Genomic DNA, 55,586 nt, shown 5'->3' with positions numbered 1-55,586 from the left:
GGGCAAGAAACCGAACGAGAAGGAAGAGCGCCGTGACGATTACAGTCCACCACCTCAACAATAGCAGATCACAGCGCATCTTGTGGCTGCTGGAAGAACTGGGCGCGGATTACGATATCGTGTCCTATCAGCGCGATGCGACGACGAATCTCGCCCCGGCCGAATTGAAGGACGCGCATCCGCTCGGCAAATCGCCGTTAATCGAAGATCGTGGTCGCTGCGTGAGCGAGAGCGGAGCGATCATCGAATACCTTTGCGAGCGACATGGTGGCGAAAACTGGCTGCCGAACCGTTCATCCGATGCCTGGATCGATCATCTGGAATGGATGCAGTTCGGCGAAAGTTCTTTTTTCGTCCCGGTCATGCTCAAAATTTATGCCGGGCGTCTCGGTGAAGCCGCCGCTCCCCTTATGCCGCGGATCGACGAACAATTGTCCGCGCACGTCGCTTACGCCGAGGACAGGATTTCAGATTCGCTTCATTTCGTCGGTGACGAGTGGAGCGCCGCCGATGTAATGATGAGCTTCCCGGCAGAAATCGCCGTTATGCAAGGCTATGGCGAAAAAGCGCCGAAGCTGGCCCGGTTCGTTGAGGCGATCCATGCCCGTCCGGCTTGGCAGCGGGCGCGGGAAAAAGGTGGAGCCTATTTCATCTGGTAGGCGAGCGCTCGCCAGAGTCGGCGCTTTTGCTGCTTGTCGCTTGCCCCCCGATTGCCTAATTGCCCCGGCATGACGTCGACCAATGAAATTCGCCGCTCCTTTCTCGACTACTTTGGCTCGAACGGGCATGAGGAAGTGCAGAGCGCGCCGCTCGTGCCGTTCAGCGATCCCACGCTCATGTTCGTCAATGCGGGCATGGTGCCGTTCAAGAATGCTTTCACCGGTCTAGAAACGCCGCCCGCACCACGCGCCACTAGCGCGCAGAAGTGCGTGCGCGCCGGCGGCAAGCACAATGACCTCGATAATGTGGGTTACACCGCGCGGCATCATACTTTCTTCGAGATGCTCGGCAATTTCAGCTTCGGCGACTATTTCAAGGAACAGGCGATCGACCATGCCTGGACCCTGCTGACAAAGGAATGGGGACTCGACAAGGACCGTTTGCTGGTCACCGTCTACCATACGGACGACGAAGCCTTCGATTTGTGGAAGAAGCGCACGGGCTTTGCTGACGAGCGTATCATTCGCATCCCGACCAAGGACAATTTCTGGGCCATGGGCTCTGACGGCCCGTGCGGCCCCTGCTCGGAAATTTTCTACGACCACGGCGATCACATCTGGGGCGGCCCTCCGGGATCGCCCGAAGAAGACGGCGACCGCTTCGTTGAAATCTGGAACCTCGTCTTCATGCAATTCACGCAGGAAGCGGACGAGATCGTCGGCGACTTGCCCAAGCCGAGCATCGATACCGGTATGGGGATCGAGCGCGTCGCTGCGGTCATGCAGGGTGTGCACGACAATTACGATACCGACACGTTTAAAGCTCTGATTGGAGCAAGTGAAGCGCTGACGGGAGTGAAGGCGGAGGGTGATCAGACCGCCAGTCACCGCGTGATCGCCGACCATCTGCGCTCGACCAGCTTCCTGCTCGCCGACGGTGTCCTTCCGAGCAATGAAGGCCGCGGCTATGTGCTGCGCCGCATCATGCGCCGCGCCATGCGCCATGCGCATTTGCTGGGAGCGAGCGAGCCCCTGATGCATCGCCTCGTGCCCGAACTGGTCAGCGAAATGGGTGCGGCTTATCCCGAACTTGTGCGTGGCCAGCCACTCATACAGGAAGTATTGGAGCGCGAGGAAACGCAATTCCGCCGCACGCTCGATAAGGGTCTGAAGCTTCTCGACGAAGCGACCGGCGAAATGGGCGAGGGCGGTACGCTGGACGGCGAGACAGCGTTCAAGCTCTACGATACCTACGGTTTCCCGTACGACCTCACCGAGGATGCCTTGCGCAACCGCGGCATCGGCGTCGACAAGGCTGGGTTCGATCAGGCGATGGCTCAACAGAAGGCTGCGGCCCGCGCGGCATGGAAGGGATCGGGCCAGGCGGCCAATGAGGAGGTATGGTTCGACATCGCCGAGCGCGCAGGTTCGACCGAGTTCACCGGATATAGCTCGACAACGGGCGAGGCCGAAGTGATTGCCTTGGTAAAGGATGGAAAGGAAGTCGATAGCGCTGGCGAGGGCGATGATGTCATCATTCTGACCAACCAGACGCCCTTCTACGGCGAAAGCGGAGGCCAGACAGGCGATGCGGGTCGCATCTGGATTCCCGAGGGTTTGGAAGCCAAGGTTTCCACCACCAACAAGCCTCTCGGCCGCCTGCATACCCATGTGGCGACAATCGTGAGCGGCAGCGTAAAGGTTGGCGACGCAGTCCATCTGGAAATCGATGCCGAGCGCCGCGACCGTATCCGCGCGAACCATTCGGCAACGCATCTGGTGCACGCGGCGCTGCGCGATCGTCTGGGCGAGCATGTAACGCAGAAGGGATCGCTGGTGTCGGACGATCGCTTCCGCTTCGATTTCTCGCATCCCAAGCCGCTTGGCGATGATGATATTGATGCCATCGAGAAAGAAGTGAATGCGGAAATTCGCGCCAACGAGACCGTCGGCACTCGTTTGATGACGCCCGATGACGCAGTTGCAGCCGGTGCGCTGGCCTTGTTTGGCGAAAAATACGGCGACGAAGTTCGCGTGCTTTCGATGGGTCGGAAAAGCGGCGAGGGTAAGAATTACTCGGTAGAATTGTGCGGCGGCACGCACGTAGAGGCCACGGGTGATATCGGGCTGTTCAAAATCGTCAGCGAAAGTGCGGTAAGCTCTGGGGTCCGGCGGATCGAGGCACTGACCGGCGAAGCGGCGCGCCAATGGCTGCTTTCCCGCGACCAGACAGTCCGTGCCATAGCCGGAGCGCTCAAGACTTCTCCTGATGAAGCTGCAGCTCGCGTTTCTGCTCTAGTGGACGAACGCAAGCGTCTCGAAAAAGAACTGGCGGAGACCAAACGCGCACTTGCACTGAGCGGAGGTGGTTCGGGAGATGCAGCCTCGGCCGAAGAGGAGATTGGCGGCGTCAAATTCTCCGGCCAGGTGATAGACGGTTTGAATCCGAAGGAACTACGGCCGCTGCTGGATGAGGCAAAAAACCGCATGGGCTCCGGCATTGCCGCGCTCTGCGCGATAAATGAGGGCAAGGGTGCCTTCGCAGTCGCCGTCACTGACGATCTTACCGACCGCTTCAGTGCAGTGGATTTTGTTCGCATCGGCGTTGAAACGCTGGGCGGCAAAGGCGGTGGCGGTCGTGCCGACATGGCGCAGGGCGGTGGTCCGGACGGGGCGAAGGCAGAAGATGCAATTGCTGCCGTGCGCAAGGCGCTGGCAGAAAAAAACGCCTGACCGGCACGAGGCTGGTCAGGCGTCCGTTTTCATCTCGCAACGATTTACGCGCTGGGCGTACTTTTCGTTACACCGCTTGAGCCCTGCTCGATGTCATAGCCTTCGGTATCACCCGGAGCGCCGCGTTTGTTCGTTGGTGCTTGGTCCTTCAGCGGATCTTGAACATTCTGCGGCTTGAACTTCTCGTCGTTCGGGGTCGGCTTGGTTGGGTCAGGGTTGCTCATGTTTACTCTCCTTTGCGTTATTAACGGGCGAGAAGAGCAATCGTTCAACTGCCTGCCGTGCTGGAGCGTAGCTTGGGCTTGTAACCGAGCGCACCGTCTTCTTCGATCTGCAACCGGAATTCGTCGCGTTTTTCGTGTATCGAAGCGATGACCGGGCCCATCGGTACGCCGATATCTACCAGCACCGCTTCGGATAGTTGCAACGTCGCCTCCAACGCTTCGGGGACGGCATGGCTTGCCCCGGCGCGGTATAGTTCGGCGGCATGAGCGATGTCGCGAGCGCGCGCGACGATCAGCAGTTCAGGGTATTCGGAGCGGAGCTTGCGCACCAGACGCTCCGCCAACACCGGTTCGTCCATGGTGAGCACTACGGCGGTAGCATCTTCCACTCCCAGCCGTTCCAGCGCATCGCCACGTGCCGCATCACCAAAGGTCGCACGGTATCCCTCGCGCTTTGCATACTCGATAAGATCGGCGTCGGAATCTATGGCTATGTAGGCTTTGTCATGCGCCTTAAGCATTTGCGCAACCAGTCGGCCGACACGTCCGACGCCGACGATAATGACCTTGCGCTCGCCTTCGTCCTCGGGTGGCAGTTCGGGCGCTGGCTCGACGCGCCGCGCGACAACGCGACCAAGCCTGGCCAGAAGAGGAGTTATCGTGAGGCCGATCGCCGTTACGATCTGCCAGAATTGCGCCGTACCGGGCTGAATCAGCAGCGCGGAACTGGCTGCTGCCAGTACGATCAGCGTCGTTTCCGAGGGGCTCGCCATCAGAATGCCGGTTTCTGCCGCCGTGCTGCGCCGCGCGCCCATGAGGCGTAGCAGCACGCCAGTCAGTACCGCCTTGAACGTCAGCACGCCCACCACTGCCGTGGCGATCAGCGCGAAATGTTCGGCAATGGTCGCAAGGTCGATGCTCATGCCGACAGTGATAAGGAAGATACCCAGCGCGAGGCCTTTGAACGGCTCCATGATGCTTTCGACTTCGCTGTGATATTCAGTCTCGGCGATGAGCAGGCCAGCAATCAGCGCCCCCACGATGGGCGAGAGGCCGACGGCCGCCGTCGCAAGGCTGGCGCCGATCACCACGAGCATGGCAGCGGCAAGAAACAGTTCGGGACTCTTGGTACGGGCAGCCTGTGCGAACAGACGGGGTAGAGCGAAACGACCGGCGATCATCATTACCGCGATCACCGCCGCACCCTGCCACATCGTGGTAAGCAAGCCCTCCCAGCCTTCGGATGCGGCATTGGGTGCCATCGCGCCAAGAATGAAGACGATCGGCACGATCATGATGTCTTCAAACAGAAGCATCGACAGCGCAGCCCGGCCAACAGGGCTGGTGCTGCCCGAAATCGGCAGGACGATTGCGGTCGAGGAGAACGCTAATGCAAAGCCAAGCGCCAGCGCGCCGATCCAATATTGTCCCATCATTGACAAGATGATGGCAAGGCAAATTCCGCCGATCAGCAGTTCTGCTGCACCAAGGCCAAATACGAGCTTGCGCAATTGCCAGAGCCGCTTGAACGATAATTCCAGCCCGATGGCGAACAGCAGCAGAATGATGCCAAATTCGGCAAATATATCCAGCGCCTCTGGATCGGATATGGTTATGTGCTCAAGCCACGGTCGCTCAAACACCAACTGGCCGAGCCCATATGGTCCGACCAGGATTCCTATGAGGATGAATCCGATCACAGGTGTGATGCGGAATCGCGTGAAGACGGGTATGACCAAGCCCGCTGCGCCAAGGATGACGAGCGCGTCGGAAAGTGCCGGAGATGCCAGTTCGCCCGAAGCCATGGATGTAGCTTTACTCAGCCAACGTCACGAAGTCACGAAGCCTGCCAAATGTTAACCCCCGCCCGGTCCGGCGGGGCCAAGGGGCTCCCTGCGAGGGCGAGGCTTACCAGGATGCGCTCCATCCTCATCCCATTCGATACGATAGAGGTCGAACCGCCTATCTGCGAGGTTGCGCACGGTCCCTTCTGCACGAGCCCACTGCAAGTCGGCGAGATTGATGTCGCTGATAGTAAGTGTCTCGACATTCTCGGTGGCCTCAGCAGCGATCCCGTCACGCGCGAAAGGAAAATCGCAGGGCGTCAGGATGCAGCTTTGGGCATACTGAATGTCCATGTTGCCGACATTGGGCAAATTACCGACATTGCCGGAGAGGACCACAAAGCACTGATTCTCAATGGCCCGTGCCTGACCGCAATATCTGACGCGAAGATAGCCTTGCCGGCTGTCGGTACAGAACGGAACGAAAATGATGCGAGCGCCTTCGTCGGCCAAGCGGCGGGAGAGTTCGGGAAACTCACTATCGTAGCAAATCTGGACCCCAATCGGCCCACAGTCAGTCTGGATGACCTCGACCTTGTCGCCGCCCTTGATGTTCCACCAATAGCGTTCGTTCGGGGTGGGATGGATCTTTTCTTGGGCATGCACCGATCCGTCGCGCAGGCAAACATAGGCGACGTTGTGGATGTCACCATCGTCCATGCGTGTGGGATGGCTACCAGCAATAATATTGATGTTGTAGCGCATTGCCATTTCGGAGATGTCGGCCTGAAGACGCGGCGTATATTCCGAAAGGCGCTCGATTGCTTCGACGGGAGAGAGTTCTTTTTCCTCGAAACTTAAAAGCATGAGCGTGAAGAGTTCGGGAAATACGATGAAGTCTGATTCGTAGTCGCTTGCCACATCTACGAAATAGGTGACGTGGCGCATGAATTCGTCATAGTCTGCGACTTGCCGCGCTTGCAGTTGACAGGTCGCTACGCGTACTGCCTCCACCCCTCGTGGAAGGCGTTTCTTTACTGGCTGATCGCGCTCGACATAGGGGTTGCGCCAGACCATCATCACAGCATTCGCCATGCTTGCTTTATCTTCGGGTAAGTACCCTTCGATCACCCGTTCCGGTTCGAAGCCGTTGGCGAGTTGGAAGCGCAGGACGGGATCATGCAGCTTACCGCCGACCACTTGGTCCAGATAGTCCTGCGGGCCTTCGACCTTCCGGCGCAGTCGGCGATAATTCGGCATACGCCCAGCAAAGACGATCCCGGTCAGGTCCTTTTCTTCGGCCAACGCACGACGTTCTTCATAGAGGCGTCGCCCTATGCGAACACCACGCACCTTGGGATCGACGCACATTTCGTAGCCATATAGCCAGTCGCCGGTGGGATCGTGGCGGCTGCCGTATCCATTGCCGGTAATTTCGTCCCAGTCATGTTCCTGGAATGCCAGCGCTTCGGCAAGCTGCATTGTTGCGCAATAGCCAACCACCTCGTCATCCAGCAGGGCGACGAAGCAGCCTTCTCGGAAGTTGTTGATCTGCCCTCGGATTTCGCCGTGTGTGTAGGCAGGCATATCCTCGTAGACCCGTCGGACCAGATTCGCGATTCCCGGAATGTCCTTGATCTTGGCATTGCGAATGTCGAGCCGCTTCTGGCCGAACTTTTCTGAACCCTTGCGGCGAGTTGTACGCTTTTTAGCTGGCTGCTTTGCCATTCGAACCCCGTCTAAATTTGTGCGATCCCAAACGAAAAGGGGCCGGCTGCGCGCCGACCCCCAATGATCTGGCTTATTCGGATAACGACCCGGAAGCCGCGGAGTTTCAGCCCCAGTTTGCCATTTCCGTTTCCAAGCCTTCGACGATGGCTTCGAAGAACTGCTCGGTCGTCATCCAGCTCTGCTGCGGACCGATGAGAAGGGCGAGATCCTTCGTCATCTTTCCACTTTCGACGGTCTTGATGCAGACCTTTTCCAGTGTTTCCGCGAACTTCACCACGTCCGGCGTATTGTCGAACTTGCCGCGGTACATCAAACCGCGTGTCCAAGCGAAGATACTGGCGATCGGGTTGGTTGAAGTTGCCTTGCCTTCTTGATGCTGGCGATAGTGACGCGTGACAGTACCGTGCGCAGCTTCCGCTTCCACAGTCTTTCCATCTGGGGTCATCAGTACCGAAGTCATCAGGCCGAGGCTGCCGAAGCCCTGCGCAACGATATCCGACTGGACGTCGCCGTCGTAATTCTTACAGGCCCAAACGAATTTTCCGTTCCACTTGAGGGCGGCAGCGACCATATCGTCGATCAGACGGTGCTCGTAAGTGAGACCGTGCTTTTCGAACTGCTCTTTGTATTCGGCGTCGAACACTTCCTGGAACAGGTCCTTGAAGCGGCCATCGTACTTCTTAAGGATGGTGTTCTTGGTCGAAAGATACACCGGCCACTTGCGGTCGAGGCCGTAAGCGAAGCTGGCGCGAGCGAAATCGCGGATACTATCGTCGAGATTGTACATCGCCATGGCGACGCCAGGGCTCTGGAATTCGAACACATCGAGGTCGATGTTCTCGCCATTCTCGCCTTCAAAGACGAGACGCAGCTTGCCAGCGCCAGGAATCAGAGTGTCGGTGGCGCGATACTGGTCACCGAAGGCGTGACGGCCGACGACGATGGGGTCGGTCCAGCCGGGTACAAGACGCGGCACGTTGTCGATCACGATGGGTTCGCGGAAGACCACGCCTCCGAGGATGTTGCGGATGGTGCCGTTGGGCGAACGCCACATCTTCTTGAGGCTGAATTCCTCGACGCGCGCTTCGTCAGGAGTGATCGTCGCGCACTTCACGCCGACCCCGTGTTCCTTGATCGCATTGGCCGCGTCGACTGTGATTTGGTCGTCGGTCTCGTCGCGTTTTTCGATCGAGAGGTCATAATACTTGAGGTCGATGTCGAGATATGGGAGGATCAACCGTTCACGGATCCACTTCCAGATGATCTTCGTCATTTCGTCGCCGTCGAGTTCGACGACCGGGTTGGCTACCTTGATCTTGGCCATTAGTTTCCTGTCTGTTCGAAGTTGGATTGTGCGCGCTTTAGCATAGCTTGCCTTCAGGGCAAGGAGGCGAGACTTACGTCCCCACCTCTCGAATGTTGCGCTGACCCCTGCCGTGTTGTGCTTCGGCTGTAGGTCTTCCTACCAAGGGCCGGAATTAACGTCGAACGCTTTTCACTTACCAGGTCTCGGCAAGCGGTTGTGTTGAGTATTCAAATTTCAAAGTTTTTGCAGGAATAATCTGCTTCTTTTTCTCGTTCGAATATCGGTGTTGATGCAATCATCTGGTGCCATCCTGTCGAGAAAAGAGATGGGTGGTGCAAAAATGCCACGATCTTCCACTAGGTGGTTTCGCTTATCGCGACATTTGGAACTATCCTGTTTTTCGCTGGTTTGCGTATCTGACCAGCTTGGTATCTCCGGTCTGTTAGAAAATTTTCACTACTGGCCAGTTATTTAATGCGCAGTTAGTGAAGCGAAATAGGCGGAATAGGGTTGAACTTATTTGATTGGTCCGATATTCCGCCTCATACCAAATCCAAAGGCCCTCGGGTAAGCAGGGTTCAATTAGGAGTAAGTGTAGATATGAAAAAGTTCATCCTCCCTTTTGCCGCAGTCGCAATGGCTGCAACCCCGGTCGTCGCTACGGCCGCTGACGCACAGCGCAGCTCGCAGCCGGTTGAAGAATCTGCTGAACTTGGTGGTTCGTCTGTGATCATCGCTGTTCTCGCAGCAGCTGCTGTGATCGCTGGCATCATCATCGCTGCAGATGACGATGACGATGATTTCCCGGTAAGCGCATAAGCTTTATCGAAAGATTGATTGAGGCCGGCTCCGCTGTCGCGGAGCCGGCCTTTTTCGTTTGCCAGTGGTGGCGTTACTCTTGTTTAAAAATATAATTTTTGCTCAGCGCAAGTTTTGACACAAATTTTATAAAGAAATTCCATTTGGGTAATGCAATGGCTAACGGCCAAGGTCATCATCGCCGTAGCTGAGGTGCGCCTCCACCAGTAGCGCATAAAGTGCTCGATCAATGTCGAGTTCACTTAACGCTTCAACTCTTGGGAGATTCCGATGGTGGGCGTACCAAGGATTGAACTTGGGACCCCTACGATGTCAACATAGTGCTCTACCACTGAGCTATACGCCCACACATCGAATGAGCCGGCCGGGCCGGTAAGGACGCGCCTTAACGGGAGTGTCACAGGCACGCAAGGCCAATTTCAATATATTTGCGCGCTCATTGGTTCGCTCAGCACACGTCGCACTTCCAGCACCAGATCGCGAAGGTGAAATGGCTTGGATAAGACCTTCGCGTTGGGTTGTTCGCGGCTTGCTTTAAGACTGACCGCGGCGAATCCAGTGATGAACATGATCTTGGTCGAAGGGCTGATCTTATTGCATCGCTGGGCGAGTTCGATGCCGTCCATGCCAGGCATTACGATATCTGAAAGCAACAGGTCGTACATCTTGCCTTCGAGCAAAGTTACCGCTTCAGTTCCCCGGTCCACTGAATCCACTTCGAAACCTGCATTTTCCAACGCGCGTTCCAGATAAAGGCGCATGGCCTCATCATCTTCAGCTAGCAAAATGAGATTCTTGGGATCAGCCATGGCAATCGTCTTAGATCGAACCTTTTAAAAAAACCACTGCTCAGGTGGGTAAGGTGATCCAGCCTGACCCGCCTTCTGATGCAGCACGGTGTCTTGGAAGCGATACGATTCCAATTCCGAGGCCTAAATCTCTATGTGTCATGTTTGACCGCCTCTTTTGGAGCGAAATGCACTATGTTGAACACGAATGCCTTAGAAGCAATCGCGATGGAGGTTGGTGGGCGTATTTCGCAGGTAAACCAACCGGCTTTCCGCTATTCTTCCGTAGGTGCCGCGTTAATTCCGGTCGTTCTGTCTGTCCCTCACGCCGGACGTCTTTATCCTGACTCCCTAATCAAAAAGATGCGCGATCCTGAACCTTCAAGACTTAAGCTGGAAGATAGGATGGTTGATAAGCTCGCGATCGCGATTGCTCAACAAACCGGGGCCGCAATTCTCATAGCCGATGCCCCACGAGCCATGATCGACCTTAACCGGGATGTAGATGACGTCGACTGGGGAATGGTAAGTGGCAAGGCTGAGGAGCCGCGACCTGCGACCCCGGCAAGACGGAGAGCAAGGAATGGGCTAGGTCTTGTCCCCCGCCGCCTGGGCAGGGAAGAGATATGGAATTCCCCACTCGCAATGGATGAACTCTCAACCCGGATAGCAGAAATTCATCGTCCATATCATGACCGATTGAATGAGATGCTCAAAAGCACGCGAGATAGGTTTGGGTGCGCTACGCTGATCGATCTTCATTCAATGCCTCCTTTGCCAAGGATGCATGACAATTTTCCACCTATCGAATTCGTCCTTGGCGATCGGTTCGGAGGCAGTTGCCACGGTGAGATTTCGGATTCGGTTGAGCGGTTCTTCCGACAAGCGCGTCGCCTTCTCGTTCGTAACAGGCCCTACGCAGGCGGTTACGTTCTTGATAGGCACGGGAACCCCAATCGCATGATCGAGGCATTTCAACTGGAAATCTGCCGATCAATCTACCTTGACGCTGAGTTTGCGAATTTGACCGGCCATGCCGATCAGCTTGTAACACTGCTTACCCAAATGGTGCGGGAGGTGGCTGAGCGAACAATCATGCTAGGCTGCCCTCCTGGACTCGAAGCAGCGCAATAAAAAACTACCTCGTGCAGTTGCACGAGGTAGCCAAGGTTCAGGGAGGTGGCGCGAAAAGATCGCGCCGCAACCGGGCCCGTCATGAGGGGAAAACGACCCCGGCTCTTCATAAGTAAGCACTACAAAGCGTGGTTCAATATCAACCGCCCGCACGACATGCGGATTATCGCAAGTAGGGGCCGCTCTGACCGCGTCGATCAGATTTCCTTCAAAAGCGGCTTAAAGTGGATCCGCCAATCGACCCGCGCATCACCGGTGTGCGACCTGATCCGATTCACTGCTTGGACTTGAGTTTGGATCAGAGAAACGCGTTCATCCCAGCCGTCATGGCTACGACTGCGGAAAATGCCTCCCGAATGGCGTGGTCCGTATCTTTGCATCATGCGGGTAGCAGCCCCGGGGTCATACCCGGCATTCGCCAGAAGCCAAGGCATCAAGCGATCGGCATCTCGTTCGGAATTACGGCCACGGTTTCCGGAGCGGCCGTTTTCAACCAAGAATTCAATGTGGTTCAGAACATTGTGCGCCATTTCGTGAGCCAGAACGGCAGCCAATTCATCATCGCTATACGCGAGACCCGGAAATCGGTCTCCCACCAGAATACGAGTGCCATCTGCCAGCGCGCTGTCACTCTTCGATAGCAATTCCACTTGTGACTTGCAGACTTTCGCAACCTCAAGATCGGCACGTTGGACACCCGTATCTGAAGAAGACCATTCTACTGGTACGCTTCCACTGCTGGCGGATGCAGATATTTTGCGTCTAATGTCGAGCGCCCGCCGCCAGGTCTCCTCCGGATCTCGCTGAAAGGAAGCGACTGGCTGTCCGTCAATCGCAATAATCGTATCATTGATTTTAATGCCGGCATCGGATGCAGGAGAATAGGGGGCCACGGCTTGGACGCCGATATCGCCCACCAATCCGAACTCTTCTCTGACCCGATTATCGTCATCGTACGCTCCAGCGTCGTGAATCAAGAAGCCAAGTGTGGGTTCCGTCCGCTCGCAGTAAGGCGCATTCGCGGAAGCCAGGCGGTACCCTATTTCATAAAGCCGGACTTCTTTGTCCTGAAATGTTTTTAGGGGCGATGCCAAGGGGGCGCTCGCTCGACCCGGTCCGCCCATTGCTGGGTTGCAGGCTGCGATCAGAACCAGCGCAGGCAGAATCAATAACCGGTGACCCGAACGCGTCCCTGATAGCCGAAGCAGGCCACGGGGGCGGGAAATCTGACGTCGGGTCACCGGCTCACTTCAATGAATCAGTTGGGCAGGTTCGCTTGTGATGTAGGCTGCGGAGCCGAGCCCTGCTGCATCTGCCTCGCGAAGATGACCCGCATCAGTTCGAGAGAATAGATGTGGGCATGGATCAGCATGAGGAGACCGCTCTTGTTCCAGGTTTCCAGCTTTTCAGCACTGACCTCGCGGAGCTTTTCTTGATCGACCATCTGGAACCCGCGATACACGAACGGCTTGTCAGTGTCCTGGCGCTGAATGGCAACTTCGCCATCCATGAGAAGACCGGCATCCTTGATTTCGGTGAGAAACGCCTGAGTGCGCTGTGCTGCTTGTTCGAAATGTTCGCAGAACTCCAGAACACGTTTGGTGGCATCCGTGGTATTGCCTTCGTCGTCGAACAGGCGCTCTCCATCAGCAAATTCGCCAAGTGCTTCGCTGGTGGGGTCAAACATCAAGGAAAGCTCGGTCGCGTCCTTCTGAAGCTTCGCCAGCATGAACGGGTAGCGGCGGATGTAGGCTGGAAGATAAACCTGTTCGGTCACCTTGCCGCTTTCATCCACGAACGTGTTCACGCCTTCGTTGAGGCCCATGAGCGCGAGGGGAAGCGGGTTCTCGCCGCTGGAAAACACGATCGGGAAATTACGCTGAGCCTGGACAAATTCGTCAACAGTCAACGGAATGGCATGTGCTTTGGAGAGCCACGGAGCGCTGTCGATCATGCGCGAGCGATAGTTCTTATGATCCCGGCTGTTCAACGGCATGAGATCGTTGAAGAACAAAGGCAATTGGGGCTGCTGCGGCGCGCTGGCCATGAATAATCTCCGACAAGTCTTTTAGAATAAAACTGATTTGGCGAACCATACCGATAGCGGCATTACGCGCCGGACCGTGGGCCTTACGTAGTTGCAGCTTGTTTCGCAAGCGGCACCAGTTTTCCGGGATTCATAATGCCTTTGGGATCGAGTGCGGCCTTTATGTTTCGCATGAGTGCAAGCCTTGCGGGGTCGCCCAGCCGTTCCAACTCATCCCGCTTGATCTGGCCGATTCCGTGTTCGGCGCTGATGGAGCCTCCCCATTGCGAAACCTTATCATGTACGAACCGGCTGACTTCCTTCGCGTCGCCTGCCTCCCAGCGTTGCGGGTCGGCTCCCTTCGGCGCGAGGACATGAAAGTGCACGTTGCCGTCGCCGAGGTGGCCAAATGCAACGGTCGTCGTCCCTGGGAAACGGTGTTCGATTTCCGGCGATACTTTCTCAATGAAGTCGGCCATCAGCGCAACCGGAATCGAAATGTCGTGCTGCATGGCAGGACCGATCGCTCTTTCTGCCGGAGCGATCGAATCTCTCAGTAACCAGAATGCCTCTGCTTGCGTTTCATTGCTGGAAATAACGGCATCTTCGATAAGATTTGCCTCGAATGCCGAAACCATCAAGATTTCCGTTTTTTGCGCGAGCGGTTCGTTTTCGCCTTGGATTGCCGTCAGCTCGATCAACGCATGCCAGGGATACTTCTCGGCGACCGGACTACGCGCGTCGGGAAGGTGGGCGAGCACCGCTTCGAGGCTATGACTCGGTAAGACTTCGAATCCTTCCAAGAAGTCGGGGGCTTGGGCCTCGCAATGTAGGAGCAGCTCTCGCGCTTTTTGAAGAGATGCGAGACCTGCCCAGATGACCCGCCGATTGCTGATTTGTGGCAAGAGCTGCAATGTAGCTGCGGTCACGATGCCCAGTGTCCCTTCGGAGCCAATGAGCAATTGCTTCAGGTCGAAACCGCGGTTGTCTTTTTTTAGCGGGGTAAGCGTGTCGAGCACGGAGCCGTCAGCCATGACGGCTTCCAGCCCCAGCACCTGAGCGCGCATCGTCCCGTGCCGCAATACCTGTGTGCCGCCAGCATTGGTCGATATCAGTCCGCCAATAGTGGCGGATCCTTTTCCTCCGAGGGTGAGGGGAAAGCGAAGGCCTTCTTCGGCAACCCGTTCGTGGAGGGTCTGGAGAATGACGCCTGCACCACACGTGATCTGGCGCGCCTTAACGTCAAATGCACCAAATTCATTCATACGGCGAAGAGAGAGGATGAGGCTCTTGCCGGTGGTATCGGGGGTGGCGCCGCCGGACATGCCGCTGTTGCCCCCCTGGGGGACGATCGGCACCTCGTGTTCGGCGCATAGCGTGACCAGCGCGGATACTTCCTGCGTGCTCGCTGGAGAGGCCAGGCCAAGCGCCTTGCCGGTGAACCTGCCGCGCCAGTCGGTCAGCCATGGGTCCAGCAATTCGAGATCGGTCGTGAAGCCGCGCGGACCGAGCAGATCGGCCACAGCGGCAAGGAAAGAGGGTTCGTGGGTCATGTGCCCCCGAATGGCATAAAGCGTTGGGGGAAGTCACCCTATTGCCAACGCCTGCCAATCAATTAAGCCAGTATTCAAGGATGCGGGGGTAGGGCGACAGTCGCGAAGCCATCCTGCTGTCTTCGGTGCTGCCAAGGGATCTCTGACACTTCTACGCATGCCAAGCTTGTCGTTCTTTCTTGCACCTGTCGTGCTGCTGCTGCCCCTGACGGTAGAGACCGGCGCTGATCCCTCCGCCGAGGAGGTCCGTCCGGAGCAGGCGCAGCAGATTCGCGACCGGCGGATGTCGCCGCTGCCTCTGGCCAGGGAAGCGCCGGCCTGGTCGCCGGTGTTCGAGGGTATCGGCCCCTCTACAAACGAGCAGGTCCGGATCGAGCGGCGCATCATCTTGCGCATTTCGCCCGCCCGCGGGCCAGTACGCCAGAATCTTACCGCCAGCTCATCCCAGGCGAGTCCGCGCCGGCGATTGGTCGAACGGCCCTATGCCAAATGCGTGGATAGCGAAGATATCGGCGGCGTTGCCGACCAAGGCGATCGCCTGGCCATGTTTACCCATGACCGCAGGACGCTGCTGGCCAAGCTCGAAAAGGGCTGCAGCCCGCGCGATTTCTACCGCGGCTTTTACATGGAGCGCAGCGACGATGGAAAGATCTGCATCAATCGCGACCGGCTGCTGAGCAGGGCAGGGGCCAAATGCCAGGTGACACGGTTCACGCAACTGGCTCTCGAACCCGTCGACTGAGGCGGTTTTCCTTGACTTGAGGCGATGAATTGGCGATGGGCGCCCTCGCTAGAGGCCGCCTTGGCGCGGCCTTTTCTGGTATTTTCTGATATTTTTCCTGAAAAGGGGCAATCGTTAGCCGCATGAGTTTTGCCGATCTCGGCCTTTCCGCAGACCTGCTCAAAGCCGTCGAAGAGGCCGGCTACACCGAGCCGACTCCGATCCAGGCACAGGCCATCCCGCCGGTACTGATGATGAAAGACATCATCGGCATCGCGCAGACCGGTACTGGCAAGACAGCCAGTTTCGTCCTGCCGATGATCGACATTCTTGCGAGCGGCCGCCGCCGTGCTCTGATGCCCCGCAGCCTCATTCTCGCTCCGACGCGGGAACTGGCCGCCCAGGTCGCCGAAAATTTCGAGAAATACGGCAAGAATCACGATCTCAAGCTCGTGCTGCTGATCGGCGGCGTGCAGATGGGCGATCAGGTCAAGGCGCTTAACGATGGCGTCGATGTCCTGATTGCGACCCCGGGCCGCCTGATGGACCTGTTCGAGCGTGGAAAAATCCTGCTCAATGGCTGCGAGCTGCTCGTCATCGACGAAGCCGACCGGATGCTGGATATGGGGTTCATTCCCGATATCGAGTTTATTTGCGACAAGCTTCCCGAAACACGGCAGACCATGCTGTTTTCGGCGACCATGCCGCCGCCGATCGAAAAGCTGGCCAAGAAGTTCCTCGATAATCCCAAGCGGATCGAAGTGAGCCGGGCAGCCACCACCAACAAGGACATCACCGCCTTCAAGATCCCGGTGGAGCCGCGCAAGAAGCGTGAGACGCTGCGCTGGTTGCTCCGTAATGATCTGGTGGAGACGGCGATCATCTTCGCCAACCGCAAGACCACCGTGCGCGAGCTCAACCAGAGCCTGCAACGTCACGGTTTCGCGAGTAGCGAGATCCACGGCGACATGGATCAGTCCAGCCGGATCCAGGAACTGGAGCGATTCAAGGCGGGCGAGGTCAACATCCTCGTCGCGTCGGATGTCGCGGCGCGCGGACTGGATGTGAAGGGCGTAAGCCACGTCTTCAATTTCGACACGCCCTGGCACCCTGACGATTACGTACATCGGATCGGCCGTACGGGGCGGGCAGGGGCCAAAGGCCGCGCATTCACCTTCGTGACCGGCGAAGACGCCGAAGCGATCCAGAATGTCGAAAAGCTGACCGAGACCCCGATTGCCGTCTTCGGCAAGAAGGACGTCCGCGTCGAACTGGTCGAAGCGCCGAAGGAAAAGCCCGTCAGGGAAAAGCGCGGCGATTCGGAAGAAGCGCCCGCCAGGTCGCGCCGCAGCCGGGATAGCGAACCGGAAAAGAAGGCGAAGCGTTCTTACCGGGACAACGATCGCGATGACGGCCCAACCGCGCCGGGCGAATGGAACGGCCCGCGCCCAAGCTTCCTGGACGTTTCCGCGCTTTAAGGCGCAGAAATTCTGCCTCAGAAATCAATTCAGGAGATCAGGGCAAAAGGCTTGCCGCTTAGTCGGTGGCGAGCGTGACGAAGCTGTCTAGAACCCGCTTCGTGCCGGACTTTTCGAATTCGATTTCCAGCTTGTTGCCTTCCTGATCGGTGACGATGCCGTAGCCGAATTTATCGTGAAACACCCGCGCACCGATGCTGACATCGGTGCGGGGTTTTGCCGCGAAACTCGCCGCGCTTTTCCCCGATTCCGCCAATCTTTTAGGCGCTGTCTCATAGCCACTTGCCAGTGCGCGCTGCCAGCCGGGCCCGCGCGCCGTGCTGCGGTCCGGACGTGCGGTTGAAACGTGGGCGAAGGGATCTTCGGTTTCGGTCCAGTTCGCGCGCCACAGGGAAGCACCTCCGCTCATCGTGGTTTCGCTTTCCACATGTTCATTCGGCAGTTCGCCGATGAACCTGCTGGGTATGGAGCTGGTCCATTGCCCATAGATGCGCCGGTTCGCGGCGTGGAAAATGGTACAGCGGCGCTTGGCGCGAGTGATCGCGACATAGGCAAGCCGTCGTTCTTCCTCGAGACTGGCGAGCCCGCCTTCGTCGATTGCCCGCTGGCTCGGGAAAACGCCTTCTTCCCATCCGGGCAGAAACACGTGATCGAACTCCAGCCCCTTCGCGGCGTGCATGGTCATGATGGTGACCTTTTCGCCATCGTCGGCGCGGTCATTGTCCATCACCAGGCTGACATGTTCGAGGAAATCGGTGAGCGTTTCGTACTCTTCCATCGCCCGCGCAAGCTCGGACAGGTTTTCCAGCCGCCCGGCGCTTTCCGCGCTGCGATCTTTCTGCAGCATTTCTTCGTAACCGCTTTCCACCAGAACCGTGCGCAGCAATTCGGATGGGGTGACCTTTTCTGCCATTTCGCGCCAGTGGACGAACTGGCTCAGCAGGCCGACCAGAGTGTTGCGCGCGCGGGCAGGCAGTTCATCGCTATCGGCGAGATCAAGCGACGCGGCCGCGAGCGGTTGCTGCGTGCGGCGGGCGTGGCGGCGCATCGCTTCGAGCGTCTTGGCGCCGAGCCCGCGCTTAGGCTGGTTGTATATCCTTTCGAACGCCAGATCGTCTGCTGGCTGGGCGATTGTGCGCAGATAGGCGAGGGCGTCGCGAATTTCGGCGCGCTCGTAAAAGCGGAAGCCGCCGACGATGCGGTAATTGAGGCCGATCTGAATGAAGCGGTCTTCGAACTCGCGGGTCTGGTACTGGGCGCGCACCAGAATGGCTACCTGATCGAGCGGAGCGCCTTCGCTTTCCAGCCGTTCTATCGCCTCGCCCACCCGGCGGGCCTCTTCCGGGCCGTCCCAGATGCCGACAACCCGCACCTTTTCTCCGGCGGGCAGTTCGGTCCACAGCGTCTTGCCCAGCCGTTCGCTGTTGGCATCGATCAGGCCGGAAGCCGCCGCCAGGATTTGCGGTGTCGACCGGTAGTTCTGTTCCAGCTTGATGACCGCCGCGCCGGGAAAATCCTTTTCGAACTTCAGGATATTGGCCACTTCGGCCCCGCGCCAGGAATAGATCGACTGATCATCGTCGCCCACCACGCAGATATTCTTGTGCGCCTGTGCCAGCAGGCGCAGCCACAAATACTGCACCTGATTGGTGTCCTGATATTCGTCCACCAGGATGTATTTGAAACGCTGCTGATACTGCGCCAGCACATCGTGATGCTGGCGGAAGATGTTGAGCATATGCAGCAGCAGGTCGCCGAAATCGCAGGCGTTCAGCGCTTTCAGCCGGTCCTGGTAAAGCTTGTAGAACTGCGCCCCGCGCCCGTTGGCATAGGCTTCGTTTTCCACCGCATCGAGATCGCCCGGATTGAGCCCGCGGTTCTTCCAGCGATCGATCAGACCGGCCAGCTGGCGGGCAGGCCAGCGTTTTTCATCCAGATCCTGTTCCTGGATGAGCTGCTTCAGCAGGCGCAGCTGATCATCGGTATCGATGATGGTGTAATTGCTTTGCAGGCCCACGATCTCGGCATGGCGGCGCAGCATCCTTGCACCGATCGAATGGAAGGTGCCGAGCCAGGGCATGCCTTCGACCGCATCGCCGATATGGCGGCCCACGCGTTCGCGCATCTCGCGCGCGGCCTTGTTGGTAAATGTGACGCAGAGAATTTCGCTCGGCCAAGCCCTGCGGGTGGCAATCAGATGCGCCAGCCGGGCGGTGAGCGCGGCGGTCTTGCCAGTGCCAGCCCCCGCCAGCATCAGGACCGGGCCTTCAGTAGTCAGCACAGCCTGTTTCTGCGGCTCGTTCAGGGTAGCGGCATAGGCTGGAACGTCGGCATTTCCGGCGTTTTCGAGCGGGGTCGATAGGTCTGGCATTATGTCAGAACAACTAGGGAACGCAGCCTCGCTGTACAACCCCCGGGGGACGTCTTCGGAACAATCACCTGTCCCGCTGCGTACTAGGCTCAAGGTCAACGTCAGGAGACTAGATTATGAGAAACATTATTTTTGCCAGCGCCGCAGCCCTTGCTTTTGCTGCCGCCCCCGCAATTGCCCAAGATATGGCTGTCACTGCAGATGGTGAGGCCTATGTTCTTACCGACGCCCAGACCACGATGTACGAAGGATGGCCAGTAGACCGCCGTGGCGCTTACGATGCGTGGCCCAGCGACGTTCAGGAATATTACTGGACCCTGGAGCCGACTCAGACCGAAGCGTGGTGGGTGCTCACCGATCCCCAGCGTGTGCGCATCTACGAAATGACTCCGGAACAGCGCACGATGGCTTGGCAGCAGATCAGCGCCCAAATGTCAGGCATGAACAATTCCAGCACCGCCGCGACCGCCAGAACCTCGGCAGCATCTGCCAGTTCCATGTCCCCGCGCTTCGTGAGCAGCGAAGTCGTCCAATCGACGCCGGCGGACGCAGGTCCTCCGACCGGAGACCTCCCGATCTGTTCGGCCGACGAACAGGATAATTGCATTAATGCGTGGGAAGCAGGCAAGCGCGGTGCAGGCGTAAACCGCCCGCTCGAATATTGGCCGGGTCGTCCAGCAAGCGAAATTAACGAGCCGCTTCCGGCAACACGTCCGAACAACTAATCCTACATGTAGGTTCGCAGAATGATCTGCAAAAAAGGAGTAGGCGGGGCTGCATATGCGGTCCCGCCCTTTCTTTGTGGGGGCTAGTCTTTCAGTCGTAACAGCGTGAGCTTTGCCTTGCCGACGACCCGCTCGCTTTCGATCTCCAATGCCTTGACCGCAATGCCTTCGTCTTTGCGGGTTTCCAATGCGATCCAACTGGCGCTGCCGATCCAGCCGAGCCGCGACATGCGGTCGAGAGCGACCTGACCGGCGCCGGTGTCGTAGGGCGGATCGAGCAGGATCAGATCATGCGGCATTTTTGCAGGGGGGAGGGCCATGACCGAGCCTTGCTGGACCTGGGTCCGGGTTCGTGCATCGAAAGTGTCGATATTGGCTCTGATCGCCTTCACCGCCTCGCTTTCCTGCTCGACGAAGAGGCAGGAGGCTGCGCCGCGCGACAGAGCTTCGAGGCCCAGCGCGCCGGATCCGGCGAACAGATCGACCACCGAGATGTCGTCAAAGCTGCCGAGGCGACTGGCCAGCATGCTGAACAGAGTCTCGCGCGTGCGGTCCGATGTCGGGCGCGTGAGGTCTCCCCTGGGCGCGACGATCTTGCGGCCGCGCCAGTCGCCAGCAATGATCCTCACGAACGGCCTCCGCGCGCCAGCTCCCGCTTGAACCCCTCGACATCGCCGCGCTTGATCTCGACCGCCTGCCCGCGGGGCAGATCGCCCAGATGGAATGGGCCGTAGCCGATGCGTAGCAAGCGGTTCACCTCAAGGCCGAGATGCTCAAGAATCCTGCGGACTTCGCGGTTCTTCCCTTCGCGCAAAGTCATTTCGATCCAGCGGTTGCGGCCCGACCCGCGTTCGAGATTGGCCTCGACCTGGCCGTAGCGGATCCCGTCGATCTCGACGCCTTCGATCATTTCGTCCAGCTGCGCTTGGGTTATGTCGCCGAATGCCCGGGCACGGTAGGTGCGCGGTACGCCGGTCGACGGCAGCTCCATCGCGCGCTTCATTTCGCCGTCATTGGTGAGCAGCAGCAGCCCCTCGGTGTTGAAGTCGAGGCGGCCCACCGGCATCACCCTGCCGGCATCCTTTGGCAGGGCATTGCGCAGCGCGGTATAGATTGTCGGCCGTCCCTTGGGATCGTGTTCGGCCGTGATGAGGCCCGACGGTTTGTGAAAGGCGAACAGCCGCGTCGCCTCGGCTTCACCCACGGGCTTGCCGTCGACACTCACGCCGCGAAGGCTCTCCAGCTTGATCGCCGGCGTGTCGAGCACCTTGCCGTTGAGCGAAACACGCCCGTCGGCGATCATCCGCTCGATCTCTCGGCGGCTTGCTACGCCCGCGCGGGCGAGCAGCTTGGCGATCCGGTCGCCGGCTTCGGGAAGTCTGTTTTCGGCCATGACAGCGCGGTTAAGCCTTCCGCTGGAAGCACGCAAGGCTTCCTCGTGCCGCAATACGCAGCGGTCTTCTTCGCTTAGAGTGGATGACCATAACTTGGTCCTGACGGAGCATCGCCCCACAGGCCAAAGCGGCAAGCGCCGGTTCAGCCAGCCGTGAGTATTTTGCCCCCTCTATAACGACATACGTTCATCGCCATCTGGCTGCGGCTAAGGAACTCCCATTGCGCCTGTTCCTTTCTCTATCCAGGCGCTAGTGTCGCAAAAAATACGATAAACGGAAGGACGCTCTTGCATGGCCGAAGCGGCAGAAAAGAAAAAGAAATCCGCGGTCAAAGTTCTCGGCCTTGCGCTTACGAACCGAAAAACGGGCTTCATGCTGCTATTCGGTTTCGCCAGCGGTCTGCCCTTTGCTCTCTTTCTCGGCACCTTGTTCGCGTGGCTTACCGAGGCGGAGGTCGACCTCGAGACGATGGGTATCTTCAGCCTGATCGGTCTGGCCTATGCCTTCCAGTTCCTCTGGTCTCCGTTGATCGACAAGGTCAACATCCCCGTCCTGCGCAAACTGGGGCGCCGCAAGCAGTGGATCGTCCCGATGCAATTGCTGCTGGGCGCGATTCTTGTGACCATGAGCATACTTGAACCACGAACCCAGCTCGGTTGGTTCAGCCTTTTGGCGGGCATTGGCGCTTTTGCCAGTGCCACGCAGGATATTGCGATCAATGCCTGGCGCATCGACGTTGCCGACGAACGCGCGACCATCGACATTCTCTCGACTGTCTATCAGATGGGTTACCGGCTTTCTTCTCTGGTCGGCGGTGCGCTGGGCCTGATCATCGCTGCGCGCATCGGATGGCCGGAAACCTATGCGCTGATGGGGGCGATTCTCCTGTTTGTCGGCTTCATCGGTCTGTGGGCTCCGAACGCGGACGAGGAAGCGTCTGACATCGCCAATGAAAGCGAGCTGCAGGTTCGCGCCTTGCGAAAGGCCGGCGAACTCGCGCCGGCGATCCGCAATCGTGCCCTGGCTCTGGTGGGACTGCTCTGGGCCGGGGCGATCGGCGTGGTGCTCGCCTTCATGATTATGTCGATGACCTATACCCCGGAGGACCGGCCGAACCCGACCGAATTTACTGTAAATATCGGTCCGTGGATCATCGTGGCGACCATTATCCTGCCTGCCCTGATTGCGGGCTGGCTCGCTTCGCAAAAGAAGCAGGGCAAGCATTTGCTCACGGTGGACGAAGCGCCCGCGACCGGAGGCGCGTTTGCCCTCGATCATCTCTATCGCGCGCTGGTTCTGCCTTTGGTCGAATTCGTCGGCCGCATGGGGTGGTCGCTGGTGCTAATTCTCGCCGTGGTTCTGACCTATCGCATCTGCGATGCGATCTGGGGCACGTTTGCCTATCCTTTCTATCTGGGCGAGCTTCAGTACACCAATGACGATGTAGCCTTCGCGTCCAAGTTCTTCGGCGTCGGCGCAATCATTGCAGGCCTCGCTTTGGGCGGGCTGATGCTCACCACGATCGGACGGATGGCGACGCTGCTTATCGGCGGCATTCTCGCCGCGCTTACCAATCTGCTCTATGCGGATATGGCCCTTGGCGGCGCGAACATGCAGGCGTTCAGCGACGCGATCGGCTTCACCTATCTGATCGAGCAGGTGCCCGGCATCGGCGATGCGGCGCTGGCAAGGCTGACGATAACCATCGCCTTCGAAAACCTTGCCATCGGGATTGCGGGTGCGGCCTATATCGCCTGGCTGTCCTCGATCGTGTCCAAGAAGTTCAGCGCTGTCCAGTACGCCCTGTTGTCGTCGCTCACGCTGCTTGTGGGTACGCTCGGGCGCGGCGCTCTGGGCGAGATGATCGAGAATCAGGGCTATTACGACGTCTTCATTCTCACGACCTGGATCGGCCTTGGCGCCGCGGTGCTGGTGTGCCTCGAATGGTACCGCGAGAGCCGCGGCAAGCGGAGCGCCGGGATCGTGGCGCCCGAAGCCGGGGAGAGCGAGGCGGAGACCTCTGCGGCCTGACGATCAGTCGGGCAATTCCGCATTCAGGCGCAGAACCTCTCCGGCGAGATAGAGCGATCCGGCAATCAGCACCGGCAGCCCGTCCTGCGGAAGGGCGGCCAGGGCGGCGGGAACGTCCTCCGCCGCCCGGCTTCCGTCAGCGAAAGCACCGACCGGGTGCCAATCGTGGCCGGGCACCGGGACGACAGTCACGCTGGAAATGGCGCCGCGTAATGGCGCCGTGATCGCAGCGGGATCTTTTGCATCGAGCATGCCGATGACCAGATGGAGCCGCTGGCCTGCGAAATGGCGACCCAGTATCTCTCCAGCTGAGGGGTTGTGCCCACCGTCGAGCCAGATCTCGCGATCGCCGGTCAGCGGCCCAGGCGCGAGGCGCTGAAGCCTGGCCGGCCAGACAGCACTGCGTATGCCTGAGGCGATGGCGCGGGCCGAGACCGGCACGTAATCCTGATGCCTCAGCATCGCGGCCGCCAGCGCGGCATTCTCGGGCTGGTGAGGTCCGGGCAGGGTGGGGAGCGGAAGCGCCAGTTCCCCGTGACGGTCGGCGTAATGCAGTTCGAGATCGGTCGCCGCGGCAGACCATTCCCGGCCGCACATGGCCAGCGGCGCGCCGTGACGTGCTGCGGCGGCTTCGATCTCGCTCGAGGCGATCTCGGGATAGGAGAGCGTGACGAGCGAAGCCCCCGATTTCGCGATACCCGCCTTCTCGAAAGCGATCCGGGCGAGGGGCGCTTCCGGCACGCCCTCTTCGGGTGCCAGCAGGAAGCGTTCGTGGTCGATGCCGAGCGCGGCTATCCCGCACGCAGCCGATTTTTCCAGCACATTGGTCGCATCGAACCGCCCACCCAGGCCCACTTCCACCACGCAGGCATCGGCCGGGACGCGCGCGAATTCGGTGAAGGCTGCGGCGATCGTGACTTCGAAGAAGCTGGGGTTCAGATCCTCGCCCGCGTCCAGCACTTCACCGAGCAATTGGGCGAGGCGTTCGTCACTGATGAGTTCGCCTGCCACCCGGATGCGTTCGTTGTAGCGAACGAGATGCGGGCTCGTGGTCACGTGAACCCGGTAGCCTTCCGCCTCCAGCATGGCGCGCAGGAAGGCGCAGGTCGAACCCTTGCCGTTGGTGCCCGCCACGTGGAAGACCGGGGGCAGCCGCTCGTGCGGATTGCCCAGCCGGTCCAGCAGGGCCCGGATAGTGCCAAGCCCGAGCCGCCCATCGGGTACGCTCAGCTGGGCCAGCCGGTCGAGCTGCGCCTGCACGGCCGTGTTTTCGGAGCGGGCGAAGTCCCGCATCGAAAGGCTCAGGCCGCCTCGGCCGGGGCGAGGTAATCGATCAGCGTCGACAGCGTATCGCGCAGATCGTGGCGGTGGACGACCATGTCGACCATGCCGTGCTTGTGCAGATACTCTGCGCGCTGGAAGCCTTCGGGCAGCTGTTCGCGGATCGTGTCCTGGATCACGCGCTGGCCGGCGAAACCGATCAGGGCGCCCGGTTCCGCGATATGGACATCGCCGAGCATGGCGTAACTCGCCGTCACGCCGCCCGTGGTCGGATCGGTCAGCACGACGATGTAGGGCAGGCCTGCTTCCTTGAGGCGCCGGGTCATCACGGTCGCCTTGGGCATCTGCATCAGGCTGAGAATGCCTTCCTGCATGCGCGCACCGCCCGCGGCGGTCACGACGATATAGGGCGCGCGCAGCGTCAGCGCGCGTTCGGCGCCCTGGCAGAAGGCGGTGCCCACGGCCATGCCCATGCTGCCGCCCATGAAGGTGAAGTCCTGCACGCCGACGACTGCCGGCTTGCCCTCAATGGCTCCTTCACCAACGAGGAAAGCGTCCTTATGCGGGCTTTTGGCGCGGGCCTGTTTCAGGCGGTCGGTGTATTTCTTGGAATCGCGGAACTTGAGCGGATCTTCCTTCACTTCCGGAATGGGAAGCGTCTGGAAGCCTTCATCGAGCACCATCGCGAGCCGCTTGTCCGCACCGATCCGGCCATGGTGGCCGCAGCGCGGGCAGACATCCATATTCTCTTCATACTCCTGACCGAACACCATTTGCTGGCAGTTCGGACATTTGACCCACAGATCCTTGTCGGTGCTGCGCTTGGGTAACCAAGAGATCGAGTTGCGTACGCGTGTGAACCAGTTCATGCCTAACCTTCTTTCGCGGGGGCCTTTGCCGCCGAATGCACCGCCTTGGCAAGGCTTGCCGTCAATTCGCGCAGCTTTTCCGGAGCGTCGGCGCCGTGTTCCCCCACCAGTTCGACGAGTGCGGAGCCGACGACCACACCGTCCGCCACCCTGGCAATGGCGCCTGCCTGCTCCGGCGTGCGCACGCCGAAGCCGACGGCAATAGGGAGGTCGGTGGCCGCTTTCAGCCTGCCGACCGCTTCTTCGATCGAGGTCTGCGCTGCCTGCTGCTTGCCGGTGATCCCCGCGACCGAGACGTAATAGAGGAAGCCGCCCGATCCTTGGAGTACCTGCGGCAGGCGCTTTTCGTCCGTGGTGGGGGTGGCAAGGCGGATGGGGGCGATGCCCTTGTCGCGTAGCTGCGGGCCAAGCGCATCGTCCTCTTCGGGCGGGATGTCCACGCAGATCACGCCGTCCACGCCCGCCTCGCTTGCTGCCTGGGCGAACCAGTCCGGTCCGCGGCGGATCATCGGATTGGCATAACCCATCAGCACCAGCGGCACGTCAGGATGGCGCCCGCGGAACTTGCGCGCGATCTTCAGCACGTCCGCCGTGGTAGTGCCCGCGCCGAGCGAGCGCAGGTTGGCGTTCTGGATCGCCGGGCCATCGGCCATGGGATCGGTAAAGGGCATGCCCAGTTCGATCACATCCGCGCCGCCTTCGACGAGCGCATCGAGATTGGCCGCCGTGTCGCCATCGCCGGCGGTGACGAAGCAGACGAGGGCGGGATGCGGCTTGGCGAAAGCTGCGGCGATTCGGGTCGGGCTGTTCATACTACGCTGCCTGAAGCTGAAGGTTGGAGCACGTGGAGCACGGCCCTGAAGATAAAAACTTAGGGGATGCGAGCGGCTCGATCGAGGGTGGAATAAGAGGTGAGTTGCGGGACTTCATAGCCTGCTGATTGCACAGACGACGGCTTGTAGGACAGTGCCATCTCCTTTTCGTCCCCCCCGGACTTGATCCGGGGTCGTGCTATTCGTGGAGCGGCGATGAAGGCAGCTCGACCCCGGCTCGGAGGCCGGGGTGACGGACACGGACCGTCAGCAAGAGGTCGTCGAGAAAAGACTCGATGCTTTCTCGCCCCGTGGATCGAGCCCGCTCTCGTTTCACATCTCCACTCCCAGCCTTTCGGCCACGGTGAAGATGTCCTTGTCGCCGCGGCCGCAGAGGTTGGCGAGGATCACGCTGTCCTTTGGCATCTCCTTGGCGCGCTTGGCGACCGCCGCGATGGCGTGGCTGGGTTCCAATGCGGGGATGATGCCTTCGGTGCGGCACAGCAGCTGGAAGGCTTCCAGCGCTTCCTCGTCGGTGATGGCGGTGTATTCGACGCGGCCCGTGTCCTTGAGCCACGCGTGTTCGGGGCCGATGCCGGGATAGTCGAGTCCGGCGCTGATCGAATGGCCTTCGGTGATCTGGCCGTCCTCGTCCTGCAGCAGATAGGTCTTGTTGCCGTGGAGCACGCCGGGAAAACCGCCAAGCAGGCTAGCCGCGTGTTCGTCGCCATCGAGCCCGTGGCCCGCCGCCTCCACCCCGAGCATCTTCACGTCCGGATCGTCGAGGAAGGGGTGGAACAGGCCGAGCGCGTTGGATCCACCGCCGATGGCTGCCACCAGCAGATCGGGCAAGCGGCCGATGCGGTCCTGCATCTGCACGCGCGCTTCCTTGCCGATCACGCTCTGGAAATCGCGGACCAGTTCTGGGTAGGGGTGCGGCCCGGCGGCGGTGCCGATGATGTAGAACGTGTCGTGGACATTCGCGACCCAGTCGCGCAGCCCTTCGTTCATCGCATCCTTCAGCGTGCCGCGCCCGCTGGTGACGGGCACGACTTCCGCGCCCAGCAGCTTCATGCGGAAGACATTGGGCGACTGGCGCCGCACGTCTTCTGCGCCCATGTAGATGACGCAGGGCAGGCCAAAGCGCGCGCAGACCGTTGCGGTGGCGACGCCATGCTGGCCCGCGCCGGTTTCGGCGATGATGCGCGTCTTGCCCATGCGGATCGCAAGCAGGATCTGCCCGATGCAATTGTTGATCTTGTGCGCGCCAGTGTGATTGAGCTCGTCACGTTTGAACCAGACCTGCGCTCCGCCGAGCGCGTCGGTCAGCCGTTCTGCAAAATAGAGCGGGGAGGGGCGGCCCACGTAATGTTCCAGCAGGTCGTCGAATTCGGCCTGGAATGCGGGATCGGCCTGCGCGGCGCGATATTCGCGCTCGAGATCGAGGACCAGCGGCATCAGCGTTTCGGCGACATAGCGGCCGCCAAATTCGCCGAAATGTCCGCGCTCGTCAGGTTGGTTGCGATAGGTGTTCGGATTGCTCGCCATGCGGCCCTATTGCCGAGGTGTTGCGGACAAGTCGAGAGAGGGTTTGGTTTGTCCTCGACAAGCCGCAATCTACCCGCCATTCCGCGCGGCCATGAGTGACAGTTTCAAGCTTCCCGAAGATTGCCGGACCATGCCCGAAGTGCGCACCGGAGTGGACAGCACCGATCGCGAATTGGTGGAACTGCTGGACCGGAGGTTCGGTTACATGCGGGCAGCCGCGCGCATCAAGCAGGATCGCAATGTGGTGCGCGACGAAGCGCGCAAGGCAGAAGTGATCGAGAACGCGAAGGCTGACGCTGTGGAGCGGGGGCTTCCGGCAGAAAAGATCGAGCAAATCTGGGAGCTTCTGGTCGAAACCTCGATCGGTTATGAACTGGCCGAATGGGACCGGATCAGGGCCTAGGCCCGCGTTGCAGCGACGACAGCACACCGCGCAGGGTCCGCACCTCGAGGTGATTCCAGCCCGGCTTGGTCAACACGCCGCGCAAGGTGCGCCGCGTGGCATCGGCGCGCGGTTCGGGCAGGAAATAGCCCTTGGGTTCCAGCATCCCTTCGAGATGCGCGATGAGGCCTTCGAGCTCTTCCTGAGGGGCGGGCGGCAGGATGTCTTCCTGCGTCGGCTGCACCAGCTGTTCGTGCTTCGACCATTCATAGGCGCATAGGATCACCGCCTGCGCCAGGTTGAGCGAGCCGAATTCGGGATTGATCGGAACGGTGAGGATCGCGCGCGCGAGGGCGACGTCCTCCGTTTCCAGCCCCGAACGCTCGGGCCCGAACAGGATCGCGCTGCGGCCTTCGGCATGCGCCATCTCCTGGCACGCCTGTTCCGGCGTGAAGACCGGCTTGGTCACTCCGCGCTTGCGCACGGTGGTGGCGTAGACATGCGCGCAATCGGCAACCGCTTCGGCCGTGCTGTCATAGACCTGGGCCTGCTCCAGCACGATATCGGCGCCCGCGGCAGAGGGACCGGCATCGGGATTGGGCCAGCCGTCGCGCGGCGTGACCATCCGCAGCTCGACCAGGCCGAAATTGAGCATCGCCCGGGCAGCCTTGCCGATATTCTCGCCCAGTTGCGGCCGGACAAGCACGATCACGGGTTTGCGATTCTCAGCCACTTTTCTGCTCGCCCTTCGCAGCTTCCTGCACCGTGCTGGCGAATTCCTCGAAGTCGCGGGCTTCGCTGAAATCTCGATAGACCGAGGCGAAGCGGATGTAGGCGACGCTGTCGAGCTGTCGCAGCCCGTCCATGACCAGTTCGCCGATGCGCTTGGACGGGATTTCGGCCTCGCCTGCGGTTTCGACCTGGCGCTGGATTCCGCTGACGAGCTGGTCGATCTGTTCCTGCGCCACGTCGCGCTTGCGGCAGGCGAGGGCGATTGACTGTTCCAGCTTGCTGCGATCGAAAGGCTGGCGCCGCTCGCCGCTCTTGACCACGGTCACCTCGCGCAGTTGTACCCGTTCGAAGGTCGTGAAGCGCGCGCCGCATTTGGAGCACTGGCGGCGCCGGCGGATCGAGGTGGAATCCTCGGTCGGGCGCGAATCCTTTACCTGACTGTCGTCATGGGCACAAAACGGGCAACGCATTTAGGTAGTGTCTCGTCAGGCAATCGCGCTCAGGGGCGCAGGCGTTTGTAAAGCATGAAGCCCGCACCCGCCACGAGCCCGAGCGGCCAGGTGACGACCGGCAGGACGCCGCCGGCAATCGCACCGATGGCGGCACCGGTCAGGACCGGCTTGGTCGACGGGTGATCGAGCCCTTCCTTCGCCATGCCCTTGATTTCAGCGGTGGCATCCGGGACCAGATCGTGGTCGGTGAAGCCATTGCCCTTCTTGGGATCGCGATCGTCGTGCTTGTTTGTCATAAGAAGCTCCTTACCGTCCGGGATAGACGGGGAAAGCTTCGCACAATTCGGTGACGCGGTCACGCACGCTCTGTTCGACCTGGCCATCGCCATCGGGGCCGTTGCTGGCCATGCCGCCAACGACTTCGCAGATGAGCTTGCCGATGGTCTCGAACTCGGCCTCTCCGAAGCCGCGCGTGGTGCCGGCGGGCGTGCCGAGACGGATGCCGCTGGTCACGAAGGGGCTGCGCGTGTCGTATGGGATGCCGTTCTTGTTGCAGGTCAGCCACGCACGGTCGAGCCCCGCTTCCGCGGCCTTGCCCGTCACGTCCTTGGCAGTGAGGTCGACCAGCATGGAGTGATTGTCCGTCCCGCCCGAGACGACGCGTAGGCCATTCGCCTCGATCCCGCGCGCCAGAGCGCGCGCATTGGCGACGACATTGGCGGCATAGGTCTTGAATTCCGGACGCAGCGCCTCGCGGAAGGCGACCGCCTTGGCTGCCACGATATGCATCAGCGGGCCGCCCTGCATGCCGGGGAAGACCGCCATGTTGATCGGCTTGGTGTATTTCTCGTCATTCCACAGGATGATGCCCGAGCGCGGACCGCGCAGGCTCTTGTGCGTGGTGGTGGTGACGACATCGGCATGCGGGAAGGGCGAAGGATGCGCACCGCCCGCGACAAGGCCGGAGATGTGGCTCATGTCGACCATCAGGTAGGCGCCGACCTCGTCAGCCACCTTGCGGAAGGCTTCCCAGTCCCACACGCGGCTGTAGGCGGTGCCACCGGCGATGATGAGCTTGGGCTTGTGTTCCTTCGCGATGGCCATGACCTCATCCATGTCGATGAGCTCATCGTCCTTGCGCACGCCATAGCTGGCGGGGTTGAACCACTTGCCGCTCATATTGACCGGCGAGCCGTGAGTGAGGTGGCCACCCGAATTCAGGTCCAGCCCCATGAAGGTATCGCCCGGCTGCAGCAGGGCGAGGAAGACCGCCTGGTTCATCTGGCTGCCCGAATTGGGCTGGACGTTGGCGAAGTTGCAGCCGAACAGTTCCTTGGCCCGGTCGATCGCCAGCGTTTCCACCACGTCGGCATAATCGCAGCCGCCGTAATAACGCTTGCCGGGATAGCCTTCGGCATATTTGTTGGTGAAGACGCTGCCCGCGGCTTCGAGCACGGCAGTCGAGGCGATGTTCTCGCTCGCGATCAGTTCGATCTTGTCCTGCTGGCGCTTCAGTTCGTTGCGGACTGCGGCATAGACCTCGGGGTCGGCCTGTTCGAGCGTGTCGTTCCAGAAACGGTTGTCGGTCATGTCGGTCCTAGCAACTGGGGTTGGAAAGCTTGTCGACGCGGCGCTGATGCCGGCCGCCGGCGAATTCGGTGTCGAGAAAGGCGGTGACGCAGGCCTTGGCCATGTCCACGCCGGTCAGGCGCGCGCCCATGGCGATGCAGTTCGCGTCATTATGTTCGCGCGCAAGGGCCGCGGAGAGCGGTTCGGAAACCAGCGCGCAGCGCACCGCCGGATTGCGATTGATGCTCATGGAGATGCCGATGCCGCTACCGCACAGGGCGATGCCACGTTCGGCCGTACCGTCGGCAACGACCCCGGCGAGCTTGTAGCCATAGTCGGGATAATCGACGCTGTCGGCAGTGTCGGGACCGAGGTCTGCGACCTCGTGGCCCATTTCGATAAGCCAGTCCCGCAGGGCGGTTTTCAGCTCGAGGGCGGCATGGTCGGAAGCAAGGGCGATACGCATGCGCGCGCCATAGTAAAGCGAGCCGATTCGCGCGACCCCGCCGCGAGACTTTTCGTGAAGCGCTCGCGGCGGGCTCGGCGGACAATCGGATTTCAGACCTCGGTCGCAGGCATCGGCTTGCGATCAGCGTCCTCGATCGACAGCTTCTTGAACCGCGACGTTGCGACGAAGCCGTAAATCACCTTGGCCGTGACATCCATGACGAGGATGAACCAGGCATCGGCCAGCGTGGTGAACATGCCGAGGCCCTGCGGCCCCAGCGCCCATTCGATCGGATAGATGGCCCAGACCACCAGGAGGAAGGTAAGGTTGGCCTTATAGACCGAGGTCATCCTGCCGCCCAGCGTGCGGGCCGCCACCATTACGGGGCCGAGCAAAAGGTAGATGATGCCGAGGAACGCTGCGCTCGACCATGCGAACCAGATCCATTTGGCTGTTTCGTTCTCGGTCATCGCCGCCAGCAGGCCGGTGACGATCATGAGCGCATCGAGCACGACTGCGGGGAGAATGAAGGTCGAGTGGCGCGGATGCTCATGCAGCCCGGCCAGGATCAATCCGGTGAGGAGGATGGGAGTGGTCACCACCCAGTCCGCGTAACGGGCAAGAAACAAGGTCTGGCCGCCTGCCATCTCGAGGCGGCCGATGCCGAGTGCCATGGCCAGATAGGCCGTCGCGGCGATGAATGGCACGACCGAGTGGAACTGTGTGTGATGAAGAAATTCGGTGCGCTTGTCGCCGTGAGCATAAATCGCCAGCGATCCCAGCGACATGATGACGAAACCGATTAACAAGGGGAGGGTGAGAGGTTCCATAACCCGCTGTCCTTTTGTTGCCCGTCAATGGCACAAAGGATCAGCATGCTTCGTGTTCCGTGAGTAAAGCGCATCTTTCGTTGCGCCTGATGGCATGCCCCATTTCGGGACGGCGCATCAATCAGGACGCAACTGGCGCTATTCAGTTTCCTGAGCTTGCTTGTACTCCACGATTTCTTCGACCATTTTCGGCATATCCTCCATGGCGAGCGCCATGGCGTCATCCATATATGCCTGATTTGCGGCCGCAAAATGCGCATTGGACAATACGTCGGTGCTGCGCATCATGAACGTTCTCCCGGAGTCCGTCTCAACGAAAGAGAGAATGTCGCGCAATTCGGTTTCTGAAAACATGTCTGCGTAAGCTTTGACCCATGCGTCCATGAGCAACGGCACATGTTCCTCAAGAAGCTTGTTCTGCTTCTCGCGCACAAGTGCCTGATACCGACGAATGATCTGGCGAGCCCCATCGTCCTCGATCAGTCCTTCGACCGACTGCCGCATTTGCGCTTCCATCTGGTCCCCGACCTTCGAAAACATCTCGAAGCGCTCCGCTTCGGGATAGGCAGTGTCGATGATCTGACGCGAGATTTCGACACGTGTGTCAAGATTACCGGTTTGCGCATGAGCAGCGCCGGGAAGGCCGGAAGTGCCTATTACGAAAAGGGCGATTGTGCCCAGCCATCCCAGCGTTCTCATGTTCAGCCCCCCAAAAAGTCCGATTACTGATCCAGGAACGAGCGCATCTTGCGACTGCGGCTCGGGTGCTTGAGCTTGCGCAGCGCCTTTGCCTCGATCTGGCGGATACGTTCGCGCGTCACCGAGAACTGCTGGCCGACTTCTTCCAGCGTGTGATCGGTGTTCATGCCGATGCCGAAACGCATGCGCAGTACGCGCTCTTCACGCGGTGTCAGGCTGGCAAGGACGCGGGTGACCGTTTCCTTGAGATTCGCCTGGATCGCGGCGTCGACCGGAATGATCGCGTTCTTGTCCTCGATGAAATCGCCCAGATGGCTGTCTTCCTCGTCGCCGATCGGCGTTTCGAGAGAGATCGGCTCCTTGGCGATCTTCATCACCTTGCGCACCTTTTCGAGCGGCATGGAGAGCTTCTCCGCCATCTCTTCGGGTGTCGGTTCGCGGCCCTGGTCGTGCAGGAACTGACGCGAACAGCGGACCAGCTTGTTGATCGTTTCGATCATGTGGACCGGGATGCGGATCGTGCGCGCCTGGTCGGCGATCGAGCGGGTGATCGCCTGCCGGATCCACCAGGTGGCGTAAGTGCTGAACTTGTAGCCACGGCGGTATTCGAACTTGTCGACCGCCTTCATCAGGCCGATGTTTCCTTCCTGGATCAGGTCGAGGAACTGCAGGCCGCGGTTGGTGTATTTCTTCGCAATCGAGATCACGAGGCGAAGGTTCGCCTCGACCATTTCCTTCTTGGCGATACGCGCTTCGCGCTCACCCTTCTGGACCATGTTCACGATGCGGCGGAATTCTTCCAGCGCCATACCGGTGGCGCTGGCGATGTCGCTGATTTCCGTGCGGATGCGATCGATGGCATCGCCTTCCTTCTCTGCGAAGGCGGCCCATTTCTTGTCCTTCTTGACCCGGTCATCCATCCAATGATCGTCGAGCTCGTTGCCGATATAGGCATCGAGGAAGTCGATCCGCTTGACCTTGTGACGCTCCGCAAGGCGCAGCATCTGGCCACCGAGCGCGGTCAGGCGGCGGTTGAAGGCATAGAGATTGTCGACCAAGAATTCGATCTTGGTCGCGTGGAATTGGACGCTTTCGACCTCGGCGGTCAGCTGGTCCGCCAGGTCCTCGTATTTCTTTTCCTTGGCCGGCGGGAATGCTTCGCCGCGGCCGAGGGTGTCCACGCGTTCCTTCTGGAGCTTTTCGAACTTGCCGAACAGATCCTTGATCCGGGCGAAACGCTCGATAGCGTCAGGCTTGAGCGCGGCTTCCATCTGGGCGAGCGACATCGTGTTGTCCTCGTCCTCGTCATCGTCCGACTTGGAAGAGCCTTCTTCGCCGTCCTCGTCCTCGGAATCGGAATCGCTATCCTCATCCTCGTCATCGCGGATGGTCGGACCGGCGGTTTCTTCCGAAATCTCGCCGTCGTCGTCATCGTCTTCGGCCCCTTCGGCGAGCTTGTCCGCCGGGGGTTCCTTGGAAAGCATGGCGTCGAGATCGAGGATCTCGCGCAGCTGCATTTCCTCGTTGTTGAGCGCTTCGGACCACTGGATGATCGCATGGAAGGTGATCGGGCTCTGGCACAGGCCCATGATCATCATGTCGCGGCCGGCTTCGATGCGCTTGGCAATGGCGATCTCGCCTTCGCGGCTGAGCAATTCCACCGCGCCCATTTCGCGCAGGTACATGCGCACCGGATCGTCCGTGCGGCCTTCGGTGGCGGCCTTCTTCGCGGGCGCCTTCTTGGCGTCCTTTTCCTTGGCGGAAGGCGCGGGCGCGATTTCCTCGACCTCGTCTTCCTGCTCGGCATCTTCGTCGTGCTCGACGATCTGCACGCCCATTTCGGACAGGGCCGACTGGATGTCCTCGATCTGATCGGAACTCATCTCACCTTGCGGCAGCGCGTCGTTGAGTTCGTCATAGGTGACGTAACCCTTCTTCTTCGCTTTGGAGATCAGCTTCTTGATCGACGATTCGTTGAGGTCGATCAGGGGAGCGTCGTCTTTTTCGCCCGACTTCGATTTGGTTGCCATAAAGTGCAATCAGTCCATTCTATGCACCGCCAGCAGGAGAGGATCCCTGTGCGGTCTCTGAATCTTTCGTAGCCGCTGATGCGGCCCTTCGACTTGCCATCTGTCCGAGTCGCGCCTCGAATTCCAGTTTCCGCTTCAGCAAACGTTGCTGGTCCGCGAAAGCTCCTTCGGGGTCGATCTCGAAACGCGCGGTCGCTTCAGCAAGCGCGGCTTCGAGTGCCGGCCTTTCGACCAGCAGTGACACGGCTTCAGCCAGATCCTCGCGCGCATCAACCGGGTCGGTGCCTTTATCGAGAAAGGCGAAGCGGGTGTTTGCCGGTGGGGCGGGTAGGCCTTCTGGCAGCGATATGGGCGATTGCGCGCGCGAATCAAGCATTTCCGCAGCGGCGAGCAAGGAATCTATCGCCGGGCCGGCATTCGGGTCACGCGTGGCGAAGCGGGCGAGGGCGCTCTCATGCCTGGGAATTTCGCCTGGATGGAGCAGCAGTCCGTGGATGACCGCGCTGGTCAGCGTATCGCGCGAGCCCCCGGAAATGGCGCGTTTCAGGCGGTCCGCAGTCTCCTGCGACAGGCGCGGGGGCTGTTGTTTGAAACTGCCCTTCTGCCATTCGCCCCGGGGTTTGAACGGGCGCTGCTGGCGGGGCGGAAAGGCAAAGTCGGAAAAGCGGTCCTGCAGCTCGCGCTTGTAGAGCGCGCGGATGTCGGGATGCTGGATCGCCTCGACATGGGCCATCAGCCGTTCCTTTAGGCCCGCCTTGTCCTCGGGCGATTCGAGCGGCACGGCATCGCGTTCGAACTGCCAGAGCGTATCGAGCAGGCCGCTGGCAGAAGCCAGCGCTTCCTCCATCGCAGCAACGCCTTTCTCGCGTATCAGATCGTCGGGATCCATTCCGGCGGGCATGCGAACGATGGCCAGCGAATGTCCGGGTCGCAGCAGCGGCAGCACCCGGCCGATGGCGCGCATTGCGGCCCGCTGCCCGGCATTGTCGCCGTCGAAACACAGGATCGGACGCTCGACCTGGCGCCAGAGCAGTTCTATCTGGTTCTCGGTCAGCGCGGTTCCCAGAGGGGCGACGACTTCGGCGATCCCGGCATTCGCCAGGGCGATGGCATCCATATAGCCTTCGACCACCACGATGCGCCCGTTCTGGCGTGCAGCGGGGGCGGCGCGGTGCATGTTGTAGAGGGTCCGCCCCTTGTCGAAGAGCGGGGTTTCCGGGCTGTTGAGATATTTGGGCCCGTTGGCATCGGCATCCAGAATGCGGCCACCAAAGGCGATGACACGGCCCCGCGCGTCCTGGATCGGGAGCATGAGGCGCCCCCGGAAGCGATCGTAGGGATCCTTGCCCTCGACCTCGATCCGCATCCCTGCTTCGATCAGCATCGCATCTTCGAAGGGCAGCGCGGCTGCGAGCGCCTGACGCTCCACCGGCGCGAAACCGAAGCCGAATTCGCGCACGACTTTTTCGGAAAAACCGCGGCGTTTGAGATAGCTGCGCGCTTCCGCACCTTCGGGCGAGGAAAGCCGATCTACGAACCATTGCTGGGCCGCCGCCGTGACATCGTGCAGGCTGGCGCGTTTTTCCGCACGCTCAGCGGAACGCGGATCGGGGGCAGGGACTTCCATCCCCGCTTCTGCCGCCAGTTCCTTGACCGCATCCATGAACGGCATGCCGCGCTGATCGGTCAGCCAGCGGATGGCATCGCCATGCGCCTCGCAGCCGAAGCAATGGTAAAAGCCCTTCTCGTCATTGACGTAGAAGCTGGGCGTCTTCTCGTTATGGAAGGGGCAGCACGCCTTGAATTCCCGCCCCGCCTTGGTAAGGCGGACCGTGCGCCCGATAACGGCCGACAAGGTCGTCCGCATCCGCAATTCGTCCAGCCATTGGGGGGTGAGCGCCATGCCCACCTACCTAATGGCTGGAAACGAATTCCGCTAGTTCGCGGCGGGCCCGGCTGCCGGTTTTTCTTCGGCCGGGAACGGCCCCTTGGCCTTGGCCTGATTGCCGTCGATTTCCAGCAGATAGGCATCGGCCGGCCCTGCCGGTGGAAGCGTGGATTGCCACCAGAAAGTGATGGTCGACCCCGGTTTCCAGCCTTCCCCTTGCGTGACACGCCAGATCAGGCGTCCGCCGTCGCTGGTGATGGAAATCGCATCCTCGTTTCCGAGCGCCTCCAGCGCCTGCGCGTTGGAATAGCCCACCGCGCGATTGAAGCCGTGCGCTTCCTGCGTCATCCGGAAAAGGGTGGGCGGGCTTTCCAATACCTCCGGCCCTTCTTCGGGTTGCTCCTCGACCTGCGGTGCATCGGCCAGCGTGACCAGATGGACATAGGTGTAGATCGTATCCGCGGGCAAATCCCCGGGCACGCATTCGGTAACGCCTTCGGGGCAGGCTACGAAACTCACCATCTTGCCGATTTCGCGGTTGCCGGCGCTCAGCACGGTTTCCACCTCGTCGCCTTGCGGCCCGACGATCCTAGCACCCAGCGTCGACAGGTCGAGGTCGGCAGGGGCGAGAGCGCGCGGCTGCGCAACCGTGGGGGTGGGCGTAGGCGCAGGCTCGGGTTCCCGGTCGCCGCATGCAGTCAGCGCGAGCGGAGCGAGAAACAGCAGCTTTCTCACGACAGCGCCTCCTTCACCAGGCCGCTGGCCTTGGTCATGTCGAGCGTGGCGCCGTGGCGGGCTTTCAATTCGCCCATCACCTTGCCCATGTCCTTCATGCCGTCGGCACCGGTATCCGCCTTGATCTGCGCAATGGCGGCGCGCATTTCGTCCTCGCTCATCTGCTTCGGCAGGAATTCCTCGATCACGACCAGCTCGCCCTGTTCCTTGTCGGCCAGTTCCTGACGCCCGCCTTCTTCGTACATGGCAATCGATTCGCGGCGCTGCTTGGCCATCTTCATGAGCACGTCGGTGACCAGCTCATCGTCCTCCGGCTTCTTGTCCGCGGTCCGCAGTTCGATATCGCGATCCTTGATCTTCGCGCCGATCAGACGCAGCGTCGCGGTGCGTTCCTTGTCCTTGGCCTTCATGGCGGTGACTGTTTCGGCCTGGATTTTTTCGCGCAGCATTGTGCCTCTATTCATGAATCTGTGGATGGTTGACGCTTCATTTAGAACAAGTGGCCGTAATGCCAAGGGTTCGTCCAATTAGGCGGTTGACGGGACTCGCTCCGATCCTTAGCGGCTGGGACTTAGCACACATCGCTGGAAACCCCTGACACCGGAGCGCCCCCATGGCCCTGTCCGCATTTTCGCACGCGCAACCCAAAGACGCGACGGGAGTCATCGTCCTCGCCGACGGAACCTGTATCTGGGGCAAGGGCTTCGGCGCCTCCGGCACGGCTGTCGGCGAAGTCTGCTTCAACACGGCCATGACCGGCTATCAGGAAGTGATGACCGATCCTTCCTATGACAGCCAGATCGTCACTTTCACCTTCCCGCACATCGGCAATGTCGGCGCGAACGAGGAAGACGTGGAGAGCCGCGGCCTGGGCGCAGTCGGCCTTATCGTGCGGCAGGACGTGACCCGTCATTCGAATTTCCGGGCGCGCGACGAATTCGTCGAATGGTGCGTAAAGCATGGCAAGATCGGCCTGTCGGGTGTCGACACCCGCGCGCTGACCCGCCGTATCCGTGTGCAGGGCGCGCCCAATGCGGTGATCGCGCACAACCCGCGCGGCCAGTTCGACATGAAGGCGCTTAAAAAGCAGGCCGCGGAATGGAGCGGGCTGGAAGGCCTCGATCTCGTCCCCCGCGTGACGCGGGAAGCGCATGAAAACTGGAAGGGAGGGTTCTGGCAGCTCGGCACCGGCTATGCCGAGGCCGACAATCAGAAGCCGCATGTCGTCGCGATCGATTACGGGGCGAAGGACAATATCTTCCGCAATCTGGTGCAGGCGGGCGCGAAAGTGACCGTGGTTCCAGCGCGGACCAGCCTCGAGGATATCCTGGCCCTCGAGCCTGCGGGTGTTTTCCTGTCCAACGGCCCCGGCGATCCGGCAGCGACGGGCGAATATGCCGTGCCTGTGATCAAAGGCCTGCTCGACCGCGATATACCGCTGTTTGGCATCTGCCTTGGCCACCAGATGCTCGGCCTTGCGGCAGGGGCAAAGACTGCCAAGATGTTCCAGGGCCACCGCGGCGCCAATCATCCCGTCCAGCGCGTCGGGGAAGGGTGGGGAGACAGCACGGGCCTCGTCGAGATCACCAGCATGAACCACGGCTTTGCGGTCGATGGCGAAACCTTGCCCGACGGTGTCGAGCAGACCCATGTCTCGCTGTTCGATGGAACCAATTGCGGGATTTCGATCAAGGGCAAGAAAGCGTTCGGCGTGCAGTATCATCCCGAGGCGAGCCCCGGCCCGCAGGACAGTTTCTACTTGTTCGAGAAATTCGTGGGGATGTTGGGGTGAACGGCAAGTATGGCCTATTCGTAGGGGGGGTGGCGTTGTCGATGGGGCTGACCTCCTGTGACCAGACCACACATTCGGTAACCGTTGATCTTCCGACGAAAATCGATTTTTCTGACGGTTTCCAGCAATCCGATGCTGATGCCATTCTCAAGGAATGTAACGCAGAAAACATCGAGTTGAAGATAGGTGATACGGGTGAAATCACCTTCGAGCCGAGTATTAACGCAGACTACGACGCATCGGTGTGTGTCCTCGAATATGTCAAAAAATCAGGCACGACGAAGTTCGGCTTTGTCGGCAATGAAAAACACGTGACGCCGGAAGAAGGCCAATAATGCCCAAAAGAACCGACATTTCCTCGATCCTCGTCATTGGCGCCGGTCCGATCATCATCGGCCAGGCCTGCGAGTTCGACTATTCCGGCACCCAGGCGATCAAGGCGCTGAAGGAAGAGGGTTACCGGGTCATCCTGGTGAACTCCAATCCCGCTACGATCATGACCGATCCGGAAATGGCCGACGCGACCTATATCGAGCCGATCACGCCCGAAATTGTCGCCAAGATCATCGAGAAGGAGCGCCCCGATGCGGTGCTGCCCACGATGGGCGGGCAGACGGCGCTCAACTGTGCGCTGGCGCTCTTCAACGATGGCACGCTGGAGAAATTCGGCGTCCAGATGATCGGAGCGGATGCCGATGCGATCGACAAGGCAGAGAACCGTCAGCGTTTCCGCGAGGCGATGGACAAGATCGGCCTCGAAAGCGCACGCAGCGGCGTCGCCAATACGGTCGATGAAGCCTATGCCGTGCTCGAGCGGACGGGCCTTCCTTCCATCATCCGCCCCAGCTTCACACTCGGCGGAACGGGCGGCGGCATTGCCTATAACAAGGCCGAGTTCGAACGCATCGTGCGCGAAGGCCTGGACGCATCTCCCACCACCGAAGTCCTGATCGAGGAATCTCTCCTCGGCTGGAAGGAATATGAGATGGAGGTGGTGCGTGACCGCAAGGACAATTGCATCATCATCTGTTCGATCGAGAACGTCGATCCGATGGGCGTGCATACGGGCGATTCCATCACCGTCGCGCCGGCGCTGACGCTGACGGATAAAGAATACCAGATCATGCGTACCGCCAGCATCGAGGTGCTGCGGGAAATTGGCGTGGAAACAGGCGGTTCGAACGTACAGTTCGCAGTCAATCCAGCCGATGGCCGCCTGATCGTGATCGAGATGAACCCGCGTGTTTCGCGCTCCTCGGCGCTGGCATCGAAGGCCACCGGCTTCCCCATCGCCCGCGTCGCGGCGAAGCTGGCGGTGGGCTACACGCTCGACGAAATCCAGAACGAGATCACCGGTGCGACCCCGGCTTCGTTCGAACCGACCATCGACTATGTCGTGACCAAGATCCCGCGCTTCGCCTTCGAGAAGTTCAAGGGAGCGAAGAACGAGCTTTCCACGGCGATGAAGTCGGTCGGCGAAGTCATGGCCATCGGCCGCTGTTTCGCGGAATCGATGCAGAAGGCGCTGCGCGGTCTCGAAACCGGGCTCGACGGCTTCAACCGCGTGCCCGAACTGGAAGGCGTGAGCCGCGAGAAGATCACCGCTTCGCTCAGCCAGCGCACGCCCGACCGTATCCTCAAGATCGCCCAAGCGTTCCGCGAGGAATTTACGGTGGAGGAAATCAACCAGATCACCGGCTTCGACCCTTGGTTCCTCCGTCAGATCGAAGCGATCATCTACGAAGAGAAAATGCTCGCGCACAATGGTTTGCCGCGCGATGCCGACGAAATGCGCCGCCTGAAAGCGATGGGCTTTTCGGACAAGCGCCTTGCCACTCTGGCGGTCCGCTCTGTCGGCGTGGCAGGAGGCCTCGCGGAAACGCAGGCGCGCCGGTCCGGTCTTCTACACGATGCCCTGCGCGCCATGGCCGGTGCCACGAGCGAGCAGGAAGTGCGCAAGCTGCGCCATAAGCTGGGCGTCTATCCGGTATTCAAGCGCATCGACAGCTGCGCCGCCGAGTTCGAGGCGATCACGCCCTATATGTATTCGACCTACGAAGCGCCCAGCTTCGGGGAGAGCGAAGACGAGGCGGATCCGAGCGACCGCAAGAAGATCGTCATCCTGGGCGGCGGCCCGAACCGGATCGGGCAGGGCATCGAATTCGATTATTGCTGCGTCCATGCGTGTTTCGCGCTGGCTGAGGCAGGGTTCGAGACCATCATGGTCAACTGCAACCCTGAAACGGTTTCCACCGATTACGATACATCTGACCGGCTCTATTTCGAGCCGCTGACCGAAGAAGACGTCCTGGAAATCATGCGCGTCGAAATGTCGAAAGGCGAAGTGGTCGGCGTGATCGTCCAGTTCGGTGGGCAGACGCCGCTGAAACTGGCCTCTGCGCTCGAGCGTGAGGGTATCCCGATCCTCGGCACCAGCCCCGACGCGATCGATCTTGCGGAAGACCGCGAACGGTTTGCCAAGCTGGTCAACAAGCTGAATCTCAAGCAGCCGCTTAATGGGATCGCCAAGAGCCGCGACGAGGCTGCTGCGGCTGCCGCGCGTATCGGTTATCCGGTTCTGCTGCGCCCAAGCTACGTTCTGGGCGGCCGTGCGATGGAAATCGTCGACAGTGAACCGCAGCTCGACGACTATATCGCCACCGCCGTCAACGTGTCGGGGGACAGCCCCGTGCTGGTCGACCAATATCTGCGCGATGCCGTGGAATGCGATGTCGATGTCGTCTCGGACGGCAGCGAGGTTCGCATTGCTGGCGTCATGCAGCATATCGAGGAAGCCGGCGTGCACTCGGGCGACAGTGCCTGCACCCTGCCGCCCTACAGCCTGCCTGCCGACATCATCGAGGAGATGGAGCGTCAGGCGACGGCCCTGGCCGAGGCGCTGAACGTGCGCGGTCTGATGAATGTGCAGTTCGCAGTGAAGGACGGGGAGGTTTACCTGATCGAGGTCAACCCGCGCGCCAGCCGCACGGTGCCCTTCGTCGCCAAGGCCATCGGCCAGCCGGTGGCCAAAGTTGCCGCGCGCGTCATGGCGGGCGAGCCGCTGTCAAGCTTCGAACCCTTCGATCTCAAGCCCGACCACATGGCGGTGAAGGAAGCCGTGTTCCCCTTTGCCCGGTTCCCCGGGGCCGACCCGGTTCTTTCGCCGGAAATGAAATCCACCGGCGAAGTCATGGGTATCGACCGCAGCTTCCCGGCCGCATTCTACAAGTCGCAGCTCGGCGCGGGTATGAAGCTGCCGACGGAAGGCACGATCTTCGTGTCGGTCAAGGACAGCGACAAGGACGTTATCCTACCGGCGGTCCGCTCGATGATCGAGCAAGGCTTTCGCATCATCGCCACTGGCGGCACGCAGCGCTTCCTGTCCGAGAACGGGCTCGAGGTGGAGCGCGTCAACAAGGTTGCCGAGGGCAGGCCGCATATCGTCGATGCGATCATCGACGGCGAGGTCGCGCTGATCTTCAATTCGACCGAGGGGTGGCAGTCGCTGCTCGACAGCCAGTCGATCCGCGAGGCAGCGCTGGAAAAGAAGCTGCCCTATTACACCACGGCGGCGGCAAGCGCCGCCGCGGCGCGCGCAATTGCGGAGGTTTCGACCGAGCAGCTTGAAGTGCGTTCCCTGCAAGACTATTATAGCTGACAAGAATTAGACGCGTACCCTTCCTTACATTCGGTCCCGACAGGCTCCGCAACCCGCGGTCCGGGGTCCAATTGTCCGGGGAGGGGCGCCAAGCAGGAAGGAATTGGGCGCATGGAAAAGGTGCCGATGCTGCAAGAGGGTTATGAAAAGCTGACTGCAGACCTCAAGGTGCTGCGGGCGGAGCGCCCCAGGATCGTCGACGCGATCGAGGAAGCGCGCGCTCATGGCGATCTTTCGGAAAACGCGGAATATCACGCTGCGAAGGAGCGTCAGGGCCAGGTCGAGGCGATGATCGGCGATCTGGAAGACAAGATCAGCCGGGCGCAGATTATCGACCCCACCACCTTGTCGGGCGACAAGGTGATCTTCGGCGCGACCGTTACGCTTCTCGATGAAGACGACAAGCCGGTGAAGTATCAGATCGTCGGCCAGACCGAGGCTGATGCCGCCAAGGGACGCATCAGCTACACCTCTCCGATCGCGCGCGCGCTGATCGGCAAGCAGGTGGAAGACGAGATCGAGGTCACCGTGCCCAGCGGTGACAAGTTCTACCTCGTCGACAAGATCGAATTCGTTTGAGCTAAAAAGATTACGGGGTGAGGGCAGGGCCCTCATCCCGCTTCGCGCTTGGCATTTCAGGCGTTCGACAAACGCCCGTTTTTAGGAGCGCTTTCATTCGCAAGCTCGATCTCGCGCACCATCGCCCAATTGGTGATTTCAACCCCTTCGATTTCGAAGGTGCGTTTCTTCATCGCCGTATAGCCTGCGCTTTCGAATGCAGGTTTGGCTACCTCGCTCGCCTCGGTGAAGAGGTGCGTAATCCCATGATATTTCGCATAAAGCGCCGCCGTCTCCAGCAGGCTGGAGGCGATGCCTTCTTCCGTATGATCGGGGTGGCAGTAGAGGTGGTCAAGATGCCCGTTCGACTCGAGCATGGCATAAGCGACCGGCTCGTCCTCTTCATCGGTGGCGATGAAAATCTGCGTGCCCGCGTCGGCTTCCGCTTGGTAGACCTCGGGGCCGGCCAGGTTGGACAACCAGGCGTCGACCTGCTCTTCGGTGTAGGCCTCGGGGCCGATGGCGCCGATCGCAGCGCGTCCAAGAAGGGCCAGTGCCTCGGCATCGCCTTCCTCGAATGAGCGGATCGAATAAGCCATCGGGTTTGTTCCTTACGCTTCCGGGTCGAGCAGCTTGTGGAGATGTACGATGACGTATTTCATTTCCGCATCGTCCACGGTGCGCTGGGCATTGCCGCGCCATGCGCTTTCGGCATTCTCGTAAGTCGAGAAAACGCCTGCCACGTGAATGCTCTCGGGATCGGAAAAGGTGACGCTGCGCGGATCGGTCACACGTCCACCCATCACCAGATACAGGGTTTGCTTGCTCTCTTTTTCTTCCATGGTCGGTATACTTTCGCTCTTTCGAGTTTCGGACGAAATCGGTCACGCCCATAAAGAAAGCGGCGCAACAGGCAAGCCTGTCACGCCGCTATACTGGTTTGGTTTAGATTTGGTTAGTTGCTCAGACGCGCGCGCAGATCGCGATAGCTGCGCTTGGATTTGCGGCTTGCGCGGCGACCGCTGGAGCGAATGGTATCGCCCATGGAGTCGAGGCGGTAACCGGCATCGCGCTTAAGGCGCCTCGCCTGAGTTTCAGCTGCATCGCCGAAGTCCTCGAACTTGTCGCCCGCGCCCTCGATCATCGAAAGTCCGTAAGCAATCGCAGCATCGGTGGCATAGGAGGCAAGCGAACCGCCGCGTCGGCCGAGTTCACGGCCGCGGCGAGTCATCGCACCGACTGCCAGACCAACCGCAATCGCGCCAGCAACTGTTGCGACCGGGTGCCTTTTCGCGAAATCTACCGCGCTGTCGGCTACATCTTTTGCCTGATCGAGAAGACCACGCTCTTCCTGACGGCGCTCCCCGGCTTCGATGCGTGCGCGCAACTGATCGCGCTTCTGCTGATCGGTCAGCTTACTGTCGGCACTGATCGGGGTGATGTTATTTTCGGCGGTGTCTGCCATGATATCGGTTCCTCATTGGATGGGTTGTTACCTTACTAACAAAGCGGACACCCTTAGTGTTCCGCCGCCCCGTCACGCAGATCCCACTCCTCGTCTTCTTCGCTTTCCCGAGAGTTATCGAACCCGAAGGCTGAAAGAATCGGATGACGCGCAAACCAGACGGCCACGGCGGCCAAAAGGGCAGTAAGTGCCCCCTTGTTGTCGTCGGCAAGATCTATGGCATCTTCGTAAAGATCGATCGCCCCTTCCTTGGCGCGGTCCAGGATACGCTCTCCAACACCCTTGTGGGCCAGATCCGCCTTCAAATGTTCGATGTCCGCATCGACGAGCGCGCGTGCTGAGTCGCGTAAGTGCTTGTCTGCCAACATTTGAGTTTTGCGATCAATCATCGTCATTGTCCGAAAAAGCAGTGCGAATATCGTCGATCCGCCCCTTCAGCATCCTCAGCAAGACGATGCCGGTTATGATGAGAGCGACGGTGACAATCGCTGTGGCGAGCCACGGGCCTACCAAGGGTGTAAGCGCAATAACAATGCCCACGGTAAGGGCGATGAGGGCGAGATGAAGCACGCCGAAGGCAGCGAAGCCTAATGCCAGTGCCCCCTTGATCCGGTTGGCAGTGTAGCCTGCACGGCTCTTTTGATAAGCCAGCTCCGCTTCTGCATATGTCTTTCCGTCTTCGAAAAGAGCAAGAAGATCATCCGCCAGCGATGGCCGCGCGGAATAATCCCCGTCGCTTTCTTCTTCGGAAATATGATCGTCAGGAACGTCGAGCGGGCCCGCCGGGCCCGCTCGTCCTGTCTGTTCGTTTTCTAGCATCTGGCCCCCGAATTTCGAGGCTATCAGCGACGAAAGATGCGCGAGAGCATGAAGCCTGCCACCGCGGCCAAGCCTACGGCCGTTCCGGGGCTCTTGCGGACGAAGGTGCGGCCATCTTCGACCAGGTCGTCAACACTCTTTTGATCAAGCTTGGCGGCGTAATCGTTGAGTGCACTTGAGGCGCTGCGGGCATAGTCGCCGTACTTCGCACCCAGCTTCTCATCGACCTGATGAGCGTTGTCGCTGATGGAGCGGCTTAGCGACCTCAGACCTTCGCTGGTTTTGACCTTGCCTTCGGTGGCCAATTCCTTGCTCTTCACCTTGGCATCGGCGCCATAAGTCTTCGCTTCAGCCACCCAATCGTCACCCTTGCCCTTGGCCTGACCACGATAAGCTGCGGCGCGCTCCTTGCCCTCGGCCTTGAGGGCTGCTGCACCGGCCTTCGCTTCTTCGAGCGCAGCGTTGAAGCGGCTTTTCGCTTCCGTGCGGTGTGCGTTGGTCGTGGTGGTTTCGGGTTCAACGGTCGTGGCAGTGTTGGTCACTGGAACTGTCTCCTTGGCTACACCTGTTTTCGCCACGGTCTTGCGCGGCTTCTTTGCGGTGCTGGTTTCTTTAGTGGTTTTCGTGCGCTTTTTCGGCGTTCCGCCTGCGGTTATTTCGGCCATGTCTAAATCCGTTTTCCCTCAATTCGTATTCATCTTCCGGGTAATTCGGAAACCCGGCCTTCGGCATTGCAACGCAGCTTGCGCGGGTGTGTTCCGACGCATAGAGCGCTTGTCCAATATCCCCGCTTTGGGGTGTCTTGTGCTTATACAACAGCTGATAACGAAGAGAGTTCCGAAATGACGGCCATCATCGACATCCATGCCCGTGAAATTCTCGACAGTCGTGGCAACCCGACCGTGGAAGTAGATGTGCTACTTGAAGACGGAAGCTTCGGCCGGGCTGCCGTGCCGTCAGGCGCCTCGACCGGCAAGCACGAGGCGGTCGAATTGCGCGATGGCGACAGTGGCCGTTACATGGGCAAGGGTGTGACGAAGGCGGTCGACGCCGTGAACACCGAAATCCGCGATCTGCTGGTCGGCAATTTCGATGCGGAAGATCAGCGCGATATCGATTTGTCCATGATTGCGCTGGACGATAGCTCCAACAAGGGGCGTCTGGGCGCGAACGGTATGCTCGGCGTCAGCATGGCGACCGCGAAGGCAGCGGCCAACGCACGCGGTTTGCCGCTTTACAGCTACATCGGCGGAGTGTCGGCGCACGTTCTGCCAGTGCCAATGATGAATATCATCAACGGCGGCGAGCATGCCGACAATCCGATCGACATTCAGGAATTCATGGTGATGCCGGTCGGGGCCGACAGCATCGCCGAAGCCGTCCGCTGGGGTGCGGAAATCTTCCATACCCTCAAGAAGAAGCTGGGTGAGAAAGGCCTAGCCACTTCCGTCGGCGACGAAGGTGGCTTCGCCCCAAATCTCAATGGCACCCGCGACGCGCTCGACTTCATTATGAATTCGATCGAACAGGCCGGCTTCACGCCGGGCGACGATGTTGTGCTTGCTCTCGACTGCGCGTCCACGGAATTCTTCCGCGATGGCAAATATGAAATATTGGGCGAGGGCCTTTCACTCGACGGTCACGGTATGGCGGAATATCTGGACAAGCTGTGCCGCGATTATCCCATCCGTTCGATCGAAGATGGAATGGCAGAAGACGATTTCGAAGGTTGGAAAGCCCTGACCGACCGCATTGGCAATACGATCCAGCTCGTCGGAGATGACTTGTTCGTCACCAATCCCGAACGCCTGCGCGATGGTATTGCACAAGGACTGGCAAATTCCCTTCTGGTGAAGGTCAACCAGATCGGCACACTCAGCGAAACCCTTGATGCAGTGAGCATCGCCAACAGGGCACGCTACACTGCCGTAATGTCACATCGCTCGGGCGAAACCGAAGATGCGACGATTGCGGATCTCGCGGTTGCGACGAATTGCGGACAGATCAAGACAGGCAGCCTCGCACGGTCGGACAGACTGGCGAAATACAACCAGCTTATCCGGATCGAGGAAGAACTGGGCGACAGTGCCGTCTACGCTGGGCGCGACTGCTTCGGCGCTATCGGGCTCTGATAAAAGCGAGGCGAGCCGGACTACCGGCTCGCCGCCATTTCAGGATGCGGCCGCGAACCGCATTTGGAGATCCAGAAGGGCGAGGGCGGCCTTGGCGGCTTCCCCGCCCTTGTTCATTTGCGCCGGATCGGCGCGCACAAGAGCCTGGTCGGAATTCTCGACGGTCAGTATCCCGTTGCCGATCGCAATTCCATCCATCGTCAGGGCCATGATGGCGCGGGCGCTTTCTCCGGCCACGATTTCGAAATGATAGGTTTCGCCGCGGATTACGACGCCGATGGCCACGAAACCGTCATATCGGCCGGTTTCGGCAGCCAGAGCAATTGCCCCGGGTATCTCAAGAGCGCCTGGCACCGTGAGAACTTCGACGGAATGGCCCGCTGCCTCGAGGGCCGCCTTGGCACCGGAGATGAGCATGTCGTTGAAGTCTTCATAGAAGCGCGCTTCAACGATGAGAAAATTCGCCATTTAGGTCACTCCGGAATGGAAAGGTGGTCGACGATTTCGAGGCCGTAACCTGCGATCGCCACGACATTGGGTTGTGAATTACTAAGCAGGGTCATGTCTTCCACGCCGAGATCGGCCAGGATTTGCGAGCCTATGCCCACGTTTCTTTCCGCTTCGCTCTGCGAATATCCGGCAGCAGGCTGGCCTGCGATGACCACGATCACCCCAGCGCCATGCTCTCCCATGACCTGCATTGCCCGCTGCAGTGTCCTTTTGCGGGGGCCCGGTTTGCCAAGCACGTCATCGAAGACGGAAATTGGATGCACCCGCGTCAGCGTGGGCTTGCCCTCGACGACCTCGCCCTTCTGCAAGGCATAGCTTTCGCTGCCATCGAGCTTGTTGCGATAGGTGAGCATCCGCCAGGTCCCGCCATAATCGGACTCGAAAGATTCTTCTCCGGTCCGCTCGACGAGATGATCGTAGCGCATCCGATATTCGATCAGGTCACGGATGGTGCCGATCTTCATGTCGTGCTTGCGCGCGAAGGTGACGAGGTCATCCAGTCGCGCCATCGTGCCATCGTCCTTCATGATCTCGCAAATCACACCGGAAGGATTGAGTCCGGCAAGGCGAGAGATGTCGACAGCGGCTTCTGTATGGCCGGCGCGCACCAGAACTCCCCCGTCACGGGCGGTCAGCGGGAACACATGACCTGGCGAGACAATGTCGTCAGGGCCCTTAGTCGGGTCGATCGCAACGGAAACGGTGCGCGACCGGTCGGCGGCGCTGATCCCGGTCGTAACGCCTGTCTTGGCCTCGATAGAGGTCGTGAACGCCGTCTGCATGCTTTCGCGGTTGTCGCGGCTCATGGGCTCAAGACCGAGCGCCTTTACTCGCTTGCTGTCCAGCGAGAGACAGATGAGGCCGCGGCCATGCGTGGCCATGAAGTTGATCGCATTGGGTGTGGCCATTTGAGCAGGAATGACAAGATCGCCTTCGTTCTCGCGATCCTCGTCATCGACCAGGATGAACATCCGACCATTACGTGCTTCGTCGATAATCTCCTCAGCGCCGACGATGACAGGAGTTTCGTCATTAGCTTCCAGAAAGCGCTCTAGTTTGGCGAGTGTATCGGTGGTTGGGTTCCAGCTCTCGTCGGTGCAATCACGGAGCGTATTGGCATGAAGACCCGCACCGCGTGCGAGGCCCGTGCGTGTCATCAAGCCATTGCCAATGATCGCGCGAACTTTTTCAATAGTGTTCATGCGAGCCCGCTATCACATCAAAATGTGATCCGCAATGTCGAGTCACATTAAATGAGAATCGAGATAACTCGGCTGTCGATGGAAGTGCGGGCGATCATTGGATGTAGAGAAAAATGGTGGACGCACTAGGGCTCGAACCTAGGACCCGCTGATTAAGAGTCAGCAGACCATCGTTGTTTTCGTTGAATAATTTTCCCAACTAGAGCAATTTCGATGCCAATAAGATCAATAAGTTAAACTTGAAAATCCAACTACCAGGGTTCGAGCGCGGGGTCGGGAACGCGCTCTTGCATCGATAAGCTACGAGATGTCTTTTCGTGTTCGTGACCAAGCAGCATTGCGTTTGCAATTAGCGCGATCTCTGGATCGATCATTGCTTACCCACCGGGCTCCCTGGACGTTATTGTGCAAACGCTACACGACAACCCGAGCTGCTCGCTGGCGCTAGGTAGCTAGCTAGCATCAAGACCAGTGATGTGTTTTATAGTTTCAAGCGACCGGGTCAGCGGGCGTGCACGATCGAAAAGGAACCTAGCCGAGGAGGGAGCATGGGCCGCGCGAGAGCTGAAGAAAGGTTGCGATTGCTCGCCACTAAGCTCGAGAACTCTCCAGCTCTTTCGTCGACAAAGACGGCTTAATGGTGCGTAAGAGGCACTGCCCATGGAAGGTTGGATAGCGGATCTAGGCATACGATAATCGCGAATTGAATATCTGGTTCACGTCCTAATGTTGGCCATTCAATCCTTCTCTGCGTTACCTGTAGGCGGACGGCCATCGAGGTCTTCCACGACGCTATGGCGCCCCAGGCTTCCGATGATCTGGCATTCACCGATCTTGTCCGCTTGGCAGGACCATAGCATCTGTCCCAGTTCCTCTCTTAGCGCCATTAGATCGGAGATTTTGCGCTCAACCTCGGCCAGTTGCTGTTGAACCAGTCGATCTACATCCTGACAGGGGTTGTCGTCATGGTCGGACAGGGTGAGCAGTTCGCGCACCTGTGCCATGCTGAAGCCGAGCTGCCGCGCGCGGCGAACGAATGTAAGCGCTGCCAAGTGATTGTCCGAATAGTCGCGGTAATTGCTGTCAGTTCGATCCGCAGCCGGCAATATGCCTTCGCGTTCATAATAGCGGATCGTCTCCGCCTTTGTGCCGGTGGCTTTCGCCAGTTCTCCGATACGCATCGCTTGACCTTGTAGTTGCTACAAGGTGCATATGTTCTTGCGACTCGAACGTTGCAAGGAGAGTGGCATGGTGAAATCCTGCTGCCAGACACTGGAGCCTGACACCGCCGCGCATAACGATCCGCGCTGGCGCCGTGTCCTGTGGATCGCACTCATCGTTAATGCCGCCATGTTCGTGGTGGAGATGGCGGCCGGTGTCGCTGCTGATTCCCGTTCGCTCCAGGCCGATGCGCTCGATTTCTTCGGCGATGCCGCAAACTATGCAATCAGTCTTGGCGTCGCCGGGATGGCGCTCGCATGGCGGGCCAGAGCTGCCTTGGTGAAGGCTACGACCATGCTCGCCTTTGGCATCTGGGTGATCGGCTATGCGATCTATGGATTGATGGCTGGTGCCAATCCGGAGCCGGCCACAATGGGAGTGGTCGGCACGCTGGCTCTGACGACTAATGTGATCGTCGCGCTCATGCTCTTCCGTTTCCGAAAAGGCGATGCGAACATGCGATCGGTATGGATTTGCTCTCGCAACGACGCGATCGGAAACGTTGCGGTTCTCGGCGCCGCCCTCGGCGTGTTTGGAACGGGCGACGCGTGGCCCGACCTGCTCGTCGCCTCGATCATGGCCGGACTAGCCCTGTGGGGCAGTGCGGAGGTGTTCGGCCAGGCACGCCGGGAGCTGTCCCATGGATAGCAATACCTCTCCCAGCAGGTATGCATTTCTCGCAGAAGAATACCGGCGCGCAGCGAAGGCTTCGGACGAGCAGAACTTCGAGGAAGCCTGGCACCATCTCGAGCGGGCCCACGTGGTTGCCCAAGATCGCTTGGGACCGCACTGCGTCTCGCATTGGCGTATGCTGGAGCTTGCGTGGAGGACGCGTGATTCGCGCGAACTTGTCGGTCAGATATTCCGGCTTTTCCTTGCCCCCATAGGCAACATCACCGGCCGACTTCCAATCGGAAACAGTGGTCGTTCGAATGTAAGCGCATTCGCTCGGATGGAAATAGAACCGGAGATCAGTCGTGTGCTTGGTCAATCGCCAGCTCAAGATGCTCGCGCGTCGAAGTAGATTGATTGTGTTGTTATGAAATCACATTCCGTTTCGCGCGATAGTTCTTTCGCAGCCAAGCCGCTAATGCTACCGGACAGGCTATGACCCGGCTCTTCGCCCGCTCCCTCTTGCTTCAGCTAATCACGCTGTGCACTGCATTCGGTGTCCTGTGGGCTCCGGTAGCGGAAGCGGCCGAATGCGGGGGAGAGCCTCCGATAGCATCTCAGCTCGAGCAGCACGACGAGCCCGGCGATGATGACCGTGGCCCGGAGAAGCACGGCGCCTGTGCGCATGGCCACTGTCATCATGCTTCGCAGGCCGTCGGACGGTCGCCTGACGCCTTTGCCTTGGGCTCGGTCATGAGTGCCCTGCGCGCTGGCGATCAGCCATCCTTCGCGTCCAATCTGACCGAACTGGCGACACCCCCTCCTCGCGGCTGACGTTCGCCGCGCGTCGGATTTGTTTCCCGACGCCGAACTGAACGTCAGCAGAGGAATACCCATCCATGTTCGCCATATCGTGGCGAGCAGCCCCCGTCTGGGGGCTGATACTCGCCCTGTCCACGGGACCTGCCAGCGCGCAGGACCTGCGTGTCGTCACGCTCGACGACGCCCTTGAACTCAGCGGGGTCGCCGCTGAGGCCGATACCGCCACCACCAACCCCCGCCTCGTGGGGCCCCGTGCTGAAACCGACGCGGCGGTCGCGCTTGTCGATCAGGCTCGCCTGAGCCCGAACCCCGAGATCTCGTTCGACGTCGAGAACATCGCCGGCAGCGGCGCATTCTCGGGTCTCCAGTCTACCGAATATACGCTCTCCGTCGGCCAGCGTCTCGAACTCGGCGGCAAGCGATCCGCGCGGATCGGTGCGGCAGAAGCCCAGGCCGAACTGGCATCTCTCAGGGCCGACCTTACCGCGGTCGAACTGGGACAGCTGGTGCGCGAGCGATATCTCGCAGCTGCTGCAGCGGCTGCGCGGGTCGAACTTGCCGAAGATGTCGTGGCGCGTAACGAGGAACTGGCTCGCATTGCCGGTGTCCTGGTCGAGGTCGGCCGCGAGCCGCCTCTGCGCGCATTGAGGGCGGAGGCGACCCTTGCCGAAGCGCGCGCGAGCCTGGTTGAGGCAGAGGCGGAGAGCCTGTCGGCTCGAACAGCGCTCGCAACTCTATGGGCCGGCGGTGAAGCGCCGCTCATTCCGGCGGAATTTCCGCATATCCTTCCGCCCGCATCGCTTATGTCCGAGGCGCAGGAAAGCCTCACCTATAGGGTCGCGCGAGCCGAGAGCACTGCTGCTGCGGCGGAGATCGAGCGGCAGCGAAGTTTGCGTATTCCCGATCCGACGGTCTCTGCGGGCGTGCGGCGCTTCGGGGAAAGCGGCGACAACGCGTTTCTCGTCGGCGTTTCGATCCCGCTTCCTTTTCGAGACCGGAACCAGGGTAACATCGCCGCTGCCGAGGCTCGGTTGCGTGCAGCGAGCGCTCGCGAAGCGGTGGCTCGCGCGGATTACGAGCAGGCGGTCGCCACTGCCCGGGCAAGGTATCGTGGTGCGGAAGCGCGCGTCGAAACCCTGTCGCAGACATCGCTCCCGCAGGCGGAGGAGGCATTGCGCCTCGTTCGCATCGGATATCGCAACGGACGTTTTCCCCTGATCGAAGTTCTCGCGGCCGCAGAGGCACGTGACACGATCCGCGAGGCGCTCATCGCCGCCCGCGAACAAAGGGGTCTGGCCGCAGCCGAACTGATCGGGCTGGCCGCACAATGAAGGATACATCAATGACACGCAGAAAGCTGGCGATCCTCGTCGGTATCGTGATCGCGATTGGCGCTATGGCGCTGATATTCTGGCCAACCTCCGAGGTCGACGACCATGCAGGTGAGGATGACCATGCGCAGGAGGAACCTGCGGCCGAGACACCGGAAGGGGTGATCACGCTTAGCGACAAGCAGATTAGCGAGGGCGGGATACAGCTGGCCGCCGTCCGGTCTGGGGCCGCTGTCGAGCTCGTCTTCCCAGCGACTGTCGCAGCGAGCCCCACTGCATCCGCTCGTATCGATGCCCGCGCCTCGGGGGTCGTCCGCTCCGTCGGCAAGACGCTGGGCGATTATGTGGCACGCGGCGAGACCGTCGCCCGCATCGAGAGCGCGGATGCCGCTGCTCTCGCCTCCCAGGTGAGCGCAGCAAGCGCGCGGGTGAACGAACTGTCGGCCGCCTATGAACGCGAACGGCGTCTGTTCGAGGAGAATGTCACGGCCCGCCAGGATCTGGAAGCCGCACGGGCCAATCTCAGCGTGGCACGTTCGGAACTTCAGCGGGCGCAGGCCGCGGTAGCGGCAGCTGGCGTCAGCGGCGATGGGCGTTCCCTGGCGGTCACCTCGCCCTTGGCTGGCAGGATTACCGCGGCACCGATTGTGCTCGGGGCCTTCGTCGATGCCGGCGAGGAACTCTACCGCGTGGTCGATCCCAATGGCCTCCAGATCGAGGTGGCTCTGCCTTCGGCCGAAGTCTCTCGTATCCAACCTGGAGACGAGGCCGTGCTGGTGGTCGGCGACGGTCGGGAAATCGGCGCCCGGGTTCGTTCGGTGACGCCTTCGCTCGATCCGGAGAGCCGCAGTGCGACTGCGGTCCTGTCGTTATCGCGCGGCGTTCCGGGGCTTCAGCCGGGTGCCTTTCTCCAGGCGCGCATCAGGCCCTCGGGTGAGATAGACCGCGACCGCATCGCAGTGCCGGAAGACGCTATCCAGGTGGTCGAAGGACGCGACGTGGTCTTCGTGCGGACGAAGACCGGCTTCCAGGCTCGCGACGTGGAGCTCGGGACACGATCCGCTGGTCAAGTGACGATCCTTTCCGGTCTTCAGGAGGGATGGCGGATCGCTGTCGCCAATGCCTTCCTGCTCAAGGCCGAACTCGGGAAGGAGGGCGCTACCCATGGTCACTGAGACTCAGAACGAGCCCGCCGTGGATACCCACACCGATACGGCCAGCCATCGCCACGGTTTGATCGGGGCCATCCTCGACATCGCCGTGCGATTCCGCTGGGCGGTCATCGTCCTCACCGTATTCGCAGCCATCTACGGTGCCATGAACCTTTTGCGCCTTCCGATCGATGCGGTGCCGGACATCACCAACACGCAGGTGCAGATCAATACCAGCGCGTCTGCGCTCTCTCCCTCTCAGGTGGAGACGCAGGTGACCTTCCCTATCGAGACCGGGCTTGCCGGGATTGAGGGGTTGGAGATGACCCGCTCGATCTCGCGTAACGGCTTCAGCCAGGTCACTGCGATCTTCGAAGAAGGCACTGACATCTACTTCGCGCGCAGCCAAGTGAACGAACGGCTAGCCCCGATCGGTGCGTCGCTGCCGGAAGGAGCGGAGCCCACCATGGGACCGATCTCGACCGGCCTGGGCGAAGTGCTCATGTATACGATCGAATACGAGTATCCGGGAGGTCGCGATGCGCCCAAGGGTGGTCGAAC

55 protein-coding genes and 1 tRNA gene are annotated in these 55,586 nt (G+C 60.3%); 20 read left to right on the top strand and 36 right to left on the bottom strand.

Annotation, left to right across the window (positions count from 1 at the left end; all coding sequences use genetic code 11):
- Positions 1-32: 32 nt before the first annotated feature.
- Positions 33-659, top strand: coding sequence for a glutathione S-transferase family protein (locus ACI2I1_RS00280; protein ID WP_404677445.1), 627 nt, complete (start codon positions 33-35; stop codon positions 657-659).
- A 69-nt stretch (positions 660-728) separates the two neighbouring features.
- Positions 729-3,392, top strand: a complete 2,664-nt coding sequence (gene alaS / locus ACI2I1_RS00275) for an alanine--tRNA ligase (protein ID WP_404677444.1) — start codon at positions 729-731, stop codon at positions 3,390-3,392.
- Between the two features lie 44 nt (positions 3,393-3,436).
- Here the strand turns inward: alaS and ACI2I1_RS00270 are convergent, their stop codons facing one another.
- From ACI2I1_RS00270 to ACI2I1_RS00255, 4 genes are all read right to left on the bottom strand, one after another.
- Positions 3,437-3,616, bottom strand: a complete 180-nt coding sequence (locus ACI2I1_RS00270; protein WP_224811689.1) for a hypothetical protein — start codon at positions 3,614-3,616, stop codon at positions 3,437-3,439.
- 44 nt (positions 3,617-3,660) lie between these two features.
- Positions 3,661-5,421: a cation:proton antiporter gene (locus tag ACI2I1_RS00265; protein ID WP_224811688.1), complete on the bottom strand. Its 1,761-nt coding sequence runs from the start codon at positions 5,419-5,421 to the stop codon at positions 3,661-3,663.
- 51 nt (positions 5,422-5,472) lie between these two features.
- Positions 5,473-7,128, bottom strand: coding sequence for a GNAT family N-acetyltransferase (locus ACI2I1_RS00260; RefSeq protein ID WP_404677443.1), 1,656 nt, complete (start codon positions 7,126-7,128; stop codon positions 5,473-5,475).
- A gap of 106 nt (positions 7,129-7,234) precedes the next feature.
- Positions 7,235-8,455 carry an NADP-dependent isocitrate dehydrogenase gene (locus ACI2I1_RS00255; RefSeq protein WP_404677442.1) on the bottom strand — a complete coding sequence of 407 codons (1,221 nt, stop codon included), beginning with the start codon at positions 8,453-8,455 and terminating at the stop codon, positions 7,235-7,237.
- Positions 8,456-9,037: 582 nt separating this feature from the next.
- Between ACI2I1_RS00255 and ACI2I1_RS00250 the strand changes: the two genes are divergently transcribed.
- Positions 9,038-9,256 carry a hypothetical protein gene (locus ACI2I1_RS00250; protein ID WP_404677441.1) on the top strand — a complete coding sequence of 73 codons (219 nt, stop codon included), beginning with the start codon at positions 9,038-9,040 and terminating at the stop codon, positions 9,254-9,256.
- 271 nt (positions 9,257-9,527) lie between these two features.
- On the opposite strand, the gene ACI2I1_RS00245 is transcribed toward ACI2I1_RS00250, so the two are convergent.
- Both ACI2I1_RS00245 and ACI2I1_RS00240 read right to left on the bottom strand, forming a co-directional pair.
- Positions 9,528-9,602, bottom strand: a tRNA-Val gene (locus ACI2I1_RS00245).
- Positions 9,603-9,675: 73 nt separating this feature from the next.
- On the bottom strand, positions 9,676-10,065 hold the full coding sequence (locus ACI2I1_RS00240) for a response regulator (protein WP_221541461.1): 390 nt from the start codon (positions 10,063-10,065) through the stop codon (positions 9,676-9,678).
- Positions 10,066-10,239: 174 nt separating this feature from the next.
- Here ACI2I1_RS00240 and ACI2I1_RS00235 point away from each other — a divergent pair, with 174 nt between their 5' ends.
- Positions 10,240-11,178 (top strand): N-formylglutamate amidohydrolase, encoded by a 939-nt coding sequence (locus tag ACI2I1_RS00235; protein ID WP_404677440.1) that lies wholly within the window; start codon positions 10,240-10,242, stop codon positions 11,176-11,178.
- Positions 11,179-11,375: 197 nt separating this feature from the next.
- On the opposite strand, the gene ACI2I1_RS00230 is transcribed toward ACI2I1_RS00235, so the two are convergent.
- The 3 genes from ACI2I1_RS00230 to ACI2I1_RS00220 form a co-directional block, all read right to left on the bottom strand.
- The gene (locus tag ACI2I1_RS00230; RefSeq protein WP_404677439.1) at positions 11,376-12,347 is read right to left on the bottom strand and encodes a PDZ domain-containing protein; all 972 of its coding nucleotides are present in this window, start codon (positions 12,345-12,347) and stop codon (positions 11,376-11,378) included.
- An 89-nt stretch (positions 12,348-12,436) separates the two neighbouring features.
- Complete coding sequence (locus ACI2I1_RS00225; RefSeq protein WP_404677438.1) at positions 12,437-13,225, bottom strand: SapC family protein; 789 nt, start codon at positions 13,223-13,225, stop codon at positions 12,437-12,439.
- Positions 13,226-13,308: 83 nt separating this feature from the next.
- Positions 13,309-14,757 (bottom strand): FAD-binding oxidoreductase, encoded by a 1,449-nt coding sequence (locus tag ACI2I1_RS00220; protein WP_404677437.1) that lies wholly within the window; start codon positions 14,755-14,757, stop codon positions 13,309-13,311.
- 190 nt (positions 14,758-14,947) lie between these two features.
- On the opposite strand from ACI2I1_RS00220, the gene ACI2I1_RS00215 reads away from it, so the two are divergent.
- Together ACI2I1_RS00215 and ACI2I1_RS00210 are read left to right on the top strand one after the other, a co-directional pair.
- Positions 14,948-15,499, top strand: coding sequence for a hypothetical protein (locus ACI2I1_RS00215; RefSeq protein ID WP_404677436.1), 552 nt, complete (start codon positions 14,948-14,950; stop codon positions 15,497-15,499).
- Between the two features lie 122 nt (positions 15,500-15,621).
- Positions 15,622-16,956: a DEAD/DEAH box helicase gene (locus ACI2I1_RS00210; protein WP_224811678.1), complete on the top strand. Its 1,335-nt coding sequence runs from the start codon at positions 15,622-15,624 to the stop codon at positions 16,954-16,956.
- Positions 16,957-17,014: 58 nt separating this feature from the next.
- On the opposite strand, the gene ACI2I1_RS00205 is transcribed toward ACI2I1_RS00210, so the two are convergent.
- A complete protein-coding gene (locus ACI2I1_RS00205) occupies positions 17,015-19,327 on the bottom strand; it encodes an ATP-dependent helicase (RefSeq protein ID WP_404677435.1) in 2,313 nt (770 codons plus the stop codon).
- A 116-nt stretch (positions 19,328-19,443) separates the two neighbouring features.
- Here ACI2I1_RS00205 and ACI2I1_RS00200 point away from each other — a divergent pair, with 116 nt between their 5' ends.
- Complete coding sequence (locus tag ACI2I1_RS00200; RefSeq protein WP_404677434.1) at positions 19,444-20,052, top strand: hypothetical protein; 609 nt, start codon at positions 19,444-19,446, stop codon at positions 20,050-20,052.
- A gap of 83 nt (positions 20,053-20,135) precedes the next feature.
- On the opposite strand, the gene rsmD is transcribed toward ACI2I1_RS00200, so the two are convergent.
- Together rsmD and ACI2I1_RS00190 are read right to left on the bottom strand one after the other, a co-directional pair.
- Positions 20,136-20,681, bottom strand: a complete 546-nt coding sequence (rsmD, locus tag ACI2I1_RS00195; protein ID WP_404677433.1) for a 16S rRNA (guanine(966)-N(2))-methyltransferase RsmD — start codon at positions 20,679-20,681, stop codon at positions 20,136-20,138.
- Positions 20,678-21,445, bottom strand: coding sequence for a pseudouridine synthase (locus ACI2I1_RS00190; RefSeq protein ID WP_404677432.1), 768 nt, complete (start codon positions 21,443-21,445; stop codon positions 20,678-20,680). The genes rsmD and ACI2I1_RS00190 overlap by 4 nt, the downstream gene beginning before the upstream one ends.
- 292 nt (positions 21,446-21,737) lie before the next feature.
- Here ACI2I1_RS00190 and ACI2I1_RS00185 point away from each other — a divergent pair, with 292 nt between their 5' ends.
- The gene (locus ACI2I1_RS00185; RefSeq protein ID WP_404677431.1) at positions 21,738-23,477 is read left to right on the top strand and encodes an AmpG family muropeptide MFS transporter; all 1,740 of its coding nucleotides are present in this window, start codon (positions 21,738-21,740) and stop codon (positions 23,475-23,477) included.
- 3 nt (positions 23,478-23,480) lie between these two features.
- On the opposite strand, the gene ACI2I1_RS00180 is transcribed toward ACI2I1_RS00185, so the two are convergent.
- From ACI2I1_RS00180 to trpB, 4 genes are all read right to left on the bottom strand, one after another.
- A complete protein-coding gene (locus tag ACI2I1_RS00180) occupies positions 23,481-24,770 on the bottom strand; it encodes a bifunctional folylpolyglutamate synthase/dihydrofolate synthase (RefSeq protein ID WP_404677430.1) in 1,290 nt (429 codons plus the stop codon).
- A gap of 8 nt (positions 24,771-24,778) precedes the next feature.
- On the bottom strand, positions 24,779-25,627 hold the full coding sequence (accD, locus tag ACI2I1_RS00175) for an acetyl-CoA carboxylase, carboxyltransferase subunit beta (RefSeq protein WP_221541473.1): 849 nt from the start codon (positions 25,625-25,627) through the stop codon (positions 24,779-24,781).
- A gap of 2 nt (positions 25,628-25,629) precedes the next feature.
- A complete protein-coding gene (gene trpA / locus ACI2I1_RS00170; RefSeq protein WP_404677429.1) occupies positions 25,630-26,439 on the bottom strand; it encodes a tryptophan synthase subunit alpha in 810 nt (269 codons plus the stop codon).
- Positions 26,440-26,772: 333 nt separating this feature from the next.
- Positions 26,773-27,987 (bottom strand): tryptophan synthase subunit beta, encoded by a 1,215-nt coding sequence (trpB, locus tag ACI2I1_RS00165; protein ID WP_404677428.1) that lies wholly within the window; start codon positions 27,985-27,987, stop codon positions 26,773-26,775.
- A 91-nt stretch (positions 27,988-28,078) separates the two neighbouring features.
- On the opposite strand from trpB, the gene ACI2I1_RS00160 reads away from it, so the two are divergent.
- The gene (locus ACI2I1_RS00160; RefSeq protein ID WP_404677427.1) at positions 28,079-28,390 is read left to right on the top strand and encodes a chorismate mutase; all 312 of its coding nucleotides are present in this window, start codon (positions 28,079-28,081) and stop codon (positions 28,388-28,390) included.
- Here the strand turns inward: ACI2I1_RS00160 and ACI2I1_RS00155 are convergent.
- From ACI2I1_RS00155 to ACI2I1_RS00105, 11 genes are all read right to left on the bottom strand, one after another.
- Positions 28,380-29,102, bottom strand: a complete 723-nt coding sequence (locus ACI2I1_RS00155; RefSeq protein ID WP_404677426.1) for an RNA methyltransferase — start codon at positions 29,100-29,102, stop codon at positions 28,380-28,382. The two genes, ACI2I1_RS00160 and ACI2I1_RS00155, sit on opposite strands and share 11 nt — an antisense overlap.
- Positions 29,095-29,571: a transcriptional regulator NrdR gene (gene nrdR, locus ACI2I1_RS00150; RefSeq protein WP_221541479.1), complete on the bottom strand. Its 477-nt coding sequence runs from the start codon at positions 29,569-29,571 to the stop codon at positions 29,095-29,097. Before nrdR ends, ACI2I1_RS00155 begins: the two co-directional genes overlap by 8 nt.
- Before the next feature lie 29 nt (positions 29,572-29,600).
- Positions 29,601-29,849: a hypothetical protein gene (locus ACI2I1_RS00145; protein ID WP_221541480.1), complete on the bottom strand. Its 249-nt coding sequence runs from the start codon at positions 29,847-29,849 to the stop codon at positions 29,601-29,603.
- A gap of 10 nt (positions 29,850-29,859) precedes the next feature.
- Positions 29,860-31,143, bottom strand: a complete 1,284-nt coding sequence (gene glyA / locus ACI2I1_RS00140) for a serine hydroxymethyltransferase (protein WP_404677425.1) — start codon at positions 31,141-31,143, stop codon at positions 29,860-29,862.
- Between the two features lie 7 nt (positions 31,144-31,150).
- A complete protein-coding gene (rpiB, locus tag ACI2I1_RS00135) occupies positions 31,151-31,588 on the bottom strand; it encodes a ribose 5-phosphate isomerase B (RefSeq protein ID WP_404677424.1) in 438 nt (145 codons plus the stop codon).
- 92 nt (positions 31,589-31,680) lie between these two features.
- Positions 31,681-32,400: a bacteriorhodopsin gene (locus ACI2I1_RS00130; RefSeq protein WP_404677423.1), complete on the bottom strand. Its 720-nt coding sequence runs from the start codon at positions 32,398-32,400 to the stop codon at positions 31,681-31,683.
- A gap of 138 nt (positions 32,401-32,538) precedes the next feature.
- Entirely contained in the window at positions 32,539-33,099 is a 561-nt protein-coding gene (locus ACI2I1_RS00125) for a hypothetical protein (RefSeq protein ID WP_404677422.1), read from the bottom strand.
- Between the two features lie 23 nt (positions 33,100-33,122).
- Positions 33,123-35,129, bottom strand: coding sequence for an RNA polymerase sigma factor RpoD (gene rpoD / locus ACI2I1_RS00120; RefSeq protein WP_404677421.1), 2,007 nt, complete (start codon positions 35,127-35,129; stop codon positions 33,123-33,125).
- Between the two features lie 19 nt (positions 35,130-35,148).
- On the bottom strand, positions 35,149-37,032 hold the full coding sequence (gene dnaG / locus ACI2I1_RS00115; protein ID WP_404677420.1) for a DNA primase: 1,884 nt from the start codon (positions 37,030-37,032) through the stop codon (positions 35,149-35,151).
- Between the two features lie 33 nt (positions 37,033-37,065).
- Complete coding sequence (locus ACI2I1_RS00110; protein WP_404677419.1) at positions 37,066-37,752, bottom strand: hypothetical protein; 687 nt, start codon at positions 37,750-37,752, stop codon at positions 37,066-37,068.
- Positions 37,749-38,201 (bottom strand): GatB/YqeY domain-containing protein, encoded by a 453-nt coding sequence (locus tag ACI2I1_RS00105; protein WP_404678300.1) that lies wholly within the window; start codon positions 38,199-38,201, stop codon positions 37,749-37,751. The genes ACI2I1_RS00110 and ACI2I1_RS00105 overlap by 4 nt, the downstream gene beginning before the upstream one ends.
- Before the next feature lie 164 nt (positions 38,202-38,365).
- Between ACI2I1_RS00105 and carA the strand changes: the two genes are divergently transcribed.
- The 4 genes from carA (at position 38,366) to greA (ending at position 43,781) form a co-directional block, all read left to right on the top strand.
- Positions 38,366-39,544 carry a glutamine-hydrolyzing carbamoyl-phosphate synthase small subunit gene (gene carA, locus ACI2I1_RS00100; protein ID WP_221541488.1) on the top strand — a complete coding sequence of 393 codons (1,179 nt, stop codon included), beginning with the start codon at positions 38,366-38,368 and terminating at the stop codon, positions 39,542-39,544.
- The gene (locus tag ACI2I1_RS00095) at positions 39,541-39,879 is read left to right on the top strand and encodes a hypothetical protein (protein ID WP_404677418.1); all 339 of its coding nucleotides are present in this window, start codon (positions 39,541-39,543) and stop codon (positions 39,877-39,879) included. Before carA ends, ACI2I1_RS00095 begins: the two co-directional genes overlap by 4 nt.
- On the top strand, positions 39,879-43,202 hold the full coding sequence (gene carB / locus ACI2I1_RS00090; RefSeq protein WP_404677417.1) for a carbamoyl-phosphate synthase large subunit: 3,324 nt from the start codon (positions 39,879-39,881) through the stop codon (positions 43,200-43,202). The genes ACI2I1_RS00095 and carB overlap by 1 nt, the downstream gene beginning before the upstream one ends.
- A 111-nt stretch (positions 43,203-43,313) precedes the next feature.
- Positions 43,314-43,781: a transcription elongation factor GreA gene (gene greA / locus ACI2I1_RS00085; protein ID WP_247710608.1), complete on the top strand. Its 468-nt coding sequence runs from the start codon at positions 43,314-43,316 to the stop codon at positions 43,779-43,781.
- A gap of 56 nt (positions 43,782-43,837) precedes the next feature.
- Here greA and ACI2I1_RS00080 read toward each other — a convergent pair whose 3' ends face one another.
- From ACI2I1_RS00080 to ACI2I1_RS00055, 6 genes are all read right to left on the bottom strand, one after another.
- A complete protein-coding gene (locus tag ACI2I1_RS00080; RefSeq protein WP_221541491.1) occupies positions 43,838-44,359 on the bottom strand; it encodes a GNAT family N-acetyltransferase in 522 nt (173 codons plus the stop codon).
- A 12-nt stretch (positions 44,360-44,371) separates the two neighbouring features.
- Positions 44,372-44,602: a DUF4170 domain-containing protein gene (locus ACI2I1_RS00075; protein WP_221541492.1), complete on the bottom strand. Its 231-nt coding sequence runs from the start codon at positions 44,600-44,602 to the stop codon at positions 44,372-44,374.
- Between the two features lie 113 nt (positions 44,603-44,715).
- Entirely contained in the window at positions 44,716-45,225 is a 510-nt protein-coding gene (locus ACI2I1_RS00070) for a hypothetical protein (RefSeq protein ID WP_404677416.1), read from the bottom strand.
- A gap of 53 nt (positions 45,226-45,278) precedes the next feature.
- A complete protein-coding gene (locus tag ACI2I1_RS00065; protein WP_404677415.1) occupies positions 45,279-45,593 on the bottom strand; it encodes a hypothetical protein in 315 nt (104 codons plus the stop codon).
- 13 nt (positions 45,594-45,606) lie between these two features.
- Positions 45,607-46,044, bottom strand: a complete 438-nt coding sequence (locus tag ACI2I1_RS00060; protein WP_404677414.1) for a phage holin family protein — start codon at positions 46,042-46,044, stop codon at positions 45,607-45,609.
- A 23-nt stretch (positions 46,045-46,067) separates the two neighbouring features.
- Entirely contained in the window at positions 46,068-46,709 is a 642-nt protein-coding gene (locus ACI2I1_RS00055) for a hypothetical protein (protein ID WP_404677413.1), read from the bottom strand.
- A gap of 177 nt (positions 46,710-46,886) precedes the next feature.
- Here ACI2I1_RS00055 and eno point away from each other — a divergent pair, with 177 nt between their 5' ends.
- Positions 46,887-48,176, top strand: coding sequence for a phosphopyruvate hydratase (gene eno / locus ACI2I1_RS00050; RefSeq protein WP_404677412.1), 1,290 nt, complete (start codon positions 46,887-46,889; stop codon positions 48,174-48,176).
- A gap of 39 nt (positions 48,177-48,215) precedes the next feature.
- On the opposite strand, the gene ribH is transcribed toward eno, so the two are convergent.
- The 3 genes from ribH to ACI2I1_RS00035 form a co-directional block, all read right to left on the bottom strand.
- Complete coding sequence (gene ribH / locus ACI2I1_RS00045; RefSeq protein ID WP_404677411.1) at positions 48,216-48,644, bottom strand: 6,7-dimethyl-8-ribityllumazine synthase; 429 nt, start codon at positions 48,642-48,644, stop codon at positions 48,216-48,218.
- Positions 48,645-48,649: 5 nt separating this feature from the next.
- Positions 48,650-49,888 (bottom strand): 3,4-dihydroxy-2-butanone-4-phosphate synthase, encoded by a 1,239-nt coding sequence (ribB, locus tag ACI2I1_RS00040; protein WP_404677410.1) that lies wholly within the window; start codon positions 49,886-49,888, stop codon positions 48,650-48,652.
- Positions 49,889-50,625: 737 nt separating this feature from the next.
- Positions 50,626-51,069: a helix-turn-helix domain-containing protein gene (locus ACI2I1_RS00035; protein ID WP_404677409.1), complete on the bottom strand. Its 444-nt coding sequence runs from the start codon at positions 51,067-51,069 to the stop codon at positions 50,626-50,628.
- Positions 51,070-51,136: 67 nt separating this feature from the next.
- Here ACI2I1_RS00035 and ACI2I1_RS00030 point away from each other — a divergent pair, with 67 nt between their 5' ends.
- The 6 genes from ACI2I1_RS00030 to ACI2I1_RS00005 all read left to right on the top strand — a co-directional run.
- On the top strand, positions 51,137-51,757 hold the full coding sequence (locus ACI2I1_RS00030; RefSeq protein WP_404677408.1) for a cation transporter: 621 nt from the start codon (positions 51,137-51,139) through the stop codon (positions 51,755-51,757).
- Positions 51,750-52,133: a DUF3703 domain-containing protein gene (locus ACI2I1_RS00025; protein ID WP_404677407.1), complete on the top strand. Its 384-nt coding sequence runs from the start codon at positions 51,750-51,752 to the stop codon at positions 52,131-52,133. The genes ACI2I1_RS00030 and ACI2I1_RS00025 overlap by 8 nt, the downstream gene beginning before the upstream one ends.
- Positions 52,134-52,216: 83 nt before the next feature.
- Positions 52,217-52,555: a hypothetical protein gene (locus ACI2I1_RS00020; RefSeq protein ID WP_404677406.1), complete on the top strand. Its 339-nt coding sequence runs from the start codon at positions 52,217-52,219 to the stop codon at positions 52,553-52,555.
- Between the two features lie 65 nt (positions 52,556-52,620).
- Positions 52,621-53,874, top strand: coding sequence for a TolC family protein (locus ACI2I1_RS00015; protein WP_404677405.1), 1,254 nt, complete (start codon positions 52,621-52,623; stop codon positions 53,872-53,874).
- 11 nt (positions 53,875-53,885) lie between these two features.
- Complete coding sequence (locus ACI2I1_RS00010) at positions 53,886-55,049, top strand: efflux RND transporter periplasmic adaptor subunit (RefSeq protein WP_404677404.1); 1,164 nt, start codon at positions 53,886-53,888, stop codon at positions 55,047-55,049.
- Between the two features lie 58 nt (positions 55,050-55,107).
- Positions 55,108-55,586, top strand: a 479-nt coding sequence (locus tag ACI2I1_RS00005; RefSeq protein WP_404678299.1) for an efflux RND transporter permease subunit, incomplete at its 3' end; no start/stop codon positions are given.

The sequence above is a fragment of the Qipengyuania sp. NPDC077563 genome (assembly GCF_044901345.1).
GTDB classification, from domain to species: domain Bacteria; phylum Pseudomonadota; class Alphaproteobacteria; order Sphingomonadales; family Sphingomonadaceae; genus Qipengyuania; species Qipengyuania aestuarii.
This window is presented reverse-complemented; position numbering and strand designations above follow the sequence as displayed.

Bases quoted from the DNA above. Each gene is read 5' to 3' on its own strand.
- ACI2I1_RS00035 (WP_404677409.1), bottom strand. From the start codon at position 51,069: ATGCGTATCGGAGAACTGGCGAAAGCCACCGGCACAAAGGCGGAGACG.
- rpiB (WP_404677424.1), bottom strand. From the start codon at position 31,588: ATGCGTATCGCCCTTGCTTCCGACCATGCCGCCCTCGAGCTGAAAACC.
- ACI2I1_RS00145 (WP_221541480.1), bottom strand. From the start codon at position 29,849: ATGACAAACAAGCACGACGATCGCGATCCCAAGAAGGGCAATGGCTTC.
- ACI2I1_RS00010 (WP_404677404.1), top strand. From the start codon at position 53,886: ATGACACGCAGAAAGCTGGCGATCCTCGTCGGTATCGTGATCGCGATT.
- ACI2I1_RS00030 (WP_404677408.1), top strand. From the start codon at position 51,137: ATGGTGAAATCCTGCTGCCAGACACTGGAGCCTGACACCGCCGCGCAT.
- ACI2I1_RS00020 (WP_404677406.1), top strand. From the start codon at position 52,217: ATGACCCGGCTCTTCGCCCGCTCCCTCTTGCTTCAGCTAATCACGCTG.
- ACI2I1_RS00220 (WP_404677437.1), bottom strand. From the start codon at position 14,757: ATGACCCACGAACCCTCTTTCCTTGCCGCTGTGGCCGATCTGCTCGGT.
- ribH (WP_404677411.1), bottom strand. From the start codon at position 48,644: ATGGCGAATTTTCTCATCGTTGAAGCGCGCTTCTATGAAGACTTCAAC.
- ACI2I1_RS00070 (WP_404677416.1), bottom strand. From the start codon at position 45,225: ATGGCAGACACCGCCGAAAATAACATCACCCCGATCAGTGCCGACAGT.
- ACI2I1_RS00075 (WP_221541492.1), bottom strand. From the start codon at position 44,602: ATGGAAGAAAAAGAGAGCAAGCAAACCCTGTATCTGGTGATGGGTGGA.
- accD (WP_221541473.1), bottom strand. From the start codon at position 25,627: ATGAACTGGTTCACACGCGTACGCAACTCGATCTCTTGGTTACCCAAG.
- ACI2I1_RS00205 (WP_404677435.1), bottom strand. From the start codon at position 19,327: ATGCCAGACCTATCGACCCCGCTCGAAAACGCCGGAAATGCCGACGTT.
- trpB (WP_404677428.1), bottom strand. From the start codon at position 27,987: ATGGCGAGCAATCCGAACACCTATCGCAACCAACCTGACGAGCGCGGA.
- alaS (WP_404677444.1), top strand. From the start codon at position 729: ATGACGTCGACCAATGAAATTCGCCGCTCCTTTCTCGACTACTTTGGC.
- ACI2I1_RS00060 (WP_404677414.1), bottom strand. From the start codon at position 46,044: ATGCTAGAAAACGAACAGACAGGACGAGCGGGCCCGGCGGGCCCGCTC.
- ACI2I1_RS00080 (WP_221541491.1), bottom strand. From the start codon at position 44,359: ATGGCTTATTCGATCCGCTCATTCGAGGAAGGCGATGCCGAGGCACTG.
- ACI2I1_RS00185 (WP_404677431.1), top strand. From the start codon at position 21,738: ATGGCCGAAGCGGCAGAAAAGAAAAAGAAATCCGCGGTCAAAGTTCTC.
- nrdR (WP_221541479.1), bottom strand. From the start codon at position 29,571: ATGCGTTGCCCGTTTTGTGCCCATGACGACAGTCAGGTAAAGGATTCG.
- glyA (WP_404677425.1), bottom strand. From the start codon at position 31,143: ATGACCGACAACCGTTTCTGGAACGACACGCTCGAACAGGCCGACCCC.
- ACI2I1_RS00065 (WP_404677415.1), bottom strand. From the start codon at position 45,593: ATGTTGGCAGACAAGCACTTACGCGACTCAGCACGCGCGCTCGTCGAT.
- ACI2I1_RS00200 (WP_404677434.1), top strand. From the start codon at position 19,444: ATGAGAAACATTATTTTTGCCAGCGCCGCAGCCCTTGCTTTTGCTGCC.
- ACI2I1_RS00235 (WP_404677440.1), top strand. From the start codon at position 10,240: ATGTTGAACACGAATGCCTTAGAAGCAATCGCGATGGAGGTTGGTGGG.
- ACI2I1_RS00260 (WP_404677443.1), bottom strand. From the start codon at position 7,128: ATGGCAAAGCAGCCAGCTAAAAAGCGTACAACTCGCCGCAAGGGTTCA.
- trpA (WP_404677429.1), bottom strand. From the start codon at position 26,439: ATGAACAGCCCGACCCGAATCGCCGCAGCTTTCGCCAAGCCGCATCCC.
- eno (WP_404677412.1), top strand. From the start codon at position 46,887: ATGACGGCCATCATCGACATCCATGCCCGTGAAATTCTCGACAGTCGT.
- greA (WP_247710608.1), top strand. From the start codon at position 43,314: ATGGAAAAGGTGCCGATGCTGCAAGAGGGTTATGAAAAGCTGACTGCA.
- dnaG (WP_404677420.1), bottom strand. From the start codon at position 37,032: ATGGCGCTCACCCCCCAATGGCTGGACGAATTGCGGATGCGGACGACC.
- carB (WP_404677417.1), top strand. From the start codon at position 39,879: ATGCCCAAAAGAACCGACATTTCCTCGATCCTCGTCATTGGCGCCGGT.
- ACI2I1_RS00105 (WP_404678300.1), bottom strand. From the start codon at position 38,201: ATGCTGCGCGAAAAAATCCAGGCCGAAACAGTCACCGCCATGAAGGCC.
- ACI2I1_RS00015 (WP_404677405.1), top strand. From the start codon at position 52,621: ATGTTCGCCATATCGTGGCGAGCAGCCCCCGTCTGGGGGCTGATACTC.
- ACI2I1_RS00240 (WP_221541461.1), bottom strand. From the start codon at position 10,065: ATGGCTGATCCCAAGAATCTCATTTTGCTAGCTGAAGATGATGAGGCC.
- ACI2I1_RS00265 (WP_224811688.1), bottom strand. From the start codon at position 5,421: ATGGCTTCGGGCGAACTGGCATCTCCGGCACTTTCCGACGCGCTCGTC.
- ACI2I1_RS00255 (WP_404677442.1), bottom strand. From the start codon at position 8,455: ATGGCCAAGATCAAGGTAGCCAACCCGGTCGTCGAACTCGACGGCGAC.
- ACI2I1_RS00190 (WP_404677432.1), bottom strand. From the start codon at position 21,445: ATGGCCGAAAACAGACTTCCCGAAGCCGGCGACCGGATCGCCAAGCTG.
- ACI2I1_RS00270 (WP_224811689.1), bottom strand. From the start codon at position 3,616: ATGAGCAACCCTGACCCAACCAAGCCGACCCCGAACGACGAGAAGTTC.
- ACI2I1_RS00225 (WP_404677438.1), bottom strand. From the start codon at position 13,225: ATGGCCAGCGCGCCGCAGCAGCCCCAATTGCCTTTGTTCTTCAACGAT.
- ACI2I1_RS00055 (WP_404677413.1), bottom strand. From the start codon at position 46,709: ATGGCCGAAATAACCGCAGGCGGAACGCCGAAAAAGCGCACGAAAACC.
- rpoD (WP_404677421.1), bottom strand. From the start codon at position 35,129: ATGGCAACCAAATCGAAGTCGGGCGAAAAAGACGACGCTCCCCTGATC.
- ACI2I1_RS00125 (WP_404677422.1), bottom strand. From the start codon at position 33,099: ATGAGAACGCTGGGATGGCTGGGCACAATCGCCCTTTTCGTAATAGGC.
- carA (WP_221541488.1), top strand. From the start codon at position 38,366: ATGGCCCTGTCCGCATTTTCGCACGCGCAACCCAAAGACGCGACGGGA.
- ribB (WP_404677410.1), bottom strand. From the start codon at position 49,888: ATGAACACTATTGAAAAAGTTCGCGCGATCATTGGCAATGGCTTGATG.
- ACI2I1_RS00160 (WP_404677427.1), top strand. From the start codon at position 28,079: ATGAGTGACAGTTTCAAGCTTCCCGAAGATTGCCGGACCATGCCCGAA.
- ACI2I1_RS00180 (WP_404677430.1), bottom strand. From the start codon at position 24,770: ATGCGGGACTTCGCCCGCTCCGAAAACACGGCCGTGCAGGCGCAGCTC.
- ACI2I1_RS00250 (WP_404677441.1), top strand. From the start codon at position 9,038: ATGAAAAAGTTCATCCTCCCTTTTGCCGCAGTCGCAATGGCTGCAACC.
- ACI2I1_RS00025 (WP_404677407.1), top strand. From the start codon at position 51,750: ATGGATAGCAATACCTCTCCCAGCAGGTATGCATTTCTCGCAGAAGAA.
- ACI2I1_RS00210 (WP_224811678.1), top strand. From the start codon at position 15,622: ATGAGTTTTGCCGATCTCGGCCTTTCCGCAGACCTGCTCAAAGCCGTC.
- ACI2I1_RS00130 (WP_404677423.1), bottom strand. From the start codon at position 32,400: ATGGAACCTCTCACCCTCCCCTTGTTAATCGGTTTCGTCATCATGTCG.